The organism is Mycobacterium sp., assembly GCF_035506235.1.
In the GTDB taxonomy this organism is placed as follows: Bacteria; Actinomycetota; Actinomycetes; order Mycobacteriales; family Mycobacteriaceae; genus Mycobacterium.
In genome coordinates, this window is sequence record NZ_DATJPU010000001.1 from 1 (window position 1) to 55,192 (window position 55,192).

Below are 55,192 nucleotides of genomic sequence, written 5' to 3' on the forward strand. Positions count from 1 at the left end.
TCGGTCTCCTCGGCGTAAAGGTGCACGTGGGCCGGGCCGCATCGCCAGCTGCCCCGGCGCCGTGGTTCGGTTCGACCAGCGCATTTTGACCCGAGTCATATGTACCACTCGCCAGCGTCTCCGGCGGGCTATGAACCGCGACGTTTACATGTGATTTTCAATGCACGCGGGCCGTCTGGCACAATTGTTCAGTTGTCTCGAACCCGTCAGCGGGCCGGGCCGCTTACCGGCCGCTGCGAGATACGCACCAAAAGCACGAAACCCATCGGCTTGATGACCGCCCCACGCGCGCGCGTGGGCAGCCGTCGCAAGCCGCGACCGCAAGGAAGTGTCTTCGTACGATGAACAGGCTGGACTTCGTCGACCAAGCGTCGCTGCGCGACGACATCCCGGCCTTTAGCCCGGGCGACACCATCAACGTGCACGTCAAGGTCATCGAGGGCGCCAAGGAGCGTATCCAGGTGTTCAAGGGCGTGGTGATCCGCCGACAGGGTGGAGGCATCCGGGAGACGTTCACCGTGCGCAAGGAGAGCTACGGCGTCGGCGTCGAGCGGACCTTCCCGGTGCACTCGCCGAACATTGACCATATCGAGGTGGTGACCCGTGGCGACGTCCGCCGCGCGAAGCTGTACTACCTGCGTGAACTCCGCGGCAAGAAGGCCAAGATCAAGGAAAAGCGCTGATCGGACACGGTTCACCAGGCCACCAACCATGCTGGCTACGCTGATCCCGTGACCGACAAGCCGGACCCATCTGAGCCCTCGTCCGACGCCGGCCAGCCGGAGCCGAAGGTCTCCACCCGCGAGGCCGACGTTCGCGCCGAGGGGGGGCCCCTGCCCGACGCGGTCGAGCCGGAGCCCAAGAAGAAGTCCACGCTGCGCGAACTCGCGATCCTCGCGCTGATCGCCGTGGTGCTCTATTACGTCATGCTGACGTTCATCGCCCGCCCGTACCTGATTCCGTCGGAATCCATGGAGCCCACGCTGCACGGATGCACCGGGTGTGTCGGCGACCGGATCATGGTCGACAAGCTCACCTACCGGTTCGGTCAACCGCGGCCCGGCGATGTGATCGTCTTCAAGGGGCCGCCGCCGTGGAACGCCGGATACAAGTCGATCCGCTCGAACAACACCGCGCTGCGCTGGGTGCAGGACGCGCTGTCGTTCATCGGTTTCGTGCCTCCCGACGAAAACGACCTGGTCAAGCGCGTCATCGCGGTCGGGGGCCAGACCGTGCAGTGCCGGGCCGACACCGGGTTGGCGGTCGACGGCAAGCCGCTCAAGGAGCCGTACCTGGATCCGAACACCATGATGGCCGACCCGGCGAAGTACCCGTGCCTGGGCAGCGAGTTCGGGCCGGTCGCCGTCCCGGCGGGCCGGCTGTGGGTGATGGGCGACAACCGGACGCACTCGGCGGACTCGCGGGCCCACTGCACGAGCGTCCCGGCCGAGGCCCTCAAGGGCATCCTGTGCACCGGTGACCCCGATTCGGGAACCGTGCCGGTGTCCAACGTCATCGGCAAGGCCAGATTCATCGTGTGGCCGCCGTCGCGGTGGGGCGGAGTCGGATCGGTGAATCCCCAGCAGAGCCGGTAGCGATGGCCACCACTTGGCCGCCGCGGACGGTGATCCGCAAGTCCGGGGGTTTGCGCACCCTGGAGTCCGCGCTGTATCGCAGCGGCCTGGGGCCGGTGGCCGGGGTCGACGAGGTGGGCCGCGGCGCCTGCGCGGGCCCGCTGGTGGTGGCGGCCTGCGTGCTCGGGCCGGGGCGCTTGGAAAGCCTTGCCGCCCTTGACGATTCGAAGAAGCTCACCGAAAAGGTGCGGGAGAAGCTGTTCCCCCTGATCCGCCGCTACGCCTTGGCCTATCACGTGGTGTTCATCCCGTCGGAAGAGGTCGACCGGCGCGGCGTGCATGTGGCCAATATCGAGGGCATGCGGCGCGCGGTGGCCGGCCTGTCCGTTCGTCCGGGTTATGTGCTCAGCGACGGCTTCCGGGTGCCGGGCCTGCCGATGCCGTCGCTGCCGGTGATCGGCGGGGACGCCGCGGCCGCCTGCATCGCCGCGGCCAGCGTCTTGGCGAAGGTCAGCCGCGACCGGCTGATGGTCGCCATGGACGCCGACCACCCCGGCTACGGGTTCGCCGATCACAAGGGCTACAGCACGCCGGCGCACTCGACGGCGCTGACCGAGCTGGGGCCCTGCGTTGAGCACCGCTATTCGTTCATCAATGTCCGGCGCGTGGCAACCGGATCGGGGGCCCGGATAGTGGCCGAGTGCAAACCGGACCCTCCGGCCGAGCGTGACGGATACCGGTGAGGAAAGATGGGACCAGGTTCCCACGTGGCGACGGAGGCGTCTGAGCAGATGAGTGGCACATGAGTGCGGAAGATCTCGAAAAGTACGAAACCGAGATGGAGCTCTCGCTGTACCGCGAATACAAGGACATCGTCGGCCAGTTCAGCTACGTCGTGGAAACCGAGCGGCGCTTCTATCTGGCTAACAGCGTGGAGATGATGCCGCGGAACGCCGACGGCGAGGTGTACTTCGAGCTGCGATTGTCAGACGCCTGGGTGTGGGACATGTACCGGCCGGCCCGGTTCGTCAAGCAGGTGCGGGTGGTCACCTTCAAGGACGTCAACATCGAAGAGGTCGAAAAGCCCGAGTTGCGGCTGCCGGAGTAACGGGCGTCAGGTGGTCGGCGGGAGCTGCTTTTCGCCGTCGGCCGGCAGTTGGCCCCGATTGTCGATGACGGCCCGCGCCACGTCGGCCAGCTTGATGTTCAGCGCCTGGGAGTGACGCCGCAGCAGGTCGAACGCCTGGTCCTCGGCCATGTCGTGGAGCAGCATCAACATGCCGACCGCCTTGCCGATCTCGCGGTTGCTCAGCAGCCCGCGCCGCAGGCTCGAGGCGTCCTCGCCCTTGGCGACCGCGTTGATGGCCACGCTGGCGAACGCCGCCAGCACCGCCGCGCGGCCGGCGGACTCGGCGTCGAACATGTTGGGTGTGTCGCTGAACAGGTTCAGCGCGGCCCCCTTGCGCCTGTCGACCAAAAGCCGGAAGCCCATGGCCCCGCGCACCGGTGTCTCGCCCACCAGGACGGCGGCCAGCTTCGGCCACAGCGACGGCGTGGTCAGATCCGCGTCGATCTGCGGCGTCTCCTCCTCGATGGCGTCGATGCAGGGGCCGTCGCCGGCGCGCCGCTCCAGCTCGTCGATCTGGTGTGCGAGGCGGTCGCTCGCGCCGACCGTGACGTAGCGGTCGCCCTCGCGCACCATCAGGCTGGCGTGGTCACAGCCGCGGACGGTCAGGGTCGCGGCGATGCAGATCGCCGCGTACATCTGTTTGGCGTCCGAGCCCTGGTAGATGATCTCGGCGAGGGCGGCGAAGACGGTCGCCGGGTCGGCCTTCTCCCCGCCCGGTGTCGGACCGCCCGCGACGGCATTCGCGTCGTCTGCCACGTCGTGTCCTCATTCCTGCGGTGCCGGTGTTCGGCCTGCAATCGCCGTAGATTATCGGTCGCCAAAACCGGCCCCACACGCTGTATGGCCAGTTGCCAGGCAGTAGGTGGCGTAGCTGCTCACGCTCCCTTGTCGAGAGTATCGACTTTGCGAGTTTGGTCACTTGTGGTTTCGAAGCAGTGGGGGAGGGAAGCTCATCTCAAATGGGCCTGACCGTGGCGGTGACCGGGCCGACCGGAGAGGTCGGCATCTCCGCGGTGACGGCGCTCGAGCGCGAGCCCGCGGTGGACACCATCATCGGGATGGCGCGACGGCCGTTCGACCCGGTTTCGTGCGGGTGGGTGAAGACCGTCTACCAGCGGGGCGACATCCTTGATCGCGAGGCCGTCGACGCCCTGGTGGCGCAGGCCGACGTGGTGGTCCACCTGGCGTTCATCATCATGGGCTCGCGCGAGGAGAGCTCACGCATCAACCTGCAGGGCACCCGAAACGTGTTCGAGGCGGTGGCTGCAGGGGCCGCCGCCCAGCGCCCGCGGCGGCTGGTCTACACGTCGTCGGTGGCGGCGTACGGCTACCACTCCGACAACCCGGTTCCCCTCACCGAGGACCTCCCGACGCGGGGATCCGCCGAGCACTACTACTCGGCGCAGAAGGCGGCGTGCGAGGCACTACTGGCGGAAACCACCGAGGGTTCGTCGCTCGAGGTGTTCGTGCTGCGGCCGTGCATCGTCGCCGGGCCCAAGGCGACCGCGTTGGCCGACGCGATGCCGTGGAACCAGCTGCCTGGCCCGGTGCGCGCCATTTCCAAGGTGGCGCCGGTGCTGAAGCCGGTCGTGCCCGATCCCGGTTTTCCGCTGCAGCTGGTCCACCACGACGACGCCGCCGAGGCGATCGCGTTGGCGGCGACCGCCCCGGCCCCGCCGGGGGCCTACAACATCGCCGGTGACGGCGTGGTGACGGTTTCCGAGGTGGCCAGGGCGCTGGGCGGCCGGCCCGTACGGGTTCCGGCCGTCGCTGCCTCGGCGGCGTCGGCGGCGATTTCGCGGGTGCCGTTCGTCCCGTCGATGCTGGAATGGCTGCACGTCGCGCGGACGTCGGTGGTGATGGACACCACCAAGGCGAGGACCCAGCTCGGCTGGCGGCCGGTCCACTCGGCGCAGGAGACGCTCTCGGCGCTGGCCGGGGCGGTGTGACGCCGGCCAATGTAGTTTGACTGCATGAGGTTCGGGCGCCGGTGAGCCGCGTAACGGCGCGTCGACGCGCGCGTCATCTCACCGCGGACCGGGCGGTCACCCGGCCGGAAACCCTGGCCGTCGAGGAGCCGTTGGAGATCCGCGTCAACGGCGGGCCGGTCGCGGTGACCATGCGCACCCCCGGCTCGGATTTCGAACTGGCGCAAGGCTTCCTGCTCACCGAGGGGGTGATCGGTGGCCGCGACGACGTGCTCGCCATCCGCTACTGCGGCGGCCGCGGCGAGGACGGGGCCAACACCTACAACGTGGTGGACGTGACCCTGGCACCCGGGGTCCCGCCGCCCGGTCCGGGCGTGACCCGCAACTTCTTCACCACCTCGTCGTGCGGGGTGTGCGGCAAGGCGTCGCTGGAGGCGGTGCGGCTCACGGGCCGGTTCCCCCCCGGCGCGGACCCGGCGAGCGTCGCCGCGGCCACGCTCCAGGCGATGCCCGACCAACTCCGTTCCGCGCAAAAGGTTTTCGACAGCACCGGTGGGCTGCACGCCGCCGCCCTCTTCGGCGTCGACGGCACGATGCTGGTGGTGCGCGAGGACATCGGCAGGCACAACGCGGTCGACAAGGTCATCGGCTGGGCGGCCGAACACCGGCGGCTACCGCTGCGGGCCTCGGTGCTGTTGGTGAGCGGGCGGGCATCGTTCGAGCTGACGCAAAAGGCAGTGATGGCAGGCATTCCCGTGCTGGCCGCGGTGTCGGCGCCGTCGTCGCTGGCCGTCTCGCTGGCCGACGACTCCGGCCTGACGCTGGTGGCCTTCCTGAGGGAGGACTCGATGAACGTCTACACCAGACCCGACCGCATCACGTAACCGGCTGTGGATGGGGGCCCGACTGGGGATAACCGGGCCGGTACGGCGGCGGCGGAGGCTGCGGCGGCCCGCCCTGTCGGGGTCGCCGGGCACGGTGGCGCCCATGACGACCCACAACACGATGACCCGGGCCCAGCTGGGCGCGATGGGCGAGGCCCTCGCCGTCGATCACCTGACCCGGACGGGGTTGCGGATCCTGGGCCGCAACTGGCGTTGCCGCTACGGCGAGCTGGACGTGATCGCCGCCGACGAGGCCACCGGCACCGTCGTTTTCGTCGAGGTGAAGACCCGCACCGGGGACGGCTACGGGGGGCTGGCGCACGCGGTGACCCCGCGGAAGGTCTGGCGGTTGCGCCGGCTGGCCGGGCTCTGGCTGGCCGGCCAGGACGCGCGGTGGGCGGCGCTGCGCATCGACGTGATCGGTGTGCGGATCGGCCGCCGCCGCACCCCGGAACTCACCCACCTGCGCGGGGTCGGCTGATGGCGCTGGGGCGGGCGTTCTCGGTCGCGGTGCGCGGGCTCGACGGGGCGATCGTGGAGATCGAGGCCGACATCACCTCCGGGCTGCCCAGCGTGCACCTGGTCGGGCTGCCCGATGCCGCCCTGCAGGAGTCGCGGGACCGGGTTCGGGCGGCCGTGACCAACTGCGGCAACAGCTGGCCCCAGGCCCGGCTCACGCTCGCGCTGTCGCCCGCGACACTGCCGAAGATGGGATCGGTCTACGACATCGCGTTGGCCGCCGCCGTGCTTTCGGCGCAGCGCAAGCACCCGTGGGAGCGGCTGGAGAAGACGGTGCTGCTGGGCGAGCTGTCGCTGGACGGCCGGGTGCGGGCGGTGCGCGGGGTGCTGCCGGCCGTGCTGGCCGCCAAACGCGACGGCTGGCCGACCGTCGTGGTCCCGGTGGACAACCTGGCCGAGGCCTGCCTGGTCGACGGGATCGACGTCTGGGGCGTGCGCACCCTGCGGCAGCTGCGGGGCTGGCTCGCCGGCGGCGGCGGCCTCCACGACAGGATCGGCGCGGCGGCCACCGACCCCGAGCCGGCGGCGGATCTGGCCGACGTGGTCGGGCAGGCGCAGGCGCGGTTCGCGGTGGAGGTCGCCGCCGCCGGGGCCCATCACCTCATGCTGACCGGCCCGCCCGGGGTCGGCAAAACGATGCTGGCGCAACGGCTTCCGGGATTGCTGCCGCCGCTCTCCGAAAGCGAGTCCCTCGAGGTCACCGCGATCCACTCGGTGGCCGGGCTGCTCTCGGCGGACACGCCGCTGATCACCAGGGCGCCCTTCGTGGCACCGCACCACAGTTCCAGCGTCGCGGCGCTCGTCGGCGGGGGCTCGGGCATGGCGCGGCCGGGCGCGGTCAGCCGGGCGCACCGCGGAGTGCTGTTCCTCGACGAATGCGCCGAGATCAACGTCAGCGCGCTGGAAGCCCTGCGAACCCCGTTGGAGGACGGGGAAATTCGCCTCGCCCGCCGCGACGGGGTGGCCTGCTACCCGGCCCGCTTCCAGCTGGTGCTGGCCGCCAACCCCTGCCCGTGCGCGCCGGCCGATCCGCGGGACTGCCTCTGCGCGGCGGCGGCCAAGCGCCGCTACCTGGGCAAGTTGTCCGGGCCCCTGATGGACCGCGTCGACCTGCGGGTCGAGATGCATCCGGTGCGCGCCGGGGCCTTCGCGGTCACCGCCGGCGAATCGACGGCGGAGGTGCGCCGGCGGGTGGCGGCGGCGCGCGACGCCGCCGCCGAACGCTGGAAATCGCACGGGTACCGCACCAACGCCGAAGTCAGCGGGACGCTGCTGCGGCGGAAGTTTCGCCCGGGCAACGCGGCGATGGAGCCGCTGAAGAGGGCGCTGGACCGCGGGCTGCTCAGCATCCGCGGCCTGGACCGCACGTTGCGGGTCGCGTGGAGCCTGGCCGACCTGGCCGGCCGGGTCTCGCCCGGGCTCGATGAAGTCGCCGCCGCGCTCAGCTTTCGGCAGCCGGGAGCCCAGCGATGAGCGATCCGGTGTTGGCGGCGTGGGCTTACCTGTCGCGGGTGGCCGAACCGCCGTGCGCGGCGCTGGGCGCGCTGGTGCGGCGGGTGGGTCCGGTGGAGGCCGCCGACCGGGTTCGGCGCGGGGCGGTCGACCACGACGTGGCGCGACACACCGAGGCCAGGCGCGAGTTGGACCGCGCCGCGGCGGACCTGGAGTTTCTCGACCGCCGCGGCGGGCGGTTGATCACGCCCGACGCCGACGAGTGGCCGCTGCTCGCTTTCGCCGCGTTCGGCGGCGCCGGCGTCAAGGCCGGCGGCGGGCCGCCGATGGTGTTGTGGGCGGCGGGCCCCGAGCGCCTCGACGAGGTGGCCCACCGCGCGGCCGCGGTGGTCGGAACCCGTGCCGCGACCGCATACGGCGAGCAGGTGGCCGCCGACTTGGCCGCCGGGCTGGTCGAGCGCGACGTCGCGGTGGTCTCCGGCGGCGCCTACGGCATCGACGGCGCGGCGCACCGCGCGGCGCTGGATTGCGACGGAATCACCGTGGCCGCCCTGGCCGGCGGGCTCGACATCCCTTATCCGGCGGGACATTCCGGGCTGCTGCATCGCATCGGCCAGAGCGGGCTGGTGTTCACCGAGTACCCGCCCGGTGTCCGTCCGGCCCGGCACCGGTTTTTGACCCGCAACCGCCTGGTGGCCGCGGTCACGGGGGCGGTGGTGGTGGTGGAGGCGGGCCTGCGCAGCGGCGCGGCGAACACCGCCGCCTGGGCGCGGGCGCTGGGCCGGGCGGTGGCCGCGGTGCCCGGACCCGTGACCTCCTCGGCGTCGGCGGGCTGTCATGCGCTGCTGCGCAACGGAGCGCAGCTGGTCACCCGCGCCGACGACGTCGTCGAGCTTGTCGGGCGCATCGGTGAGCTGGCACCCGAAGAATCGCGGCCTACCACAGCGCTCGACGGGCTGGGCGACGCCGAGCGTCGCGTGTACGAGGCGTTGCCCGGCCGCGGCGCCGCCACGGTCGACGAGATCGCGATCGCGTCGGCGCTGGCGCCCGAGCAGGTGCTCGGACCGCTGGCCATCCTCGAGGTGACCGGGTTGGCGCAGCGCCAGGACGGGCGGTGGCGAATCGTCCGGGCCGCTGATCGCCACTCCGAGGCCCGGAGTTCAGCGGCGCGGCTCGTATAGTCGACGGGGGGTCGGGTCTGGACAGGAGGACAAGTGGCAGGTCGACCTCTGCAAGGCTTCGAAGTTGTTCGCACCGAACAACTCACCCGGCACATGGTTCGGGTGGCGCTCGGCAGCAACCACTTCGACACCTTCACGCCGAGCAAATTCACCGACTCCTACGTCAAGCTGGCATTCGTGGCCGAGGACGTCGACGTGGCCGGGCTGCCGCAGCCGTTGACCCTGGACAGCTTCAACGAGCTGCCCCCGGAGAAGAGGCCTTCGGTGCGGACCATGACGGTCCGCAGAGTGGACGTCGCGGCCGGTGAGCTCACGGTGGACATCGTGGTGCACGGCGAGCACGGGGTCGCGGGCGCGTGGGCGGCGGCGGCCCAACCCGGTCAGCCGATCTATCTGATGGGCCCCGGCGGCGCCTACACCCCCGACCCGACCGCCGATTGGCACCTGCTGGCCGGCGACGAGTCGGCGCTACCCGCCATCGCCGCGGCGCTGGAAGCGTTGCCCCCCAACGCCGTCGGTAAGGCGTTCATCGAAGTCGCCGGCCCCGAAGACGAGATCCGGCTGGCCGCGCCGGAGAACGTGGAGGTGAGCTGGGTCTACCGCGGTGGCCGCGCCGACCTCGTCCCCGAGGACCGCGCCGGGGATTTCGCGCCGCTGATCGAGGCGGTCACCACGGCCCCGTGGCTGCTCGGGCAGGTGCACGTGTTCATCCACGGCGAGGCGCAAACCGTCATGCACAACCTGCGGCCCTACATCCGCAAAGAGCGTGGCGTGGACGCGAAATGGGCGTCGTCGATCTCGGGTTACTGGCGGCGCGGCCGCACCGAGGAGACGTTCCGGGAGTGGAAGAAAGAATTGGCCGAGGCCGAGGCCGGGGCCTAAGCGAATGGCTCATTTCGGGGACTACCAGAACGAGATCTACCTGCGAGGCCTGGCCGGGGTGGTGCCGTCGTTCCCCATGGTCTTCGCGGAATTGGAGGCCAAGGCCGCCACGGCGCTGCCGCCCTCGGTCTGGTCGTACGTCGCGGGCGGAGCCGGCGACGAGCGCACGCAGCGGGCCAACTGCACGGCCTTCGAGGGATGGGGTCTGATCCCGCGCATGTTCGTCGGCGCCGCCCAACGCGACCTGTCCGTCGAGCTGTTCGGCATGAGCCTGCCGTCGCCGGTCTTCCTGGCGCCCATCGGGGTCATCGGGATCTGCGCCCAGGACGGCCACGGCGACCTGGCCACCGCGCGCGCGGCCGCCCGCACCGGCGTGCCGATGGTGGCGTCGACCCTGACGGCCGACCCGATGGAGGAGGTCGCCGCCGCCCTGGGCGACACCCCCGGCTTCTTCCAGCTGTACACACCCAACGACCGCGAACTGGCCGCCAGCCTGGTGCACCGAGCGGAGGCGGCCGGCTTCAGGGGCATCGTCGTCACCCTCGACACCTGGGTCACCGGCTGGCGCCCGCGCGACCTGAGCACGTCGAACTTCCCCCAACTGCGCGGGCACTGCCTGGCCAACTACACCAGCGACCCGGTCTTCCGCGCCGGCCTGCCACGCCCGCCGGAGGAGGATCCGCAGGGCGCCGTCCTGCGCTGGGTGCAGGTCTTCGGATCGGCCCTGACCTGGGACGACCTGCCGTGGCTGCGTTCGTTGACCGACCTGCCGCTGCTCGTGAAGGGGATCTGCCACCCGGACGACGCCCGGCGCGCCAAGGACGGCGGCGTCGACGGCATCTACTGCTCCAACCACGGCGGCCGGCAAGCCAACGGCGGCCTGCCGGCGATCGATTGCCTGCCGGGAGTGGTGGAGGCCGCCGGCGGGCTGCCCGTGCTCTTCGACTCGGGCGTCCGCAGCGGCGCCGACGTCATCAAGGCGCTCGCGCTGGGCGCGACCGCGGTGGGGATCGGCCGCCCGTACGCCTACGGCCTGGCCCTCGGCGGCATCGACGGCATCGTGCACGTGCTGCGCGCAATCCTCGCCGAGGCCGACCTCATCATGGCCGTCGACGGATATCCCACGCGCCAAGATCTCACCCCGGAAACGCTCCGGCGCGTCACCTGACCCGAGCCCCCGGCGCCTGCGAACGTGAGGGCGTGGAGGCGATCCTCGACGAGTTCGACGAGTACCTGGCGCTGCAATGCGGCCGTTCGCCGCACACCCGCCGGGCATACCTGGGCGACGTGCGCTCGCTGTTCGCGTTTCTCGACGGCCGGGGCCTGGACGCGTTGAGCCTGCCGGTGCTGCGGGCATGGCTGGCCGCGGCCGCCGGTGCCGGTACGGCCCGCACGACCCTGGCGCGCCGCACCTCGGCGATCAAGGCGTTCACCGCCTGGGCGGCGCGGCGCGGCCTGCTCGAGCAGGATCCGGCCGCCCGGCTGCAGGTGCCCAAGGCGCACCGCACCCTGCCGTCGGTGCTGCGCCAGGATCAGGCGCTGCGGGCGATGGCGGCCGCCAAATCCGGCGCCGAGCAAGGCGATCCGCTGGCCCTGCGTGACCGGCTGATCGTCGAGATGCTGTACGCCACCGGCATCCGGGTGAGCGAGTTGTGCGGCCTGGACATCGACGACGTGGACCCCCGGCATCGGCTGGTGCGCGTCCTGGGCAAGGGCAACAAGCAGCGCAGTGCGCCATTCGGGGCGCCGGCCGCCGACGCGCTGCACGCCTGGCTGACCGACGGGCGGCCCGCCCTGGTGACCGCGGAGTCCGGGCCGGCGCTGCTGCTGGGAGCGCGCGGCCGGCGGCTCGACGTGCGCCAGGCGCGCACCGTCGTGCACCAGACTGTCGCCGCGGTCGACGGCGCGCCCGACATGGGGCCGCACGGGCTGCGGCACAGCGCGGCCACCCACCTGCTCGAAGGCGGGGCAGACCTGCGGGTTGTCCAGGAGCTGCTGGGCCATTCCAGTTTGGCGACCACCCAGCTCTACACCCACGTCGCGGTGTCCCGGTTGCGCGCCGTGCACGACCAGGCCCACCCGAGGGCCTGAGGGCCGCCCGGCGCCACGCCCATCACCACGACCACATAGGCCACATAGGCCACATAGGTCACAGCGGTCGCCGGGCCGGGCGGCACTCGATGCGTCCATCTCATAGCGACGCGTCCGGTGTCGCTGATAGGCGGACTAATAGGGTGCCATCTCCCGACGGAGATTCCTGTGGCAGCTGAGGCGAGTGTGATTAGCGACGCCCGGGAGGCGGCAACGCTCACTCGTTGAGCGGCTTCAGCCGGATCGGCGTGGCCTTCAACAGGCCCAGGGGGTCGACGTAGTCGGCGCCCGACGCGGGGCCCCACATCGCCCCCCAGTGCAGGCACGCCGCGGCCCGGCAGCCGGCGTGCCCGGCCACCAGCGAACCGATCACGGTGTCCGACGACACGTCCTGGCCGGCCCGCACGAGCGCCCGGACCGGCTCATAGCTGGTGCGCAACCCGCCGGGATGGGCCAGCGACACCACCGGCCGCCCGGCCAACAGCCCGGCGAACACCACGGTCGCGGCGCCGGCGGCATACACCGGCTGACCGGGCGAGCCGGGCAGGTCCACGCCCCGGTGCCCGGGCTTCCAGTCGGGTGACGGGGCGTCGAACCCGCGGGTGACGGCCGGCGGCGGCCGCAGCGGCCAATCCAGCCGCGCGTCGTCGGCGCTGGCGGGCACCGCGCTGACCAGGGCCGCCGCGAGCATCAGCGCCATCCACCGCACTCGTTCAGTTCAGCGCGGCGCCGACGCCGGCGCCAACCAGGCGCACCGGTCCTGTGGAAAGACCACCTGCTGAGTCGGTGTAAACTGCTGGTCGCAGCTCGTTAGCGGGCTGACTTCGCGCGCTTGCAGCCAACCGATTGCCGTGCGGTCCCGTCCCGGGCGTACAAGACATCCAGGACGGGCGCGGCATTCCGCAGGCGCCAGGGCCCGGCCTCACCCGATGCCGGGCGACAACCGACAACAAAGGAATGGCGGCAATGGCTGTCGTAACCATGAAGCAGCTGCTTGACAGCGGCACCCACTTCGGGCATCAGACCCGTCGCTGGAATCCCAAAATGAAGCGGTTCATCTTCACCGACCGCAACGGCATCTACATCATCGACCTGCAGCAGACGCTGACCTTCATCGACAAGGCGTACGAGTTCGTCAAGGAAACCGTCGCCCACGGTGGCTCGGTGCTGTTCGTCGGGACCAAGAAGCAGGCGCAGGAGTCGGTCGCGGCCGAGGCGACCCGCGTCGGCATGCCGTACGTCAACCAGCGCTGGCTGGGCGGCATGCTCACCAACTTCTCCACGGTGCACAAGCGGCTGCAGCGCCTCAAGGAGCTCGAGGCGATGGAGCAGACCGGCGGCTTCGAAGGTCGCACCAAAAAGGAAATTCTGGGTCTGACCCGCGAGAAGAACAAGCTGGAGCGCAGCCTCGGCGGTATCCGCGACATGAACAAGGTGCCGTCGGCGATCTGGGTCGTCGACACCAACAAGGAGCACATCGCCGTAGGCGAGGCCCGCAAGCTCGGCATCCCGGTCATCGCGATCCTGGACACCAACTGCGACCCCGACGAGGTCGACTACCCGATCCCGGGCAACGACGACGCGATCCGCTCCGCCGCCCTGCTGACCAAGGTGATCGCCTCCGCGGTCGCCGAGGGCCTGCAGGCCCGCGCCGGCCTGGGCCGCGGCGACGGCAAGCCCGAGGCGGAGTCCGCCGAGCCGCTCGCCGAATGGGAGCAGGAGCTGCTGGCCTCGGCTACCGCGACGGCAGGCGGCACCGACGCCGCTGCGGGCGCCACCGAACCAACTACTGAACCCTCATAGGAAGGCTGAGCATTGGCGAATTTCACCGCTGCCGACGTCAAGCGGCTTCGGGAACTCACCGGCGCCGGCATGCTCGACTGCAAGAACGCGCTGGCCGAAACCGACGGCGACTTCGACAAGGCCGTTGAGGCGCTCCGGATCAAGGGCGCCAAGGACGTCGGCAAGCGCGCGGAGCGGGCCACCGCCGAAGGTCTGGTGGCGGCCAAGGGCGGCGCGCTCATCGAGCTCAACTCGGAGACCGACTTCGTCGCCAAGAACGCCGAGTTCCAGGCGCTGGCCGATCAGGTCGTCGACGCCGCGCTGGCGGCCAAGGCCACCGACGTCGACACCCTGAAGGCCGCCAAGATTGGCGACACGACCGTCGAGCAGGCCATCGCGGACCTGTCGGCCAAGATCGGCGAGAAGCTCGAGCTGCGCCGCGTGCAGTACTTCGACGGCAACGTCGAGACCTACCTGCACAAGCGTGCGGCCGACCTGCCGCCGGCCGTCGGTGTGCTGGTCGAGTTCGAGGGTGGCGACCAGGACGCGGCGCACGCGGCCGCGCTGCAGATCGCCGCGCTGAAGGCCAAGTACCTGTCCCGCGACGACGTGCCCGAGGACGTCGTGGCCAGCGAACGCCGCATCGCCGAGGAGACCGCCAAGGCCGAGGGCAAGCCCGAACAGGCGCTGCCCAAGATCGTCGAGGGCCGGCTGAACGGCTTCTTCAAGGACGCGGTGCTGCTCGAGCAGCCCGCGGTGTCCGACAACAAGAAGACCGTCAAGGCCCTGCTCGACGAGGCCGGCGTCACACTGACGCGGTTCGTTCGCTTCGAGGTGGGCCAGGCTTAACCGGCGGGCGCGAGCGGCTAGCGTCGTGTTCATGCGACGCGTGCACGCTTTCGGTGACGATGCCCTCGGTGATCTCGACGCGGTCGGCCTGGCCGACGCCATCCGGGCCGGGTCGGTCGGCAGAGCCGACCTGGTCGAGGCGGCCATAGCGCGCACCGAGGCCGTCAACCCTGCCCTCAACGGCTTGGCTCACGCCGCGTTCGGCCAGGCGCGCGCCGCCGCCGCGGCCCCCGCGGACGGCTTTTTCGGTGGCGTCCCGACCTTCGTCAAGGACAACGTCGACGTCGCCGGGCAGCCCAGCATGCACGGCGCCGACGCGTGGGCGCCGTTTGACGCCCCCACCGACAGCGTCGTCACCACGCTGTTTCTCGGCGCCGGGCTGACCTCGCTGGGGAAGACGCAGCTGTCGGAGTTCGGGTTCAGCGCGTCCGCCGAGCACCCGCGGCTGGGGCCGGTCCGCAACCCATGGGACACCGACCACACCGCGGGGGCCTCGTCGTCGGGATCCGGTGCGTTCGTCGCCGCCGGCGTGGTGCCCATCGCGCACGCCAACGACGGCGGCGGCTCGATCCGCATCCCGGCGTCCTGCAACGGGCTGGTCGGGCTCAAGCCGTCGCGCGGGCGATTGCCGCTGGACCCGGCGCACCGCCGGATGCCCGTGGGGATCGTGGCCAACGGCGTGCTGACACGTTCAGTGCGGGACACCGCGGCGTTCTATCGCGAGGCCGAGCGAAGTTGGCGCAACCCCAGGCTGGCCCCGATCGGGGACGTGACGGGGCCCGGCCGGCAACGGCTGCGCATCGCCGTCCTCACCCGCTCGGTGCAGCGCGAGTGCAGCCCCGCGGTGCGGGAGCTGGCTCTGAAATCGGCGGGGCTCCTCGAGGAACTGGGCCACCGCGTCGAACACCTCGACGAGCCCCCGGTGCCGGCCAGCTTCGTCGACGACTTCGTGCTGTATTGGGGCTTTTTGGCGTTCGCGCAGGTGCGGGGCGGCCGGCGCCTGTTCGGCCACACCTTCGACCGCACCCGGCTGGACAGCCTGACCCTGGGCCTGGAGCGGCACAGCGGCCGCAACATCCACCGCCTGCCGACGGCGATCATGCGGCTGCGCAGGCTGCGGCGGCGCACCGCCCAGTTCTTCCGTACCTATGACGCGGTGCTCACGCCGACGCTGGCGGACGAGACCCCGCGGATCGGATACCTGGCGCCCACGGACTACCGGCAGGTGATGGACCGGCTGATCGACTGGGTGGCGTTCACACCGCTGCAGAACGTCACCGGCGAGCCGGCGATCTCGCTGCCCATGGCGCAATCCGCCGGCGGCATGCCGGTCGGCATGATGCTCTCGGCCGACCTGGGGCAGGAATCGCTGCTGCTGGAGCTGGCCTACGAGATCGAAGAGGCTCGCCCGTGGGCCCGCATCCAGGCCGCGTGATCAGCAGTCGGATCCCAGCTTCTCCAGCATGCGTTTGAACTCGCGCTGCTGCGCGTCGGTCAGCTTGGCCAGGATCCGCGCATCGGCGACCCGCACCTCGGCCTCCGCGCGCTTCAGCAGGGCGCGACCCTGGCCGGTCAGCGTGGCCGGTAGCGCCCGGCCGGAGGAGACGGACGCCGGCCGTTCCACCGCCCCGACGTCTTCCAGTCCGCGCAGCACCGTGTTCATCGCCTGCGGTGTGACGTTGGTGTGCCGGGACAATTCGGCGCTGGACATGCCCGGGTTCATCGAAAGGATGCGCAGGCAGACGAACTCGGGCAGCGTCAGGCCCAGCGGCCCCAGCACCGCGGAAACCTCCGGACGCAGAACGGCTCCCACCCGGTACAGCAGGAAACCGAGCGGAGCGTCTTCGGCCTGACCCATGTCAGTGATCCTGACATATCCGGGCCGCAGGGAGGTGCACCCTCGCCGGTGCGGTTCGGCGGGATCGTGGTTCCCGGGCGCGCAACGGGGTAACCCACAGGGGATCCAAACGTGAAGGAGCGCCAATGGGCGATGCAACCGGAATTACCGAAGGGGTGGCCGAGCGCGCGCGGCGGGAAGCCGACGCGTACCGCGGCGACAGCCCCCAACCGCTGGAGGGCTACACGGTGGTCCTCGCGATCTACGGCGTCCTGGTCGCCCTGACCGGCGTCATCGCCGCGGCCACCGGACGAAAGTTGCCCGAGCGCTGGAGTGTCCAGGATCTGCTGACCGTCACCATCGGCAGCCACAAGTTGTCGCGCACGGTGTCCAAGGATGCCGTGACCAGCCCGCTGCGGGCGCCGTTCGCCCGCTATGTGGGTTCCGGCGGTCCGGCCGAGGTGATGGAGGAGACGCGGCACGGCAGCGCGCTGCGCCACAGCCTGGGGGAGCTGGTGACGTGCCCCTTCTGCCTCGACATGTGGGTGGCCACCGCCTTCGTCATCGGGTTGATCTTCGTGCCCAGGCCGACCCGTTTGGTAGCGGGCACCTTCACCGCCCTGGCCGGCGCCGACTTCTTGCAGCTGGCCTACGCGCGGGCGCAGCAGATCACCGAGGGCTGACAAGCGAGGAGGTTCGATGCCCAAGACGACGAAAGGCGGCGCGGCAAAGAAGAGCGAATTGCCGAGCACCCTGCGGCGGTCCAATGCCAAAGCGCAACGGACATTCGCGAAGACCCACGACTCGGCCGCCGAGGAGTACGGCAGCGAGGAGCGCGCCCACCGGGTGGCCTATTCGGCGCTCAAGCACAGTTACGAAAAGGTCGGCGACCATTGGGAGCCCAAGGAGCAGAAGGGCCCGTCGGACGAGCTGGCCGAGGGTGGTGGCCCGCGCAACAGCGGCCGCTCGGCCGAGGGCGTCGACGCCAACGCCAGCAAGAAGCATCTGCTCGACGTGGCGCGCCGGCTCGATGTGCGCGGCAGGTCGACGATGAACAAGTCCGAGCTGGTCGACGCGATCAAGAGGCAGAATCGACGGATGCGCGGCCGCTGACGGCAGCGAGTTTAGGCCGGCGTTCGCTGGGCATCCGGACAGCCATGGTCGCGTCTGCAACCCGTATCCAACCCCGAAAGTGCCTCAACGACGTGGACTTTCCGGCCAGCAAGCAGGACCTGATCGACGACGAGACCGTCCGCGCGTTGCGTGCGATTCCGCCGGAGACGTACACGAACGTCGGTCAGATCGCCGTGTCGGTGACCATCGCCGATGATCGGGGCAACGATGGCGCGCAGAAGGCGGCCACCCACAGCCCGATCGTCGAGGAGTTGGGCGACAACCGGGGCTCCTGAGCGTCGACACCGAATCCGTTTCGGGCGCTATAGGATTGGCCGGCCACCTGTCACGGCGACCCGCGCGCCGGAGATGTAGCTGGCGTCGTCGGAGGCCAGCAGCACGTAAACGGGGGCCAGTTCGGCCGCTGGCGGCGCGCCCCAGCGGGACGTTGTCGCCGAACGACTCGACGCTTTCCGGGGGCATGGTCGATGGGATGAGCGGTGTCCCTATCGGACCCGGGGCCACGCTGTTGACCCGAATTCCCTTGTCGCCCAGAAGCTGAGCGAGGCTGGCCGAGAAGTTGGCGATGGCCGCCTTCGTCGCCGCGTAGGGCGCCAGGGTGGGGTTGGGCGTATCGGAGTTGACCGAAGAGCTGCCGATGATCGACGAGCCGGGCTTCATGTGCCCCACGGGGCCTTGGCGAGGTGGAAAAATGCGCCGATGTTGAGCCGAAACGTGTAGTCCCATTCCTCGTCACTGATCTCATCGAGGCTCTCGTGCATCATCTGGAACGCCGCGTTGTTGACCAGGATGTCGACGCCGCCGAATTCCACGACCGCCCGCCGAACCACGGCGCGGCAGTGGGCCGCATCGGAGAGGTCGCCGCGGACCCGTACGCAGGTGCGGCCGGCGTCTTCGGACGTAGCGGGCGACATCGCGCGCGTCGTCGTCCTCGTTGAGGTAGGAGACGAGCACGTCGGCGCCTTCGCGGGCAAACGCGATGGCCACTGCGCGGCCTATGCCGCTGTCGCCGCCGGTGATGATCGCCTTTTTGCCGGTGAGCTTTCCCGAGCCCCGGTAGCTGTTTTCCCCGCAGTCGGGAACGGGGTCCATTTGCGCCTACACGCCGGGAACTTCTTGTTGCTGCGCCGCAAAACTCATTTGTGATTGGTCCTTTCGCGCTTTCGCATTACACGCCGGTTACGACCGGCGGTGGGAACATCGGATCGTCATTCAATTCATCGCCTTCAGCCCCTCGGGCGCGCTCTGAAGAGACTCTTCAGCGCCGTTCATCGTGCGGCTACCCCGCGGGCGGAGAACTAATCTCCGGTTCTGATCTGTGATGGCAATGATGCCAATGTTAATTCTGTGGCACGAAAGGCGCTGCGGGATAAAACAACACCGGCATCGTTAATGCAGGTAATGGCGCAGTTTTGGAAATTGGGCGTTTATCGGGGTTTAGCTCCGCGGCGTACCGGTTATGCCCACGAAGTGTGGTTATCGCCCTACATGGGAGCGATTGTTCGACACGAAAGGAATACCATGAAGGTCACCACAACCGCTGTAAAGAGTGCTATTGCTGCCGGCGGTATAGCGGCTGCAGGCGTTTTCGCAGCAGCAACCGCTTCCGCTGCGCCCAACATCCAGGGATTCGGCACCAGCGAACAGCTCGTCGACGGGCCCCTGATCACCAACTACACCGTGAGCAACCTGCAGCCGAGCAACGCCTCGATTCCCGGCTACACCCCCAAGGGAACGCTCTACCAGGCGGACGTCACCGCCAGGTCGGACGGTGGACTCGTCACGCCCATGGTCAAGGATTTCATCGCCCGCGGGCCCAACGGCCAGAACTACCGGGTGATCGACAAGGCCGGGGCACCGAACGGGCTTAACCCGGCGCCGATCCCGCAGGGCAGCGAATCGACCGGCACCCTGTACTTCGACGTGACCGGCGCACCGCCGAATGGCGTCGTCTACAACGACGGAATGCAGGACATTCTGATCTGGACGTCGAACGTGCCCGGCGGCTCGGCGCCCGCGCCCAGCGTGAGCCCGGCACCCGGCCAACCCCCGGCGCCGGCGCCCCACACCTGATCGGGTTGCAAACATCTCCCCGCGCCTCCCCATTGGCGCGGGGAGATTTGCGTCTGCGGGCATCCCGCGCGACCGAATCGGGTACCCGACAGCCATGAGTAACCCCGATCAGAGGCCAGCCGAAATACGAGCACAAGCGAAGCTCCACGCCAAGCGGGCGCGGGTGACGATGGACGAGCGGCGCAAGAAGCAGGACGGCGGTATCGCCGGCTGGCTCGCCGAGCGCGCGGGCAGGTGGGACCTCAGCGGCCAGGACGAGGCCACGCTGCAACGCCAGAAGTTCTTCTGGAATGTGCTGGTGGACTACTGGTTCCGCATGGAGCTCGACGGCTGGGAGAACATCCCCGCGCCGCCGGCGCTGCTGGTGGGCATCCACTCGGGCGCCCCGTTCGTCTGGGACGCCTGGACCGTCGGCCTGCAATGGTGGCGGCGCTTCGGCCAGGACCGCCCGCTGCACGGCACGGCGCACGACGCGTTGATGGCGATCCCGATCTTCGGGCGCTACTTCCGTTCGATGGGCGTGCTACCGGCCGCCCCGGACGCGATCGCCACCGCGTTGGCGGAGGGGCGCGACGTGGCGCTGTGGCCGGGCGGCGAAGTGGACTCGCTGCGGCCGTGGACCGAGCGTGACCGCGCCAACCTCGCGGGGCGAAAGGGGTTCGTGAAGATGGCGATCCGCGCCGGCGTGCCGATCGTGCCGATCGCGACCGTCGGTGGCGCCGACGCGATGCCGGTGCTGATCCGCGGCGAGCGCCTGTCGAAGGCGCTCAAGCTCGACCGGGTGCTGCGGCTCAAGGTCTTCCCGCTGGCTGTCTCCCTGCCCTGGGGGATCGCCCCGGCGGCGCTGCCGCAGCTGCCGCTGCCGGCCAAGATCAGGACCCGGTTCATGCCCGCCGTCGAGCTCGACCACGATCCGGCGCGCGCCGACGACGACGCCTACGTCGACCGCAAGTACCACGAAGTCGAAGTCTCGATTCAGGAAGGCATGGACGCGCTGGCGCGAAAGCGGGCGCTGCCGCTCTTCGCGTGAGCTTTCCGGGCGAAAAGGCCGGCGCGACAGGGTATTTCGAACCCGACGGACCCCGTTATTGCGCCACCGGGTCGGTGGCGGGCCGTGTCGTCGACGTCCAGAGCGGAGCCAGCGTCGATTCGCTGAGGATCCATTCGGGTTGCGGCGGCGTGGGCGCCATGTACCCCACACCCCGGACGGTGTCGATCATCGATTCGTGTTCGGCTCCCAGCTTGGCGCGCAGTCGCCGCACGTGAACATCGACCGTGCGGACCCGTCCGCTGCAGTCGTAGCCCCACACTTCGTGCATCAACCGGGTGCGGGTGAACGCCCGGCCGGCATGTTGCACAAGGAAATTCAATAACTTGAACTCGGTGAGGGTCAGGCCGAGGTCCGCACCCTTGAGCGAGCCCGTGAAGCTGGCCGGGTGCAGCAGGAGCTCACCGAATTTGAGCGTGCCGTCTATCGCGCTGCGGCGGCGCGAGATCGCCAGGCGCAGCCGTGCCTGCAGCTCGTCGGCCCCGGCGGCGGGCAGCAGCACGTCGTCGAAGTGCCAGTCGACGTCCACCGCGACGAAGTCGGCCGGCGCCACCACGGCCACCACCGCGATGGACGGTGCGTCGGACGTCAACCGGCGGCAGGCGCTGCGCGCGGCATCGAGGTTGGTACGCGCGTCGATGATCGCGACATCGGCACTCCCGCGATGCCCGTCGACACCCTCGGTGAGGGGAATACGCCGCACCCGATCCGTGAACGACTTCAGGGTGGGCAGCGCCGCTTCGAAGTCGTCGTCATCCGTAAGGAGCAAAACGTCCAAAGACATCTCCAAACTCGTGAGTTTGTCATCGCCCCCCCACCCGTAGGCACCTCACGGCGAGATGTCTGCAGCGCAGCGCTGATTACCCCATTCAGAGCGGAACTATGCAGAGTTTATGCCCGCGTTCGCGCGGTCAATGCTCCGACCCGGGTACGCCGATGGGCCCGGCCCGTTTACACGGACCGGACCCATCCTTGCGGCAAGCTGCTACTGGTTGGCCTTCTGGCGCTCCTCAGCTGCCTTGGCGCCGCCGCGCGCGGCATCGGCTTCGGCTTCCTTCTTTGCCGCGTCGCGCTGGGCCTCGGCCTTGTCCTGCTGGGCCTGGCCCTCGCGCGTGAGGTCGTCGCGCCCGGTCACCGCGCCGACGGCTTCCTTGGCCTTACCCTTGACGTCCTCGACGACGCCCTTGACTGCTTCGGCAGGTCCGGACTTGTTCTCGTTGTCCGCCATGGATGGCTCCTCCTCATTGGCGTACGTGCTTGAGCAACTGCTCGCCGCCGATCGCCGGAGCGATCGACCCGTCACACGGCGGGGCGTGGTCCTTATTCTCAAGACCCTGGGTTCGCCCCCCGCGATGGTGCCTATTCCCCATGGCGCCGCCCGCTCAAACATCTGGCGCCGGAAGGGAAGCCGCGGCGGCGTCGCGCCGGTTGACCTTGGTCGACGCGCCCGGGGTTCCGCTTAATTCGCCAACTGTGCAGATAATGCACCCCGCTTACGCCACATTGTGTTGCGATGGGGCAGGATGTGAAATGCCGTTCCGGACGAGTTCGCCCGGGATGGCACTCTCATGCGAGGAGTCTGATGACGGAGCCGACGAGAAGCGCCAACGGCGTACCGCCGTCGTCGCCCGGGAGCGCCCTTCCCGGGCAGCCGGAGAACCGAGCCAGGTATTCGAGGGTCCTGCTCAAGCTCGGTGGCGAAATGTTCGGCGGCGGCCAGGTCGGCCTGGATCCCGACGTCGTGGCGCAGGTGGCCCGTCAGATCGCCGAGGTCGTCCGCGGCGGGGTGCAGGTCGCGGTGGTGATCGGCGGCGGCAACTTCTTCCGGGGCGCGCAGCTTCAGCAGCGCGGCATGGAGCGCACGCGTTCGGACTACATGGGCATGCTGGGCACCGTCATGAACAGCCTGGCCCTGCAGGACTTCCTGGAAAAGGAAGGCATCGTCACCCGGGTCCAGACTGCGATCACGATGGGTCAGGTCGCCGAGCCCTACCTGCCGTTGCGGGCCGTCCGCCACTTGGAGAAGGGGCGGGTGGTGATTTTCGGGGCCGGCATGGGCCTGCCGTACTTCTCCACGGACACCACGGCCGCGCAGCGCGCGCTGGAGATCGGCGCCGAGGTGGTCCTGATGGCCAAGGCGGTCGACGGGGTGTTCTCCGCGGACCCGCGGCTCAACCCGGAGGCCGAGCTGATCACCGCGATCAGTCATCGCGAGGTCATCGACCGCGGGCTGCGCGTGGCCGATGCCACCGCGTTCAGCCTGTGCATGGACAATGGCATGCCGATCCTGGTGTTCAACCTGCTGACCAGTGGGAATATCGCTCGGGCGGTCGCTGGTGAGAAGATCGGAACGCTGGTCACCACCTGAGGGGAAGGAGCGGCGCACATGATTGATGAGGCTCTCTTCGATGCGGAAGAGAAAATGGAGAAGGCCGTATCCGTGGCCCGTGACGACCTGTCAACCATCCGAACCGGGCGCGCCAACCCGGGCATGTTCTCCCGGATCGTGATCGACTACTACGGCACCAACACCCCGATCACCCAGCTGGCCAGCATCAACGTCCCCGAGGCGCGGCTCGTCGTCATCAAGCCCTACGAGGCCAATCAGCTGCACGCCATCGAGACGGCTATCCGCAACTCCGACCTCGGCGTGAATCCCACCAACGACGGCACACTGATCCGGGTGGCGGTACCGCAGCTCACCGAGGAGCGTCGCCGTGAGCTGGTCAAACAGGCCAAGCACAAGGGGGAAGAGGCCCGGGTGTCGGTGCGCAACATTCGCCGCAGGGCAATGGAGGAGCTGCACCGCATCCGCAAGGATGGGGAAGCCGGGGAGGACGAGGTCGGCCGGGCCGAAAAGGACCTCGACAAGACCACGCATCAGTACGTCGCGCAGATCGACGAGCTGGTCAAGCACAAAGAAGGCGAGCTGCTGGAGGTCTGACGACCGCTCAGCAACCTAACCGTGGTGACTACCGGCGCAGGCGCCCAGCCCGACGAACCGCGGCGTGGGCGCAGGGAGACGACGCAGCAGCCGGCGAAGAAGACGTCGCGGGCCGGGCGCGACCTGCGCGCCGCAATCGCGGTGGGAGTCAGCATCGGCAGCGTCCTCATCGTGACGCTGGTGTTCGCCCCGCGCTGCTGGGTGGTCCTGTGCTCGGGGGCCGTCCTGGTCGCCAGCTACGAGGTGGTGCGCCGGCTGCGTGAAGCCGGATACGTCATTCCGCTCATCCCGTTGCTGATCGGTGGGCAGCTCACCATCTGGCTGACCTGGCCGTATCGCACCGCCGGGGCGCTGGCCGGCTTCGGGGCCACCGTCGTGGCCTGCATGGTGTGGCGGCTCTTCATGCAGGACAACAGCAAGCGGCCGGAGCCGTTCGCCGGTTCGCCCTCGGCGAACTACCTGCGCGATGCGTCAGCCACCGTCTTCCTGGCCGCCTGGGTCCCGCTGTTCGCCTCCTTCGCCGCGCTGCTGGTCTACCCCAAGGACGGCGCCGGACGGGTGTTCTGCCTGATGATCACCGTCGTCGCCTCCGACGTGGGTGGCTACGTCGTGGGGGTGCTGCTGGGCAAGCATCCGATGGTCCCTGCGATCAGCCCGAAGAAGTCGTGGGAGGGGTTCGCCGGCTCGCTGGTCTTCGGGATCCCGGCCGCGATGCTCACCGCGACCTTGCTGGCCCACAAACCACTGTGGGTCGGCGCGTTGCTGGGGGTGGTGCTGGTCATCACCTGCACGCTGGGTGATCTGGTGGAATCCCAGATCAAGCGCGACCTCGGCATCAAGGACATGGGCCGGCTGCTGCCCGGGCACGGCGGCCTGATGGACCGGCTCGATGGCGTGCTCCCGTCGGCGGTCGCCGCGTGGACGATCCTGACGCTCGTGCGCTGAGGTGGCCGATACTGGACAGGTCATGGTCGAACGATTGGTTTTCTCCGAACCGCGCCCGGGCAGGCCGCCGCGCCACCTGGCGGACCTCGACGCGGCGGGCCGCGCGTCGGCCGTCGCGGAGCTGGGCCTGCCGGCGTTTCGCGGCAAGCAGCTCGCGCACCAGTACTACGGCCGGCTGATCGCCGATCCGCAACAGATGACGGACCTTCCCGCGTCCGTACGCGACGTGATCGCGGAGGCGATGTTCCCCACGCTGCTCACCGCGGCCGCCGAAGTCACCTGTGACGAGGGGCAGACGCGAAAGACGTTGTGGCGGGCCGTTAACGACCCTGCTGGCGCCACAGTCGAATCGGTGCTGATGCGCTACCCGGACCGCAACACGGTGTGCATCTCGTCGCAGGCCGGGTGTGGCATGGCCTGCCCGTTCTGCGCCACCGGCCAGGGCGGGCTGACCCGCAACCTGTCCACCGCCGAGATCGTCGAACAGGTGCGGGCGACCGCGGCGGCGCTGCGCGACGACTTCGGCCCGGTTCCCCAGCGGCTGTCGAACGTGGTCTTCATGGGTATGGGGGAGCCGCTGGCCAACTACGCCAGGGTGCTGGCCGCGGTGCGGCGCATCACCGAGCCGCCGCCGCACGGCTTCGGCATGTCGGCCCGCTCGGTGACGGTGTCCACGGTGGGCCTGGCTCCGGCGATCCGCAAACTCGCCGACGAACGCCTCGCGGTGACGCTGGCGCTGTCGTTGCACGCGCCCGACGACGAACTGCGCGACACGCTGGTCCCCGTCAACAACCGGTGGAAGATCGCCGAGGCGCTCGACGCGGCCCGATATTACGCCGACGTGACCGGTCGGCGGGTGTCGGTCGAGTACGCCCTGATCCGCGACGTCAACGACCAGCCGTGGCGGGCAGACATGCTGGGCAAGCGGCTGCATCGCGCCCTCGGCCCGCTGGTGCATGTGAACCTCATCCCGCTCAACCCGACCCCGGGCAGTGACTGGGACGCCAGCCCCAAGCCGGTGGAGCGGGAATTCGTGCGGCGGGTCCGGGCGGCCGGGGTTTCGTGCACGGTGCGGGATACCCGCGGCCGTGAGATCAGCGCCGCCTGCGGACAGCTGGCCGCCGAAGGCGGGTAGCTGCGCCGAGCGTGAAGCTGTTGTGAGTCTTTCGCCAATTTTTCGCGCTGGTTTCACGCTCGACAGGCGATGGGCGGATGAGCCGAAGGCTGAACCTCAGCGGCGCCGAACACGTCTTTAAGGCATAACACCAGCGAACGAGGGGGTGGGTGATGGTCCGCTTGTTGTCTCCGCTCAGGTTATTTGCCGCGGCCGTTTTGGCCGTTGCCCTGATCTTCGGGCTGGCCGAGGCCCCGCGCTCGGCGGCCGCCGACGAGCGCCTGCAATTCACCGCAACCACGATCGGCGGCGCGGCGTTCAACGGCGCCGGCCTGGAGGGCAAGCCGGCGGTGCTGTGGTTCTGGACGCCCTGGTGCCCGTTCTGCAACGCCGAGGCTCCCGGGGTCAGCCAGGTGGCCGCCGCCAATCCGGGCGTGACGTTCGTCGGCGTCGCGGCGCACTCCGACGTCGGGGCCATGCAGAACTTCGTCTCCAAGTACCACCTGAACTTCACCAACCTCAACGACACCGACGGCTCGATCTGGGCCCGCTACAACGTCCCCTGGCAGCCGGCCTACGTGTTCTACCGGGCGGACGGCAGCTCGACGTTCGTCAACAACCCCACCGCGGCCATGCCCCAGAACGAGCTGGCCGGCCGGGTGGCCGCGCTGCGCTGAGCCCGTGGATCGAGGTCTGGTCGGCCTGGCCTTCGCCGCGGGACTGGTCGCGGCGCTGAACCCCTGCGGGTTTGCCATGCTGCCCGCCTACCTGCTTCTCGTGGTGCGCGGGCAGCGGCCCACCGAACGTGCACCCACTGCGAAAAAAGCGCCAAAATCTCGCAGCCAGTGCACGTTCGGCGCAGGGTCCGCGACGAGCCCCATTGGCGCGGTGGGCCGGGCGCTGGGAGCCACCGTCGGGATGGCGCTCGGATTTTTGACGGTGTTCGGATTCTTCGGCGCGCTGACCATATCGGCGGCCAGTACCGTGCAGCGCTACCTGCCGTACGGCACCGTGGTGATCGGCGTCGTGCTTGTCGCGCTTGGGGTTTGGCTGCTGGCGGGTCGGGAATTGACGGCTTTGACGCCCCGGCCGCCCCGCCCGCGGTGGGCTCCGACGGCGCGGCTGGGGTCCATGTATTCGTATGGAGTCAGCTACGCCGTCGCGTCGCTGTCGTGCACCATCGCGCCGTTTCTGGCGGTCACCGCGGGGGGCTTGCGGAGCGGATCGGTGATCACGGGCGTCTCGATCTACCTCGCCTATGTCGCGGGGCTGAGCTTGATCGTGGGGGTCCTGGCCGTCGCCGCGGCCTCGGCCAGCTCGGCCCTGGCCGACCGGCTCAGGCGCACCCTGCCGTTCGTCAACCGGATCAGCGGCGCGCTGCTGGCGCTGGTCGGGCTCTACGTGGGCTACTACGGCGTCTACGAGTTGCGCCTGTTTCACGCCGACGCGAGTCCCCAGGACGCGGTGATCACGTCGGCCGGACACCTGCAGGGCGCGCTGGCCGGCTGGGTGCACCAACACGGCGTCGTGCCCTGGGTGGTGGCCCTGTTCGTGCTGGTGGCCGGTGCGCTCGCCGCCGCCGGATACCGCCGGGTGCGGCGGCTACCTGAGCCAGCCGCGGCGGCGGCCCCACAGGTCGCGCACCAGAACGACGAGCGTGAGGACGGCAAACGCGATCAGGAACCAGTTCTCGATGTGGCCGACGTGGTTTCCGCGCAGCATCGCCAGCAGGAAGATCACGATCAACAGCCCGGTGGCGTGCCAGGTGCGGTGATTGATCCTGCTCCACCCCCAGGCTGCGGACGGCACCTCGGCGACGTCGACGCCGTTGTAGTGCTCCACCTCGGTACTGGCCACGGCGAATCCCTTTCGTGATCGGCTGGTACGGAGATTCTGACACACCCCATGCGACACGGAGCGGGCACAATGAGTGAGTGACGAACCCGACGACCGAGGGCCGCCTGCGCGTGCTGGTGCTGGGCAGCACTGGCTCGATCGGTACCCAGGCGCTCGAGGTGATCGCGGCCAACCCGGACCGTTTCGAGGTGGTCGGGCTGGCCGCCGGGGGCGCCAACCCGGAGACCGTGGCGCGGCAGCGCGCCGAGACCGGGGTGACCAACATCGCGATTGCCGACGAGCGCGCGGCCGCGAAGCTCGGGGACGTCCCCTTCCGGGGCCCCGAGGCGGTCACCCGCCTGGTCGAGGAGACCGCCGCCGACGTCGTGCTCAATGCCCTGGTCGGGGCCCTGGGCCTGCGGCCGACGCTGGCCGCGCTGGATTCGGGGGCCCGGCTGGCGCTGGCCAACAAGGAATCGCTGATCGCCGGCGGCCCGCTGGTGCTGCAGGCGGCGCGGCCGGGCCAGATCGTGCCCGTCGACTCCGAACACTCCGCGCTGGCCCAGTGCCTGCGCTGTGGGAGCTCCGACCCCGAAACAAACGAGGTCGCCAAGCTGGTGCTGACCGCCTCGGGCGGCCCGTTCCGCGGCTGGGCCGCCGCCGACCTCGAGGCCGTGACCCCCGAGCAGGCGGGCGCGCACCCCACCTGGTCGATGGGCCCGATGAACACGCTGAACTCGGCATCGCTGGTCAACAAGGGGCTCGAGCTCATCGAAACCCACCTGCTGTTCGGCATTCCGTACGACCGGATCGACGTCGTCGTGCACCCCCAGTCGATTGTTCACTCGATGGTCACCTTCATCGACGGCTCGACCATCGCCCAGGCCAGCCCGCCGGACATGAAGCTGCCCATCTCGCTGGCCCTGGGCTGGCCCCACCGGGTGCCCGGGGCGGCGTCCGCCTGTGACTTCACGACCGCCTCTAGCTGGGAATTCGAGCCGCTGGACAGCGGGGTTTTTCCCGCCGTCGAGCTGGCCCGCCATGCCGGCCAGACCGGCGGCTGCATGACCGCCGTGTACAACGCGGCCAACGAAGAGGCGGCCGGGGCGTTCCTGCGGGGCCGCATCGGGTTCCCCGCCATCGTCAAAACCATCGCCGACGTGCTGGACGCCGCCGACCAATGGGCGCCCCGGTTGGGCAAAGTACCCGCTAACGTGGATGAGGTACTCGACGCGCAGCGCTGGGCGAGGGAGCGGGCGCAGCGCGCGGTTGCGCACGCGAGTGCCCACAAAGTCTCGGGAATGGTTTGAGAAAGGTCCTGGCAGCCTGATGATGTTCGTAATCGGCATTGTGCTGTTCGCGCTCGCCATCCTGATCTCGGTGGCTCTGCACGAGTGCGGCCACATGTGGGTCGCCCGCGGCACCGGCATGAAGGTGCGCCGCTATTTCGTCGGCTTCGGACCCACGCTGTGGTCGACCCGGCGCGGCGAGATCGAGTACGGCGTCAAGGCGATCCCGCTGGGCGGCTTCTGCGACATCGCCGGCATGACCCCGGTCGAGGACCTCGCGCCCGACGAGGCCGACCGCGCGATGTACAAGCAGGCGACCTGGAAGCGGGTCGCGACGCTGTTCGCCGGCCCGGGCATGAACTTCGTCATCTGCCTGGTGCTGATCTACGGCATCGCGCTCGTCTGGGGGCTGCCCAACCTGCACCCGCCCACCCGGGCCGTGGTGGGCGAAACCGCTTGCGTGGCACCGGAAGTGGCCCCGGGGAAGGTCGGCAACTGCACGGGGCCCGGTCCGGCTGCGCTCGCCGGAATCCGCACCGGCGACGTCGTCGTCAAGGTCGGCGACACGCCGGTGTCCACGTTCGAGGACATGGCCGCCGCCGTGCGCAAGTCGCACGGCACGGTTCCCGTCGTCGTCGAGCGCGACGGCGCCACCATCACCACCTACGTCGACGTCACGCCCACGCAGCGCTACCTGAGCAACGGGGCCAAGGGGCAGAGCAAGCCCGAGGCCGCCACGGTCGGTGCCATCGGCGTCGGCGCCGTCAGGACCCCGCCGACGCACTACAACGTCGTGTCGGCGATACCGGCCACCTTCGCCTTCGCCGGCAACCTGACCGTCGAGGTGGGCAAGGCGCTGGTGACGATCCCGACGAAGGTGGGGGCGCTGGTGCACGCCATCGGCGGCGGGCAGCGCGACCCGCAGACGCCGATGAGCGTGGTCGGGGCCAGCATCATCGGCGGCGACACCGTCGACCACGGGCTGTGGGTTGCGTTCTGGTTCTTCCTGGCCCAGCTGAACCTCATCCTGGGCGCGATCAACCTGGTGCCGCTGCTGCCCTTCGACGGCGGCCACATCGCGATCGCGGTGTTCGAGAAGATCCGCAATCTGATCCGGTCGGCCCGCGGCATGGTCGCGGCGGCGCCGGTGAATTACCTGAAGCTGATGCCCGCCACCTACGTGGTGCTGGTATTCGTGGTCGGCTACATGCTGCTGACCGTGACCGCCGACCTGGTCAACCCGATCAGGCTTTTCCAATAGTTTCCGATAGGAAGAAGGCGAACAGTGACCGTTGGGCTGGGCATGCCGGACGCCCCGGCGCCCACGCTTGCGCCCCGGCGCACCACGCGGCAACTGATGGTGCGCGACGTCGGGGTCGGCAGCGACCATCCGATCTCGGTGCAGTCGATGTGCACCACCAAAACGCATGACGTCAACACGACGCTGCAACAGATCGCCGAACTGACCGCCGCCGGCTGCGACATCGTGCGGGTGGCCTGCCCGCGCCAGGAGGACGCCGACGCGCTGGCCGAGATCGCCCGGCACAGCCAGATCCCGGTGATCGCCGACATCCACTTCCAGCCGAAGTACATCTTCGCCGCCATCGACGCCGGGTGCGCCGCGGTGCGGGTGAACCCCGGCAACATCAAGGAATTCGACGGCCGGGTCGGCGAGGTCGCCAAGGCCGCGGCCGCGGCCGGGATCCCGATCCGCATCGGCGTCAACGCCGGCTCGCTGGACAAGCGGTTCATGGAGAAGTATGGCAAGGCCACCCCGGAGGCGCTGGTCGAGTCGGCGCTGTGGGAGGCCTCGCTGTTCGAGGAGCACGGCTTCGGCGACATCAAGATCAGCGTCAAGCACAACGATCCCGTCGTGATGGTCGCCGCCTACGAGCAGCTGGCCGCCCGGTGCGACTACCCGCTGCACCTCGGCGTCACCGAGGCCGGTCCCGCGTTCCAGGGCACCATCAAGTCCGCGGTCGCCTTCGGCGCCTTGCTGTCGCATGGCATCGGCGACACCATCCGGGTGTCGCTGTCGGCGCCGCCGGTCGAGGAGGTCAAGGTCGGGATCCAGATCCTCGAGTCGCTCAACCTGCGGCCGCGCGGGCTGGAGATCGTGTCCTGCCCGTCGTGCGGTCGCGCACAGGTCGACGTCTACACCCTGGCCAACGAGGTCACCGCCGGGCTGGACGGGCTGGACGTGCCGCTGCGGGTCGCCGTGATGGGCTGCGTCGTCAACGGCCCGGGCGAGGCCCGCGAGGCCGACCTGGGGGTCGCGTCGGGAAATGGCAAGGGGCAGATCTTCGTTCGCGGCGAGGTGATCAAGACCGTGCCGGAAGCCCAGATCGTCGAGACGCTCATCGAGGAGGCCATGCGGCTGGCCGCCGAGATGGGGGACGATCACGATCCTCAAACAGAAGCGAGCGGTTCGCCGATTGTGACCGTAAGCTGATGGGGGCTTGTGCCCTTGCACTGATCGTCTTTTCGCACCACAGAGAGTTCCGTAGATGTCGGCTCCGCCCATCTTGCGCCTTGTCGGCGAGCGACGGGTGTCCGTGGTGCGTGACGCCGCCGCCGTCTGGCGCGTGCTCGACGACGATCCGGTCGGGTCGTGCATGGTCGCGGCCCGCGTGGCGGACCACGGCATCGACCCCAACTCGATCGGCGGGGAACTGTGGACCCGTCGTGGCCCGGACGAGTCGCTGTGCTTTGCCGGCGCCAACCTCATCCCGCTGCGCGGGGCACCGGCCGACCTGAACGCCTTCGCCGACGAGGCGATGAGCGGGACCCGGCGCTGTTCCTCGCTGGTCGGCAGGGCGCATCTGGTAATGCCGATGTGGGAGCGGCTCGAGCCGGTGTGGGGCCCGGCGCGTGACGTCCGCGACGACCAGCCGCTGATGGCCCTGACCCGCCACCCGAACTGCGACATAGACGTCGGCGTGCGCCAGGTCCGGCCGGACGAGCTGGACGCCTACCTGGTGGCCGCCGTCGACATGTTCATCGGCGAAGTGGGGGTCGACCCGCGGCTCGGCGACGGCGGCCGCGGCTACCGCCGGCGGGTGGCCAGCCTCATCGCGGCGGGGCGGGCGTGGGCGCGCTTCGAGCACGGTCAGGTGGTCTTCAAGGCCGAGGTCGGGTCGCAGTCGCCCGGGGTCGGCCAGATCCAGGGGGTCTGGGTGCACCCGGAGTGGCGCGGCCAGGGCCTGGGCACCGCGGGCACCGCGACGGTGGCCGCCGTGATCGTCGGTAGCGGCCGGGTCGCCAGCCTGTACGTGAACAACTTCAACACGGTCGCCCGCGCCGCGTACGCCCGCGTGGGCTTCACCGAAGTCGGCACCTTCGCGACGGTCCTGCTGGACTAGGTTTCTCCCCACCCGAGCGTCACCCTGGCGTGACGCTCGACGCCGAACCTCACTCTGGTTTGACGCTCGGCAGCCCAAATCCGCGCATAACGGTTGTGTCTCGGTGTGTCGACGCCTGTCGGCGGCCCAGCGTTCATAACATCTGTACCGATGGCCACAAAAACCCCACTGGTATCAGCAACGGTCAGCCTGCTGCTCGTGGGCGTCATCGCCCTGTCCGGGTGCACCCCGCGGCCCGACGGCCCGGGCCCGGCCGCCGAGAGGTTCTTCCGCGCCTTGGGGATCGGGGACACCGCGACGGCCGCCCAGCTCAGCGACAACCCGAACGAGGCCCGCGAGGCGCTCAACGCCGCCTGGGCCGGACTGCAGGCCACCCACCTGGACGCGCAGGTCCTCAGCGCCAAGTACGCCGAGGACACCGGCACGGTCGACTACCGCTTCACCTGGCACCTGCCCAAGAACCGGAGCTGGAGCTATGACGGCCAGCTGCGGATGGCCCGCGACGAGGGGCGCTGGGAGGTCCGGTGGGCCACCACCGACGTGCACCCCAAGCTGGGCGAGCATCAGACGTTCGCGCTGCGGGCCGATCGGCCGCGGCGCGCGTCGGTGAACGAACTGGGCGGCAGCGACGTGCTCGCGCCGGGCTACCTGTACCACTACACGCTGGACGCCGCGCAGGCCGGGCCCGCCCTGATCGGGACCACCCACGCGGTGGTCGACGTGCTGCGGCCGTTCAACAACACGCTCGCCGATCCGCAGCTGCTCGCCGAGCAAGCGAGCTCGGCGACGCAGCCGCTGGACTTGGGGGTCACGCTGCACCCGGACGACAACGACAAGGTTTTCCCCGCGATCGGCAGGCTGCCCGGCATCGTGGTCACACCGCAGGCCGAGATGTTGCCGACCGACCCGCATTTCGCGCCGGCCGTCATCGCCGAGGTGAAAAAGGCCGTGATGGACCAGCTCGACGGCCAGGCCGGCTGGCGGGTGGTCAGCGTCAACCAGAACGGCGTCGACGTGGCCGTGCTGCACGAGGTCGAGGGGTCGCCGGCGCCATCGGTGTCGATCACCCTGGACCGCGCGGTGCAGAACGCCGCGCAGCACGCGGTCGACACCCGGGGCGGCAAGGCGATGATCGTCGTGATCAAGCCGTCGACCGGGGAGATCCTCGCGATCGCGCAGAACAAGGGCGCCGACGCGGACGGCCTGCCGGCCACCAACGGCCTGTTCCCGCCCGGGTCGACCTTCAAGATGGTCACCGCCGGCGCCGCCGTCGACCGCGACATGGCCACGCCCAACACGATGCTGGGCTGCCCGGGCCACATCGACATCGGGCACCGCACCATCCCCAACTACGGCGGCTTCGACCTGGGCGTGGTGTCGATGTCGCGGGCGTTCGCCAGTTCGTGCAACACCACGTTCGCCGAGCTGAGCAGCAGGATGCCGCCCCGCGGCCTCACCCAGGCGGCCAACCGCTACGGCATCGGGCTGGACTACACGGTGGACGGCATCACCACGGTGACGGGGTCGGTGCCCCCCACGGTCGACCTGGCCGAGCGCACCGAGGACGGCTTCGGCCAGGGCAAGGTGCTGGCGAGCCCCTTCGGCATGGCCCTGGTCGCGGCCACCGTCGACGCCGGCAAGACCCCGGTGCCGCAGCTGATCGCCGGGCGGCCGACGACGGTCGAGGGCTCGGACGTCCCGGTCACGCCGATCTCGCCGAAGATGGTCGATGCGCTGCGGCCGATGATGCGGCTCGTGGTGACCAACGGGACCGCCAAGGAGATCGCCGGCTGCTGCGGCGAGGTCTACGGGAAGACCGGCGAGGCCGAGTTTCCGGGCGGATCGCACTCGTGGTTCGCCGGGTACCGCGGCGACCTGGCCTTCGCGGCGCTGATCGTCGGGGGCGGCAGCTCGGAATACGCGGTCCGGATGACCAAGGTGATGTTCGAGTCGCTGCCGCGGGATTACCTGGCCTAGAGCCCCCGCGCCCGCGCGGCGGTAAATTGCCAGCATGGGCGAAATATCCGGGGGAGACATGGTGGCTCCGATGTCACTGCGGGTCTCCGACGCCGACCGGAACGGCACCATGCGGCGGCTGCACAACGCCGTCGCGCTCGGGCTGATCGACATCGACGAGTTCGAGCAGCGCTCGTCGCAGGTGTCGTACGCGCGCACCCGGAGCGAGCTGGACAGTCTGGTCGGTGACCTGCCCGGGCCGGGCGCGATCGTCACGTCCGCGGCCGACCGGGTCGAACTGCGCGGCTGGGCCGGTTCGCTGAAGCGGCACGGCGAATGGACCGTGCCCACCAGGCTGGCGCTGGTGCGCCGGCTGGGCTCGGTCGAACTGGACCTGACCCGGGCCCGGTTCGCGGGGCCGGTGGTGGTCATCGAGCTCGACATGAGGTTCGGCTCGGTGGAGGTCCGGTTGCCCGACCGCGCCAGCGCCTCGATCGACGACGTCGAGGTCTACGTCGGCAGCGCCAGCGACCGCCGCAAGGACGCGCCGGGCGAGGGGACGCCGCACGTCGTGCTGACGGGCCGGGTGGTGTGCGGGTCGGTGACCGTCCGGGGGCCGCGGCGGTCGTTGCTGCGCCGCGGCAAGGCGTGATGTCGCGCTCGACGCCGCGCCCTCCCGGCCGACGCGATTAAGCTGGCCCCATGCCTGCTCGGACCGCGCTTTCCCCCGGAGTGATATCGCCGACTCTGCCGGTGCCCGGCCGCATCCCGCGCCCGGAATACGTCGGCAAGCCCACCGCGCAAGAGGGCAGCGAGCCGTGGGTGCAGACGCCGGAGGTCATCGAGAAGATGCGCGTCGCGGGCCGGATCGCGGCCGGCGCGCTGGCCGAGGCGGGCAAGGCGGTCGCGCCCGGTGTGACGACCGACGAACTGGACCGGATCGCCCACGAGTACATGATCGACAACGGGGCCTACCCGTCGACGCTGGGCTACAAGGGATTCCCGAAGTCGTGCTGCACCTCGCTGAACGAGGTGATCTGCCACGGCATCCCCGACTCGACGGTGATCGAAGACGGTGACATCGTCAACATCGATGTCACCGCCTACATCGACGGGGTGCACGGCGACACCAACGCCACCTTTCTGGCCGGCGATGTCTCCGAGGAGCACCGGCTGCTGGTGGAGCGCACCCGCGAGGCCACGATGCGTGCGATCAACGCCGTCAAACCGGGCCGCGCGCTGTCGGTCGTCGGCCGCGTCATCGAGTCTTACGCAAATCGGTTCGGGTACAACGTGGTTCGTGACTTCACCGGCCACGGCATCGGCACCACGTTTCACAACGGCCTGGTCGTGCTGCACTACGAGCAGCCCTCCGTGGCGACGATCATGCAGCCCGGCATGACGTTCACCATCGAGCCGATGATCAACCTCGGCGCACTGGAATACGAGATCTGGGACGACGGCTGGACGGTGGTCACCAGGGACCGCAGGTGGACCGCCCAGTTCGAGCACACCCTGCTGGTCACCGACACCGGCGTCGAGATCCTCACCTTGCCGTGACGCGCCGAGAAAGGTGAGCGGGGCCCTGCTGGTCGCCGGCACCAGTTCCGACGCCGGGAAATCGGTGGTGGTGGCGGGGCTGTGCCGGTTGCTGGCCCGCGGCGGGGTCCGGGTGGCGCCGTTCAAGGCGCAGAACATGTCCAACAACTCCGTGGTCACCGTCGAGGGCGGCGAAATCGGCTGCGCCCAGGCGCTCCAGGCGCGGGCGGCGGGGCTCGCGCCCAGCGTGCGATTCAACCCGATCCTGCTCAAACCGGGCAGTGACCGGACATCGCAGCTGGTGATCCGGGGTCAGGTCGCCGAGTCGGTCACCGCGGCCGGCTATGTGCACCATCGCGACCGGCTCGCAGGCATCGCCTTCGATGAATTGTCCTGCCTGCGCCGCGAATTCGATGCGGTGATCTGCGAGGGAGCCGGGTCGCCCGCCGAGATCAACCTGCGGGCCACGGATTTGGCGAACATGGGGCTGGCCCGGGCCGCGAACCTGCCGGTGCTCCTGGTCGGGGACATCGACCGTGGCGGCCTGCTCGCGCACCTGTTCGGGACGGTCGCGGTGCTCGAGCCCGACGACCAGGCGTTGATCGCCGGCTTTGTCGTCAACAAATTCCGCGGGGACCCCGCGCTGCTGGACCCCGGGCTGCAGCAGTTGCGCGCCCTGACCGGGCGCCCGACGTACGGCGTGTTGCCCTACGCCGACGAGCTCTGGCTGGACGCCGAGGACTCGCTGTCGGTGGTCGCGCAGCGCATCGTGGGCAGGCCGGCGCCGCCGCGCGGCGACCAGTGGCTGCGGGTGGCCGCGGTGCGGCTGCCCCGGATCTCCAACTCCACCGATGTCGAGGCGCTGGCGTGCGAGCCCGGCGTGTTGGTGCGCTGGGTCGCCGACCCGGTCGACCTGGCCGACGCCGACCTGATCGTGCTGCCGGGCAGCAAGGCCACCGTCGCCGACCTGTCCTGGCTGCGCGATCGCGGCCTGGCCGGCGCGATCGTCGACCACGCCCGGGCCGGCGGGCCGGTGCTGGGCATCTGCGGCGGGTTCCAGATGCTGTGCAAGCGCATCGAGGACACGGTGGAATCCGCGGCGGGGGAGGTCACCGGGCTGGGGTTGCTGGACGCCGACATCGCCTTCGCGACGGCCAAGGTCTTGCGCCGCTGGCAGCGGCCCCTGACCGGTTACGAAATCCATCACGGGCGCCTCGTCCGGTGCGCCGAGGACGCGTGGTTCTCCGTCGACTCGCAACTCCACGGCATCGCGCGCGGGGCGGTCTACGGAACCCACTGGCACGGGCTGCTCGACAACGACGACTTCCGTCGCGCGTGGCTCACCCGGGTCGCCGATGCGGCCGGGCGGAGCGGGTTCGTCCTCGCCGACACCAACGTCGCCGCGCGGCGCGATGCCCAGCTGGACGCGATCGCCGAGCTGCTGGCCGCCCATCTCGACGTCGACGCCGTCCTGGGCCTGCTGGACGGCCCGCCGCCGCGACGGCCGCAGCTCGCGACCCGGCTGCAGCCGTGAAACCTCGCGCGAGCTGGCCCATTGGCTGTAGCGTGCGTGGGTGCACTCGATGATGAACACGCTGGACGGATTTCCGGTCCCGGTGTCCGTCGCCGGCCCGGAAAAGGGCGTCGTCGTCGTCATCCTCGGCGACCAGGAGCGTGCGCCCGTCGCTTATGAGGCGGTATGCGAGCGCCTGCACACCGCTTCGCTGCGGACCGTCGTCATCGGCCTGGATCAACGGCTTACCGCCAAATCGGTGGTGGGCATACTCGACGCGCTGGGGATCCGCTGGGCCGTGGTCTTCGGCGACCGCGCCGGCGGTGAGCTGGCCTGGGAACTGGCGGCGACCCGGCTGGGCCGGTTCGTGGGTCTGATCGTCATCGACCGCGGGCATCCGCGGGTGCCCGACTCCACCGGGGTGGTCCTCGACGAGCACTGCCCGCCGGTCGAAATCGGCACCACGGTGCTGGTCAGCTCCGCGGCCGCCCGGGCGGCCGCCGCCGCGAGCCAGAGGTACGTCTACGCCGAATACCGCGTGGTGGACCTGGGCCGGCGCACCGTGCAGGAGTCGACGGCGCAGGTGGCCGCCGAGATCGTCTTGCGCACCAGCACCTGGTAGCCGCGGTGAGTGCCGCGAGCGGTCCGGGTTCCGCGATGTTGTCGCTTGCCGCGCTGGAACAGCTGGTGCAACGCGGCGTCGTGGACACCGTCATCGTGGCGTTCGCCGACATGCAGGGCAGGCTGGTCGGCAAGCGCGTGGCGGCCGGGCTCTTCGTCGACGAGGTGGCGGCGCACGGCGCCGAGTGCTGCAGCTACCTGCTCGCCGTCGACGTCGACATGAACACCGTGGCCGGGTATGCGATGTCGAGCTGGGAGACCGGCTACGGCGACATGGTGATGGCGCCGGACCTGTCCACCCTGCGGCTCATCCCGTGGCTCCACGGCACCGCGCTGGCGATCGCCGACCTCTGCTGGGCCGACGGCGCCGAGGTCGCCGTCGCGCCGCGGGCGATCCTGCGCCGCCAGCTCGACCGGCTGGGCGCCCGCGGGCTGATCGCCGACGTCGCCACCGAGCTGGAGTTCATCGTGTTCGACGAGTCGTACCGTCAGGCCTGGGCCGGCGGCTACCGCGCGCTGACCCCGGCCAGCGATTACAACATCGACTACGCGATGCTGGCGTCGTCGCGGATGGAGCCGCTGCTGCGCGACATCCGGCAGGGGATGCAGGGGGCGGGCCTGCGGTTCGAGGCGGTCAAGGGCGAATGCAACAGGGGCCAGCAGGAGATCGGCTTCCGCTACGACGAGGCGCTGGTCACCTGCGACAACCACGCCATCTACAAGAACGGCGCCAAGGAGATCGCCGACCAGCACGGCAAGAGCCTGACGTTCATGGCGAAATACGATGAGCGGGAAGGCAACAGCTGCCACATCCACCTGTCGCTGCGCGACCGGGACGGCGCTGCGGTGTTCGACGACGGCGGCCGCCCGCACGGCATGTCGGCCACGTTCGGCGGTTTCCTCGCCGGCCTGCTGGCCACCGTGCGCGAACTGACGCTGTTCTACGCGCCGAACATCAACTCCTACAAGCGGTTTGCCGAAGGCAGCTTTGCGCCCACGGCGGTGGCCTGGGGACTGGACAACCGCACCTGTGCCCTTCGGGTGGTGGGGCACGGGCGCAACATCCGCGTCGAATGCCGGGTTCCCGGCGCCGACGTCAACCCCTACCTCGCGGTGGCCGCGCTGATCGCCGGGGGGCTGTACGGTGTCGAACAAGGCCTCGAACCGCCCGCGCCTTACGCCGGGAACGCCTACGAGGCGACCGGACTCGAGCGGCTGCCCGCCACGCTGGCCGATGCGGCCGCGGCGTTGAAGGCGTCGGCGCTCGCGGGGGAGGCGTTCGGCGACGACGTCGTCGCGCATTACCTGAACAACGCTCGGGTGGAGCTGGCGGCCTTCAACGCGGCGGTCACCGACTGGGAGAGGATGCGTGGGTTTGAACGGCTGTAGGCGACCGGTAGTAGGCCTGACGGCATACCTCGAGCAGGTGCAGACCGGGATCTGGAATGTCGCCGCGGGGTATCTTCCGGCCGATTACTTCGAGGGCGTCGTCATGGCCGGCGGTATCGCGGTGCTGCTGCCGCCGCAACCGCTGGACGCCGACATCGCCGGCGCCCTGCTCGGCCGGCTGGACGCCCTGGTGATCACCGGGGGCTACGACCTCGATCCCGCCAGCTATGGCCAGCACCCGCACCCGGCCACCGACATGCCCCGCACCGAGCGCGACGACCTGGAATTCGCGCTGTTGCGCGGCGCGCTGGACCGAGGGCTTCCGGTGCTGGGCATCTGCCGCGGCGCCCAGGTGCTCAACGTCGCGTTCGGTGGCACGCTGCACCAGCACCTGCCCGACGTGCTCGGTCACGGCGGGCATCGGGCGGGCGACGGGGTTTTCACCAGGTTGCCGGTCCGCACCATGGCGGGCACCCGGCTCGCCGCGCTGCTCGGGGAATCCATCGACGCGCCCTGCTATCACCATCAGGCCATCGACACGGTCGGTGACGGCCTGGTGGTCAGCGCGACGGACGCCGACGGCGTCGTCGAGGCGGTGGAACTGCCCGGCGAGCCTTTCGTGCTTGCGGTGCAGTGGCATCCGGAGAAGTCGCTCGACGACCCGCGACTGTTCAAGGCGGTGGTGCAAGCCGCGCAATCGTATGCGGAAAGCCGATGAGCGTCACCCAACTGGTCAACCCGGCGACCGAGGAGGTGCTGACGTCGGTCGACCTCTGCGACGGCGCCGCGGTCGACGATGCCGTGGCGCGCGCCGCGGCGGCCCAGCGGCGCTGGGCGTGGTTGTCCCCGGCGCAACGCGCGGAAGGCCTGCGCGCCTTCGCCGCCGCCGTCGACGCCCACGCCGGCGAGCTGGCCGCGCTGGAGGTGGCCAACTCCGGGCATCCGATCGCGTCGGCCGAATGGGAGGCCGGCCACGTCCGCGACGTGCTGACGTTCTACGCTGGTAGCCCGGAACGCTTGTGCGGCAGGCAGATTCCGGTCGCCGGCGGGCTCGACGTGACCTTCAACGAACCGCTTGGCGTGGTCGGCGTGATCACGCCGTGGAACTTCCCGATGATGATCGCGTCCTGGGGCATCGCGCCCGCCCTTGCCGCGGGCAACGCCGTGTTGGTCAAGCCCGCCGAATGGACGCCGCTGACCACGATCCGGCTCGGAGAGCTGGCGGTGCAGGCCGGGCTGGACGCGGACCTGCTGCAGGTGCTGCCCGGCAGGGGCGCGGTGGTGGGGGAGCGGTTCGTCACTCATCCGGGAGTGCGCAAGATCGTGTTCACCGGCTCCACCGAGGTGGGCAAGCGCGTCATGGCCGGCGCGGCGTTGCACGTCAAGCGGGTGACGCTGGAACTGGGCGGCAAGAGCGCCAACATCGTCTTCGCCGACTGCGACCTGCAACGCGCGGCGGCGACGGCCCCCGCCGGGGTTTTCGACAACGCCGGGCAGGACTGCTGCGCCCGCAGCCGGATCCTGGTGCAGCGCAGCGTTTATGACCGATTCATGGAACTGCTCGAGCCCGCGGTGAAGGGTATCGGCGTCGGGGACCCCGCCCACCGCGACACCGAGATGGGCCCGTTGGTGTCCGGCGCGCACCGCGACAGGGTGGCCTCCTACGTGCCCGACGACGCCCCCGTCGCCTTTCGGGGCACCGCGCCGTCGGGACCCGGATTCTGGTTCCCGCCAACGGTTCTCACGCCGCAGCGCACCGACCGCAGCGTCACCGACGAGATCTTCGGCCCGGTCGTCACCGTGTTGCCGTTCGACGACGAGCACGACGCCGTCGCGCTGGCCAACGACACCGCCTACGGCCTGTCGGGATCGATCTGGACCGACGACCTGTCCCGCGCGCTGCGGGTGTCGCGGGCGATCGAGTCCGGAAACCTGTCGGTGAACTCGCACTCGTCGGTCCGGTATAACACGCCCTTCGGCGGTTTCAAGCAGTCCGGGCTGGGCCGCGAGCTCGGCCCGGACGCACCACTGCAATTCACCGAGACCAAGAACGTTTTCATCGCGATCAGAGAGGAGGGCCGGCGATGACGGTCGACCTCTCCCGGCGGCTGGCGGGCAGGGTGGCGGTGATCACCGGCGGTGGCGGCGGCATCGGCCTGGCCGCCGGGCGACGGATGCGCGCCGAAGGCGCGACCATCGTCGTCGGGGACGTCGACCGCGACGCCGGCGCCGCGGCCGCCGAGGAGCTGTCGGGTTTGTTCGTGCCGACCGACGTTTCGGACGAAGGCGCGGTCAACGCGCTGTTCGATGCGGCGGCCGAGGCCTACGGCTGGGTCGACGTCGCGTTCAACAACGCCGGCATCTCACCCCCCGAGGACGACCTGATCGAGAACACCGAACTTGCCGCTTGGCAACGGGTCCAGGACGTCAACCTCACATCGGTGTACCTGTGCTGCCGGGCCGCGCTGCGGCACATGGTGCCCGCCGGCAAGGGCTCGATCATCAACACGGCGTCGTTCGTCGCCGTGCTGGGATCGGCGACGTCGCAGATCTCCTATACCGCCTCCAAGGGCGGGGTGCTGGCGATGTCGCGGGAACTGGGCGTGCAGTTCGCCCGGCAGGGCATCCGCGTCAACGCCCTGTGCCCGGGGCCGGTCAACACGCCGTTGCTGCAAGAGCTTTTCGCCAAAGACCCCGAGCGGGCCGCGCGCCGACTGGTGCACGTGCCGGTGGGCCGCTTCGCCGAACCCGACGAAATCGCCGCCGCGGTGGCCTTTTTGGCCAGTGACGACGCGTCGTTCATCACCGCGTCGACGTTCCTGGTCGACGGCGGCATCAGCTCGGCCTACGTCACCCCGCTCTGACTATGCGACGGTGCCGCGGTAGACGGCAGCGGGTGCCGTGGCCGTCGCCCAGGCCTCCGGCGCCGACAGCGTCCCGATCGACGTGCCGCGACCGAGCCGGGCTGTGGACGCCGGGCGGCCCGGCTTTCTGAGCAGCGCGCACAGGGCCGCCTGCTTGTTGAGGGCATTCAGGTGCTTGATCGCGGAGTCCGACGGCGCCGACAGCGAACTAAGCCTCGACAGCGACGACGTCGCCGGCGCGAGCGACGCATCGAAGGACATCAGCGGTGACACCGAAAGCGCCTGCAGCGCTTCGGGAATCGCCGACATCACCCGAGCGCCGGCCGCTACGACGTCCGGCGCCGACTTCAGCGCCCAGGTGCCCGCGCCGTGGTTGCCCGGCGGCGAGGCGAACGGCGTCACCGCCGCCGCCTCGGCCGAGGCGCCGGCGTAGGCATACATGGCGGCGGCGTCGCGGGCCCACATCCGCTCGTACGCCGCGTCGGTGTCCGCGATCGCCGGGCTCGTCTGCCCCAGGCAGTTCTCGTCGGCCAGCGACCGCCGCCGCGCGCGGTTGGCGGTGATCGCCGGTGGGGGCACCATCGCCTCGCGCGCCGACTGATGGGCGCCGGCGGCCGCCGCGAGCCCGGTCGCCGCTTGGTGAGCCTGCGCGGCGACGGCGTCCAGCCAGTCGGTGTAGGGTGCCGTGTGGCATCCCGCCGCCGGCTTTGCGGTGACGGCGCGGTAGTCGGCCGCCGCCGTGCTCAGCCGGACGGCCAGCCGCTCCCAGGCCGTGGCGGCCCGGATCATCGGGTCCGCGCCGGGACCCGAATAGATCAGCCCGGAGTTGATTTCCGGTGCCAGCGTCGCGAAATCCATTACAACCTCTGCTTTGACATGGACTCTCCCCTGGAATAGACGCAGGGGTTACACGGCCGGTTCGCTGAGTGATCAGCGACGGGCGACGCAGAACCGGGTCAAGATATCGCGGTCGGGCCGGACGGCCGCGGGTGCGCGGGGAGAGGCGCCGCTGGGCTGAAACCCCAACCCGGAGAACGAGACCGGCAGCGGCGAACCGACCGATTGCGGTGACAAGCGGCTCCACGCCGGTGGCCGGTCCTTCGTCATCCAGATGCTGTGGAACGGCTTCCCGTTGGTCGGCGCGGAGTGCCGCGATGCGCGCAGCTGCAGCTGGCCGGCGGGCGCGCCGACGTCCGGGGATCCCTGAGACCAGGCCGCCGGCTCCGGCGGTGCCGCCGCGGCGAATGGGGGGCGCAACGCCGAACCCGCGACGAGGGCAACGAATGCCCCGAACGCGGCGACGATCGCGATGGCGGACTGCCATCGCCGAGTTCCACCGGCGCCTCGGACTGTCACAGTGGCCCGAATCTACAACGCGGAGCCGGATGAACGATCGGAGCGAGCTGTGAAAACGCTGCGGGGATCGATGAGCTCGTTGAAGTCGGCCACGCTGTAAACGCCCTCGACGTAGTCGAACGACCCCCGTTCGAGCACTTCCCGTGCGGCGCGAACCACGGCGGTCAGGGCGGCGCGGCAAAACGACGTGCCGATCGTCACCCTGCGCACGCCGAACTCCTCGAGTTCGGCGAGGGTGAAGCGGGCGGCCCCGATGCCGGCCACGTAGTTGACCGGTTTGGTGACGCTGCGGCAAACCAGACGGAGCGCCGGCTCATCGGGAAGACCGGGCGCGTACAGCACGTCGGCGCCGGCGGCTTCGTATGCCCGCAGCCTCGACAGCGTGTCATCGAGGTCGGGACGGCCGCGGATGAAGTTCTCCGCGCGGGCGGTCAGGGTGAAGGGATAGGGCAGCGCCCGCGCGGCTTCGACGGCCGCCCGCACTCGTTCGACCGCGAGCGCCGCGGGAAAGATCGGCTGGTCGGGCCGGTACGTCGCGTCCTCGATGGATGCTCCCGCCAGGCCGGCCTCGCCCGCGAGCCGCACGGTTTCCGCCACCGCGTCGGGCGAGTCGCCAAAGCCGTTCTCCAGGTCCGCGGTCACCGGCAGCGGTGTCGCGTCGACGATGGTGCGCACGTGTGCGAGCGTTTCGTCCCTGCTGACCGCGCCGTCGCCGTCGCGCCGGCCCAGCGAGAACGCCAGGCCGGCGCTCGTCGTCGCCAGTCCCTCGAATCCCAGGTTGGCGAACAGTCGCGCGGTCCCGATATCCCAGGGATTCGGCAGCACGAGCACCTCGTCGCCGGTGTGCAGACGCCGGAATTGTTCGCCGCAGCGGGCTCGATCTGCGTCGTCCATGGACTCAGGTCTAGCGCGGGCCACCGACAACTCAGGCACCGCTGACGCGGTGGAAAACGATGAAGGGGATGGCCATCTCGGCCGGGGTGGCCGCGCCGTGAAAGCCTATGAGGCGAGCCGTTTCCGGGGGCTCGTGGCCGGTCGCCAGCACGGCGGCGTCGCCGGTGCAGACGACGACGACGTCGCCGATCCGCGGCAGGTGCGCCGGGTTGACCGGCCCGAACATGCCGGTGGCCACCGCCTGCTCGCGGGTGTAGACCGCCGCCCGCCCGCCGAGCGCCTCGCTCCACGCGGACCGCACGTCCGCGGCGGCCCCCGGCTCGGTGTGCAGGTAGCGCACCCGGGCCTCGCCGGCGACCACCCGCACCCCCTCGCCCAGGCGGGGATCGGCGTCGAGGTCGACGCGGGCGTCCGGCGGGACGTTCAGCCCGCCGTGGTCGGCGGTCACCAGCAACGCCGCGTCGGGCGGCAGCGCCTCGACCAGCCTGGTGAGTAGGGCGTCCACGCGGGCCGCCGCCTCGCGCCACTGGTCGGAACCGATGCCGAACAGGTGGGCCGCGGTGTCCAGGTCGGCGGTGTACCCGTAGACCAGCCCCGGCGCCGCCTTCAGTTCCCCGGCCAGCGCCGCGGCGTAGTCGTCCGTCGGCCGTGTCGGGCGGAATTCGGCGCCGCCGTACGCGGCGTCGGTCAGGCCGCTGCCGATGAACGCCGCGGGCAGCACGGCGCGCGCGCCGATGCCGGCCTGCTCCAGCCGTTGGAACCAGGTGGGCAGCGGCTGCCATTGGGCGTGCGGCGGGTCGTCGCGCCACAGGATGTGGTTGAGCACCCGATCGGTGCCCGGCACGTTGAGCGTGAAACCCAGGATGCCGTGCTCGCCGGGCCGGGCGCCGGTGCCCAGGGACACCAGGCTGCTCGGCGTGGTCGACGGGAAGGTACAGCTGAGTTCGGTGAGCCGCCCGGTCTCGCCGGCGAGCACCGAGGCGAGCAACGGCGCCCTGAAAGTCAATGAGCCGGCCAACTGCGGCAGCAGGTGCCAGCCCAGCCCGTCCACCAGCACGACCGCGACGCGATCTTTCGCGCCGACCGACTCCGCCAGACCGAGGCGGTCGACCGCGCCGGGGGCACCGAGCAGCGCGGCCGCGGCGGGCAGCACGTCGCAGATCGAATCGGGCACGGGGGCAAGACTAGGCAAGACTAGACGTGCGCCAGCCGTTGGCTGGTCACCCGCAGCTGACGTTGGGTGCTGTCGGCGAGCGCGCGAACCTGCTGCGGCGACAGCCGGCCGCACAGCCGGCCCCAGTGCACCGCGACCCGGTCGCCGACGGCGACGTCGGGCACCGCGCTGTAGCCGTCGGCCCATACCTCGAGCGGGCGCGCGCAGGGTTCGGACAGCGTTAGCGCCCGGCCGTCCCACAGCAGGTTCCGGCATGACACCTCGACGTCGTCGCCGTCACGGGAAACCACTGTGCCCCAGGTGATTCGGCAGTTGTCGAGCACGCTGAGCGGACGCTCGTCCATGCTTCCGTTTTTAAGCCCCAGAAACCTCGTCCAGGGATACACGCCGAACACGTGGAAGCAGTGATTGCCGGCGGCCTCGTGCGCCAGGTCCGCCGACAGGTGTGACCAGTAGCGGCCGGCTTGTGGGCCGATGATCGCCAGCAAGGCGTCGAAGAAGTCTCGCGGGTCCAGGTCGGCGCCAACGCCGCCGCCGAGCCAATAGGATTCGACGAGCCGGAAATCCAGCGGGTCGGCGATGCCGGTCAGCCGGGACAGGACTTGCAGGTAGGGCCAGGCCCCGGAGAACGTGGTCGCCGCGCGGCGCATCTCGTCGACGGAACCGTCCCGCAGGGTGGCCCCGAGTGGGGGCCCGCAGTAGCCCAGGGCGTTCGGGGCGTACGCGTAGCGGGCGAACATCTCGGCACCCCGGGTATCGGTCAAGTGCGCCCCACGAGCTTCACCGCATCACGGTGCATGCGGCCGAAGTTGTAGTACGCCGCGCACGCCCCCTCGGGGGAGACCATGCACGTCCCGATCGGGGTCTCGGGCGTGCACGCGGTGCCGAAAACCTTGCACTCCCAGGGCTTGAGCACGCCCTTGAGCACCTCGCCGCACTGGCAGGCTTTGGGGTCGGCGACCCGCACGCCGGGCATCGCGAACCGCAGCTCGGCGTCGAACTCCGCGAAATCGTCGTGCAGGCGCAGCGCGCTCTGCGAGATGAATCCCAGCCCGCGCCATTCGAAGTGCGGGCGCAGCGCGAACACCTTGCCCATCAGCGCCAGGGCGGCCGGGTTGCCGTGCTCGGGCACCACCCGCTTGTACTGGTTCTCCACCTCGCAGCGGCCCTCGCGGATCTGGGTCAGCAGCATCGCGACCGCCGCCAGAATGTCCAGCGGCTCAAACCCCGCCACCACCAACGGCTTTCGGTACACCTCCGGCACGAACCGGTAGGGCCGATTGCCCACCACCGTCGACACGTGCCCGGGACCGATGAAACCCGACAGCCGCAGGTCCGGTGACTCCAGGATGGCCTTGATCGGCGGCACGATCGTGACGTGGTTGCAGAAGACGCTGAAATTGGGCATTCCCAGGTCGCGGGCCCGCACCAGCGTCACCGCGGTCGAGGGCGCGGTGGTCTCGAAACCGATGGCGAAGAACACCACCTGCTTGTCGGGGTTGTCGACCGCGATCTTCAGCGCGTCCAGCGGGGAGTAGACGAACCGCACGTCGGCGCCCCGCGCCTTGGCGTCCAGCAGGCTGCCGTGCGAGCCGGGCACCCGCATCATGTCGCCGAAACAGGTGAAGATCACGTCGGGTTGGCCGGCCAGCCACATCGCGTCGTCGATGCGGCCCATCGGGATCACGCAGACCGGGCAGCCCGGGCCGTGCACCAGCTCGACGTTGTCGGGCAGCAGGTGTTCGATGCCGTGCCGGTAGATGGTGTGGGTGTGGCCGCCGCACACCTCCATGAACTTGAACTGGTCCTGCCCGCTGCCGGCCAGATGCCCGATGGCGCCCAGCAGCTTGCGCGCGGCGGCCGGATCACGGAACTCGTCAACGAATTTCATTGTGCGCCTTCCTTAGACGATGGCCGATGAGTCGAAGGCTTCCATCTCGGTGGTATACGCCTCGCCGAGTTTCTTGATGGCGGCCAGGGTGAGCAACGCCTCCGTCTCGTCGATCTTGGCCATGGCGAACCCGACGTGCACCAGCACCCACTCGCCGGGCTCGGGCATGTCGTCTTCGAGCAGCCGCACGCTGATCGTGCGCTGGACGCCGCTGACGTCGATCTTCGCCAGATAGTTGGCGGGGTCGGTGATTTCGACGATCCGGCCCGGAATCCCAAGACACATCTCTCGCTACTCCTATACTCAGCAGATCCGTGGCAGCGGGTCGCCGACGAGCATGTCGACCATCCGGGTGCCGCCGAAGCCGGTGCGCAGCACCACGCTTTCGGCCGGTTCGGTGACGATTTCCCCCACCTCGGCCGCGTCGGCCCCCAGTGGGTGCGACCGCAACGCGGCCAGCCCGGCCTCGGCCTCCTCCGGCGCGACGACGGCGACGAACTTGCCCTCGTTGGCGACGTACAGGGGATCGATGCCGAGCAGCTCGCAGGCGCCATTCACCATGGGCCGCACGGGTAGCCGCTCCTCTTCCAGCAGCACCCCCAGGCCGCAGGCCTGGGCGAGTTCGTTGCACACCGTGCCGACCCCGCCGCGGGTCGCGTCGCGCATCCACCGGGTGGACGGGGCGGCCGCCAGCAGCAGTTCCACCAGCGGGCTGACCGACGCGGTGTCGGAGACGATGTCGGCCTCGATCGCCAGGTCGCCGCGGGCGAGCATGACGGCCATGCCGTGGTCGCCCATCGACCCCGACAACAGCACCTTGTCGCCGGTGCGCACCGACGAGGGCGCGAGCGTGCGGCCCACCGGGATGACACCGGCCCCGGTGGTGGTGACGAACAGCCCGTCGGCCGCGCCCTTGGGCACCACCTTGGTGTCACCGGTGACGATCTGCACACCCGCGGCCGCGGCCGCGGCGGCCATGTCGGCGACGATCTCCTTCAACTCGGCGATCGGCAAGCCCTCTTCGATCACGAACGCCGCCGAGATCCACGACGGCACGGCCCCGGCCATCGCGAGGTCGTTGCAGGTGCCGTGGACGGCCAGCTCACCGACCGACCCACCGGGAAAACGCCTGGGCTGCACCACAAACGAGTCCGTCGACATCGCCAGGCGCTCGCCACCGGGCAACGTCAACACCGCGCCGTCACCCAACGACTCCAACAACGGGTTGCGGAAGGCCTCCAGGAACACCGCGTCCACCAGCGCCGCCGAGGCCTTGCCGCCCGCGCCGTGGGCCAGGGTCACGTGGTCGTCGAGCAACCGGGGGCGGCGCCTGCGGAACGACTCGATCCGCTCGATCACCTCGCCCTCGGCGAACCGCGGCCCCGAGGAAAGATATTCGCCCGCTGACTTATTCATGCCGCCCCCAATCCTCGATCGCCGCCGAGATGTTGGTGCAGGCTCAACCACAGCTGGTAGCCCAGCAGCGCCTGCGATTCCTGAATGCGGTGCACGCTCTGCGAGCGAACGACGAAGCAGGCGTCCACGTCGGGGTTGTTGGCGAACGCGCCGCCGTCGTAGCCGGCGAAACCGACGGTGTACAGCCCGCGCCGGCGCGCCTCGGCGAGCGCCGCGAGCAGGTTGGGCGACCCGCCGCTCGTCGACATGGCGATGGCGATGTCACCGGCCTTCGCCCGGGCGATCAGCTGACGGGCGAACACCAGCTCGAACCCGACGTCGTTGCCCAGCGCGGTCATGACCGCCTGGTCGGCGGTCAACGGCCACGCGGGCAGCGGCTGCCCGAGCGGCGGCCGGGCGAACAGCCGCGCCAACGTGGTGGAATCGGTGCAGCTGCCGCCGTTTCCGAAGGTGAACAACCGCCCGCCCGCCGCGAAGCGGCGCGCCATCTCGGTGGCGGCCGCCTCCAGCAGGTCGGCGTTGGCCTCGAGGGTGGAGCGGCGCAACGCCAGGCTCTCGGCGGCTTTCGCCTGCGCGGAGGCCGCCAGGTCGGCCAGCAGCGACTCGGGGTCGTCCTCCTGCGCGTCGATGAACGGATACAGGAAGTTGGTGGGCTCGTCGGTCATCGGACGTCCTCCTCGTCGCCGACGCGGCTGATCGCCGTGCCCGCGTGCACCAGGACCAGGTCGCCGGCGGCGACCGGGTCGACGAGGGTGGTGATCACGTTCTCCATGCCCCGCGACGTGCGCACCGCCGCCTGCCCGTCGGCCGACGCCGTCACCACCTCGCCCAGGCGACCCTCGTCGCTGCACGTGACGCAAACCGATTCGGTGCACTCGTCTTTGAGCAACCCCGAGTGTTCGAAGCACACGTGGGTCAGCTCCCACAGCAGGTGATAGAACAGCACGAAGCCGCCCGTCGCGGGCACCCGCGGGTCGGGGTCGTCGAGCCACAGCACGTGGTCCGCCATCCCTGCTGCCGGCCGCTCGCCGCTGCCGATCCAGATCGTGGTGGCGCCCCAGGCCGGGCTGCGCCGCATCACGGAGCGGACCTGTGCGTCGTCGGCGCCGGAGACCGCGACCACGATGTCGCCGGGCCGCACCGACACCCGCGCCAGGTCCACCAGGTCGGGTCCGGTCAGCGCCACCGCGGGCAGGGCCCGCTTGCCCATGATCACCGGATGCACGAATTCGACCGCGATGTGCAGCGCATGCGGCTCCCACGACGGCGCGATCGACCACATCGTCGCGCCCGCGGCGAAGCGCTTCGCCAGCGTGAACGCGGTGGCGGCCAAATCCTCGGCCAATCCGGCGCCCAGCCCGCGGTCGATGGCGGTGGTTGTCATCGGTCCCCCTCTGCCCATCCCTCTTCAGTTCCCCTCAGCATCGAGATCGCGGCCTGGCCCAGCGCCAGCCCGCCGTCGTTCGGCGGAACAATGCGGTGGGTCAGCACCTCGAACCCGTTGCGCCGCAGCCGCTTCCGGCATGCGCGCAGCAACAGCACATTCTGGAAAACCCCGCCGGTCAGGCCGACGAGCCGGGTCTCGCCGGCCACCTGGGCGACCACCTTGGCGACGGCGTCCGCAACCGCCTCGTGGAACGAGGCGGCCAGCGGCGCGGGTGGGGTACCGGCGTACAGCGCGGCCACCATCGTCTGCACCATCGTGGTGGGATCGATCACCCCGTCGGTCCGCACCGTCAGCGGCAGCGACGGGCCTGTCCCCGGATCGTCGGGCACCGACTCGGCGAGCGCCTCGAGCTCGATGGCGGCCTGGCCCTCGTAGTCGATCCGGTGGCGCACTCCGAGCAGCGACGCGACCGCGTCGAACAGCCGGCCCATGCTCGAACACGGCACACACCCGGTGCCGCTCTCCAATTGCGAACGGGTGAGGCGCAATTCGTCCGGGGTCGCGGCGGCGACGGGTGCGAGGTCGGGGGTCCAGTCGATGTCGGCCGTCCACAATTGCGACAGCGCCATCCGCCACGGGTTGCGCACCGCGGCGTCACCGCCGGGCAGCGGGACCGGCAGCAGGTGGCCGACGCGAACGAATCGGTGGCTCTCGGTCCCGAGGGCGAGAATCTCGCCGCCCCAGATGGTTTGGTCGCAGCCGTAGCCGGTTCCGTCGAACGAGACCCCGATGACGGGCTCTCCGATGCGCCCGTGCTCGGCCAGCAGCGAGACCACGTGCGCGTGGTGGTGCTGGGCGAGGTCCAGCGGCCGGTCGCCCGCGTGGCGCTCGGCCCAGTTGCGGGTGTGGTAGCCGGGGTGCAGGTCGGCGGCCAGGCGCGCCGGCGTGCCGCGTATCCCGGTGAGCTGACCCACCGCGCGCTCGAACGCCCGCAGCGTCTCCCAGGTGGCCATGTCGCCGATGTGGCCGGACAGGTACGCGCGGGAGCCGTCGGTGAGGCAGAAGGTGTTCTTCAGTTCCCCGCCCACGGCGAGCACGGCCGGGCCCGCCTGCCCGAGATCGACCGGCAACGGCGCGAAGCCGCGGGACCGGCGGATCGGCAGCTCCCGGGCCCCTTTCTCGTCTCTGACGACGCGCACCACCGAGTCGTCGCACGGGACGTGGATCGGCCGGTCGTGGTCGAGTACCGCGTCGCACAGCGCCGGAAGCCGTTGGGCGGCATCGTCATCGGTGAAGCAGATGGGCTCGTCGGAACGGTTCGCGCTGGTGAGCACCAGGGCGTCGGGCACCGGCCCGGCGGCGCCGGGCACGGGCGCCAGCAGCAGGTGATGGACGGGGGAGTACGGCAGCATCAGGCCGAGCCGCGGGCTGCCGGGCGCGACGGCGTCGGCGACGGGCGCGCCCCGGCGCCGCCTCAGCAGCACGATCGGGCGGGCTGGGCCGGTCAGCACCGCGGCCTCGTCGGCGTCGAGGTGCGCGTAGCGGCGCGCGACGTCGAGGTCGCGGACCAGCATGGCGAAAGGCTTGGCGCCCCGCGACTTTCGCGCCCGCAGCACCGCGACCGCCGCCTCGTCGTCGACCGCGCAGGCCAGGTGGTAGCCGCCGATGCCCTTGACAGCGACCACCGCACCCACCGCCAGCGCGCGTTGGGTGGCCGCCAGCGCGGCGTCCGACCCGGCGACGGATCCGGCCGATGACGAAAACCGCAGCGACGGACCGCAATCGGGGCAGGCGATCGGCTGCGCGTGGAACCGGCGATCGGCCGGATCGTGGTATTCGGCGGCGCAGCGCTCGCACATGGCGAATGCCGACATCGTGGTGGCCGGCCGGTCGTACGGCAACTCGCGGATGATGGTGAACCGCGGCCCGCAGTTGGTGCACGTCACGAACGGGTGCCGGTAGCGCCGGTCGCGCGGGTCGAACAGCTCGCCGACGCAGTCGTGGCACACCGCGATGTCGGGCGGGATCGGGGTCTTGAAGGTGTGAGCGCCCGTGATCGTCCGGCTCTCCACGATCCGGAACCCCCGGTCCGTCGCGCCGGTCGCGACGTCGGTGACGCTGACGGTGCTGATCCGGGCCAGCGGCGGGGCCTCGGCGCGCAGCCGGCGGGCGAATTCGTCGACGCGGGCGCGCTCGCCCTGCACCTCGAGGAAGACGGCGCCGGAATCGTTGCCGACGAAGCCGGCCAGGCCCAGCTCGCTGGCGATGCGGTGCACGAAAGGACGGAAGCCGACCCCCTGGACAACACCGGTCACGGTGAAGCGCTGCCGGACGTCGTCCGATCGCAGCAGCAGGGGGGATTCGGTCATCTCAACCGCCCTCCGGGCTGACTGTCGGGTCGGCGCGGCCCCTGCCCATCAGCTCGAGGCCGGCCATCGCCTGCTCGGCGCCGGCGCGGTCTGTCTTTTCGACGGCGAAGCCCATGTGGATGATTATCCAGTCGCCGGGCGCGAACGTCTCCTCCGGCAACATGCCGACGTTGACCCTGCGCTGCTCGCCGGTGACATCGACCAGCGCGAGCTGGCCCTCGTAACCGTCCAGCATCCGGATCACCTGACCCGGTATCCCCAGGCACATCAGCGGTCCTCCCGCGCGGCCGTTTGCAGCGCCGCGACTATTTCCTCGACGGCCCGCGCGGCCCGCGGGACGGCCCTGGCCACGGGCTCGGTCAGGCCGATGCCCTCCTCGACACTGCCCGCCTCGCACCCGACGACGACCGTGTAGGGCGGACTGCCGCCCAGGGCCCGCAGGCTGGCGAACACCGCGGCGGGATCCATGCTGTGACCGTCGACACCGGCCGTGCCGGAGCCCGATTCATGGTCGGCCTGGAACACGTGCAACGTGCCGGGGTTGCCTCGGCTGGGTACGGCGTCGACGAGGACCAGGGTGTCCCAGTCCTCGAGCAGGTCGTAGGCCAGGTGCATGCCCCTGATGCCGTAGTCGGTGACGCGGACGCCCGAATCGCCCTGCGGGATCTCGGCGTTGCGAACCACTTCCGAGCCGAACCCGTCGTCCCCCAGGAAGATGTTGCCGATCCCGGCCACCAGGATGCGCGCTGTCATCGGGTCGCCCAGGCGGCTACATCCGCCTCAGTTTCAGGTAGCGGCGGGCGTCGGGAATCGACGCCAGCCCCAACACCAGTCCGATCCCGACCACCAACGCGATGATGGCGAGGAATATCCAACCCAAGACTTCCATTTCGAACTCCTTTCACGTCGCGGGTTGCGAGGCTTCGAGCGGCTCCACTTCGTCGGGGGAGAAGTAGAGATAGCGGCCGTACCAGTCGTGCAGCTCGGCGGCGGGGTCGTCGTCGACGACGACCGCGACGTGTTTGTTGCCCTCGACGTCCTCATGCACCGACGTGACGCGGGCGGTCTTGCCGGCGACGAAGAGGTCCTGGGCGTCGGCGTTGCGCCGCGGCCGCAACCGGACCCGGCTGCCGCGCGCGACCCGGACCCCGTTCACCAGCACCGCGTCGACCTCGGGACGAACCGCGTTGTCGGCCAGCGGATCCCACCAGTCGACCCCCTCGGGGATCTCGGGCACCAGACCCGGGATCGCGTGGGGGTCGCGCAACACACCGTGCAGGCGCGCCATCGACTCGGGCGACATCGCGTCGCACTGGTCGATGATGTGCGCGGCCCGCGGATCGGTGGCCCGCGCCTGCGCCTTCTCCTCCTCCGTCATCGTCATCACGCGCAGCGTGAGAATCTCGTCGATCTCCGTGCAGTCGTACAGGGCCGTGCCGCTCTGTTCGGCGACCTCCGGGTGGTCGTAGAGGATGATCGGCGAGATCAGCAGGATGTCCCGGGTGCCCTCGGGGCCCGCCAGCACGGGGAAGCAGCGGTGCCGGCCACACCGCGACACCGCGTCGGCGGCGCCCGGCGGCGGTTCGAGCAGCGAAACGAACTCGCCGCCAACGACTTCGGCGATGATGTGGGTGCCGATCATCGAGCGGGCAATCACGGAGTCTTTTCCGTCGGCTTTGTCGCCGACGGCCTCCCCGACGTTGCCGACCCGCACCGACACCCGGCGCAGGCCGCCGTCCGGCTCGCCGGAGACGGTCAGCAGTCCGAGCACCTCCTGGCGCCGGCGCACCAGGCGGCCGCCGTCGAGGTATTCGACCTCGGTTGCCGCGTCGGCCACGAACGGCAACGCGCACGGCAGGTCCTCGAATGCGAGCGGGCCGAACGACCGCTCGCATTCCACCGCCTCGTCCCAGGTCAGCCACGACCCGGCCGGGGTGGTCAGCTCGCCGACCGGCTCGAACTCGCCGTGGGCGAATTCCCGCTCGGCCCGGCGGTGCTGCAACTGCAGGAACCGCACCACCACGGTCAGCGCCCGGCCCCCGTCTACCAGGAACTCCGCCGCGAGGCTGTCGTCCTCGCCCAGGCCCGCGTCCGCGGCGCCGGGCGGGCCCAGAACGCCGAACTGCCAACGCGACTGATTCTTGCTCGACGTCCCCCGGTACGGGTAGAGCAGATAGCCCTCGTACAGCACCGCGTCGGCGACGGCGCGGGCCCGGTCCCAATTCGAGGTCACCGCGTCGTCTCCCGGTCGGTGTCCAACAGCGAGGTGACCGCGTGGTCGAGGTCGAGCAGCCCCTGCGCCGACTTGTAGGCGGCCAGGGCCACTACGGTTTCGTGGCTCAGCCGCACCCAGCCGGTGTTCGGGTAGTGCTGCGCGATCAGCTCCCGCCACACCGTGATCGGCATGTCGTAGCGATACTCGCAGTCCCACGGCACCTGCTGGACCGAGAACCCGCGTTCGGATTTGACGAAAATGGTTCCGCTGAAGAGGAATTGCAGGGGCAGCGCGCCATCGCGCAGCGCGTGCAGGTACTTGGCGGCGGCGACCTCGAAGTCGTAGGTGCAGTCCAGGGGCAGGGCGACCGTCGTGTTGCCGGCGAAGCCGGGCACCATCGCGGTGGCGTGCTGCCAGAGGAAGGTGCGCTGGGTGGTGGCCCAGCGTTCGCGCGGCCCGAACAAGTCGAGCAGGCCGGCCTCCTCCTCCTTTGAGTAGGAACGCCGCAGCGGTTCGATCCTGACCTGGCAGCGCAGCGAGATCGCGTGCACGGGGTCGTCCCCGCCGGCCGCGACGCTGACGCGCGCGGTCAGCACCGGGCTGACGGAAAACGGCTCGGGCGCCACGTCGAGCACCGCGAAGTTCACGTCCACGTGCTCCCCGGTCATGGCGGTGTCCCCGGCGTCCCCGGCGTCCCCGGTGTCTCGATGGCGCGGGCCTTGATGTCGGCAAAGAAGCGGTCGATGAAGGCCCGG

58 protein-coding genes and 5 pseudogenes (1 of these 63 cut by a window edge) are annotated in these 55,192 nt (G+C 70.2%); 39 read left to right on the plus strand and 24 right to left on the minus strand.

Annotated features, from left to right (window positions below; genetic code table 11):
* The first annotated feature begins 341 nt into the window (after positions 1–341).
* The 4 genes and pseudogenes from rplS (at position 342) to VMD50_RS00020 (ending at position 2,682) form a co-directional block, all read left to right on the plus strand.
* Positions 342–683, plus strand: coding sequence for a 50S ribosomal protein L19 (gene rplS / locus VMD50_RS00005; RefSeq protein ID WP_012393605.1), 342 nt, complete (start codon positions 342–344; stop codon positions 681–683).
* 48 nt (positions 684–731) lie between these two features.
* Entirely contained in the window at positions 732–1,595 is an 864-nt protein-coding gene (gene lepB / locus VMD50_RS00010) for a signal peptidase I (protein WP_325423593.1), read from the plus strand.
* 2 nt (positions 1,596–1,597) lie between these two features.
* Positions 1,598–2,380: pseudogene (locus VMD50_RS00015) on the plus strand (ribonuclease HII).
* Positions 2,377–2,682: a DUF2469 domain-containing protein gene (locus tag VMD50_RS00020; RefSeq protein ID WP_076122808.1), complete on the plus strand. Its 306-nt coding sequence runs from the start codon at positions 2,377–2,379 to the stop codon at positions 2,680–2,682. The pseudogene VMD50_RS00015 and the gene VMD50_RS00020 overlap by 4 nt, the downstream one beginning before the upstream one ends.
* A gap of 6 nt (positions 2,683–2,688) precedes the next feature.
* Here the strand turns inward: VMD50_RS00020 and VMD50_RS00025 are convergent, their stop codons facing one another.
* Positions 2,689–3,459 carry a GAF and ANTAR domain-containing protein gene (locus tag VMD50_RS00025; RefSeq protein ID WP_325423598.1) on the minus strand — a complete coding sequence of 257 codons (771 nt, stop codon included), beginning with the start codon at positions 3,457–3,459 and terminating at the stop codon, positions 2,689–2,691.
* A gap of 203 nt (positions 3,460–3,662) precedes the next feature.
* On the opposite strand from VMD50_RS00025, the gene VMD50_RS00030 reads away from it, so the two are divergent.
* The 8 genes from VMD50_RS00030 (at position 3,663) to VMD50_RS00065 (ending at position 11,640) form a co-directional block, all read left to right on the plus strand.
* A complete protein-coding gene (locus VMD50_RS00030) occupies positions 3,663–4,652 on the plus strand; it encodes an NAD-dependent epimerase/dehydratase family protein (RefSeq protein ID WP_325423600.1) in 990 nt (329 codons plus the stop codon).
* A gap of 41 nt (positions 4,653–4,693) precedes the next feature.
* Entirely contained in the window at positions 4,694–5,515 is an 822-nt protein-coding gene (fdhD, locus tag VMD50_RS00035) for a formate dehydrogenase accessory sulfurtransferase FdhD (protein WP_325423602.1), read from the plus strand.
* 103 nt (positions 5,516–5,618) lie between these two features.
* A complete protein-coding gene (locus tag VMD50_RS00040) occupies positions 5,619–5,996 on the plus strand; it encodes a YraN family protein (protein WP_325423604.1) in 378 nt (125 codons plus the stop codon).
* Positions 5,996–7,507, plus strand: coding sequence for a YifB family Mg chelatase-like AAA ATPase (locus VMD50_RS00045; RefSeq protein WP_325423606.1), 1,512 nt, complete (start codon positions 5,996–5,998; stop codon positions 7,505–7,507). The genes VMD50_RS00040 and VMD50_RS00045 overlap by 1 nt, the downstream gene beginning before the upstream one ends.
* Positions 7,504–8,667, plus strand: coding sequence for a DNA-processing protein DprA (dprA, locus tag VMD50_RS00050; protein ID WP_325423608.1), 1,164 nt, complete (start codon positions 7,504–7,506; stop codon positions 8,665–8,667). The genes VMD50_RS00045 and dprA overlap by 4 nt, the downstream gene beginning before the upstream one ends.
* A gap of 33 nt (positions 8,668–8,700) precedes the next feature.
* Positions 8,701–9,549, plus strand: a complete 849-nt coding sequence (locus tag VMD50_RS00055) for a siderophore-interacting protein (protein WP_325423610.1) — start codon at positions 8,701–8,703, stop codon at positions 9,547–9,549.
* A 4-nt stretch (positions 9,550–9,553) separates the two neighbouring features.
* The gene (locus tag VMD50_RS00060; RefSeq protein WP_325423612.1) at positions 9,554–10,717 is read left to right on the plus strand and encodes an alpha-hydroxy-acid oxidizing protein; all 1,164 of its coding nucleotides are present in this window, start codon (positions 9,554–9,556) and stop codon (positions 10,715–10,717) included.
* Between the two features lie 32 nt (positions 10,718–10,749).
* Complete coding sequence (locus VMD50_RS00065) at positions 10,750–11,640, plus strand: tyrosine recombinase XerC (RefSeq protein WP_325423614.1); 891 nt, start codon at positions 10,750–10,752, stop codon at positions 11,638–11,640.
* 223 nt (positions 11,641–11,863) lie between these two features.
* Here the strand turns inward: VMD50_RS00065 and VMD50_RS00070 are convergent.
* Positions 11,864–12,310: pseudogene (locus VMD50_RS00070) on the minus strand (M23 family metallopeptidase); the annotation flags it as partial.
* 296 nt (positions 12,311–12,606) lie between these two features.
* Here VMD50_RS00070 and rpsB point away from each other — a divergent pair.
* The 3 genes from rpsB to VMD50_RS00085 are packed head-to-tail and all read left to right on the plus strand — an operon-like array spanning position 12,607 to position 15,706.
* The gene (gene rpsB, locus VMD50_RS00075) at positions 12,607–13,443 is read left to right on the plus strand and encodes a 30S ribosomal protein S2 (protein WP_325423616.1); all 837 of its coding nucleotides are present in this window, start codon (positions 12,607–12,609) and stop codon (positions 13,441–13,443) included.
* Positions 13,444–13,455: 12 nt separating this feature from the next.
* Entirely contained in the window at positions 13,456–14,271 is an 816-nt protein-coding gene (gene tsf, locus VMD50_RS00080; protein WP_325423618.1) for a translation elongation factor Ts, read from the plus strand.
* Positions 14,272–14,302: 31 nt separating this feature from the next.
* A complete protein-coding gene (locus VMD50_RS00085) occupies positions 14,303–15,706 on the plus strand; it encodes an amidase (RefSeq protein WP_325423620.1) in 1,404 nt (467 codons plus the stop codon).
* Here the strand turns inward: VMD50_RS00085 and VMD50_RS00090 are convergent, their stop codons facing one another.
* Positions 15,707–16,129, minus strand: coding sequence for a MarR family winged helix-turn-helix transcriptional regulator (locus tag VMD50_RS00090; protein WP_325423622.1), 423 nt, complete (start codon positions 16,127–16,129; stop codon positions 15,707–15,709).
* A gap of 125 nt (positions 16,130–16,254) precedes the next feature.
* On the opposite strand from VMD50_RS00090, the gene VMD50_RS00095 reads away from it, so the two are divergent.
* The 3 genes from VMD50_RS00095 to VMD50_RS00105 are packed head-to-tail and all read left to right on the plus strand — an operon-like array spanning position 16,255 to position 17,517.
* Entirely contained in the window at positions 16,255–16,791 is a 537-nt protein-coding gene (locus VMD50_RS00095; protein ID WP_325423623.1) for a DUF1360 domain-containing protein, read from the plus strand.
* A 16-nt stretch (positions 16,792–16,807) separates the two neighbouring features.
* Positions 16,808–17,221: a ChaB family protein gene (locus VMD50_RS00100; protein ID WP_325423625.1), complete on the plus strand. Its 414-nt coding sequence runs from the start codon at positions 16,808–16,810 to the stop codon at positions 17,219–17,221.
* Between the two features lie 44 nt (positions 17,222–17,265).
* A complete protein-coding gene (locus tag VMD50_RS00105) occupies positions 17,266–17,517 on the plus strand; it encodes a DUF2795 domain-containing protein (RefSeq protein ID WP_325423627.1) in 252 nt (83 codons plus the stop codon).
* A gap of 27 nt (positions 17,518–17,544) precedes the next feature.
* Here VMD50_RS00105 and VMD50_RS00110 read toward each other — a convergent pair.
* Positions 17,545–18,334 (minus strand): annotated as a pseudogene (locus VMD50_RS00110) (SDR family oxidoreductase).
* Positions 18,335–18,763: 429 nt separating this feature from the next.
* Here VMD50_RS00110 and VMD50_RS00115 point away from each other — a divergent pair.
* Together VMD50_RS00115 and VMD50_RS00120 are read left to right on the plus strand one after the other, a co-directional pair.
* Positions 18,764–19,315, plus strand: coding sequence for an MPT63 family protein (locus VMD50_RS00115; protein WP_325423629.1), 552 nt, complete (start codon positions 18,764–18,766; stop codon positions 19,313–19,315).
* Between the two features lie 94 nt (positions 19,316–19,409).
* A complete protein-coding gene (locus VMD50_RS00120; protein WP_325423631.1) occupies positions 19,410–20,345 on the plus strand; it encodes a lysophospholipid acyltransferase family protein in 936 nt (311 codons plus the stop codon).
* Between the two features lie 55 nt (positions 20,346–20,400).
* On the opposite strand, the gene VMD50_RS00125 is transcribed toward VMD50_RS00120, so the two are convergent.
* On the minus strand, positions 20,401–21,147 hold the full coding sequence (locus VMD50_RS00125) for a winged helix-turn-helix domain-containing protein (RefSeq protein WP_325423633.1): 747 nt from the start codon (positions 21,145–21,147) through the stop codon (positions 20,401–20,403).
* A 201-nt stretch (positions 21,148–21,348) separates the two neighbouring features.
* Positions 21,349–21,591 (minus strand): microaggregate-binding protein 1, encoded by a 243-nt coding sequence (gene mbp1, locus VMD50_RS00130; protein ID WP_325423635.1) that lies wholly within the window; start codon positions 21,589–21,591, stop codon positions 21,349–21,351.
* A gap of 354 nt (positions 21,592–21,945) precedes the next feature.
* On the opposite strand from mbp1, the gene pyrH reads away from it, so the two are divergent.
* The 6 genes and pseudogenes from pyrH to VMD50_RS00160 all read left to right on the plus strand — a co-directional run.
* The gene (pyrH, locus tag VMD50_RS00135) at positions 21,946–22,731 is read left to right on the plus strand and encodes a UMP kinase (protein ID WP_325423637.1); all 786 of its coding nucleotides are present in this window, start codon (positions 21,946–21,948) and stop codon (positions 22,729–22,731) included.
* Positions 22,732–22,749: 18 nt separating this feature from the next.
* A complete protein-coding gene (gene frr, locus VMD50_RS00140) occupies positions 22,750–23,307 on the plus strand; it encodes a ribosome recycling factor (RefSeq protein WP_325423639.1) in 558 nt (185 codons plus the stop codon).
* 123 nt (positions 23,308–23,430) lie between these two features.
* A complete protein-coding gene (locus tag VMD50_RS00145) occupies positions 23,431–24,252 on the plus strand; it encodes a phosphatidate cytidylyltransferase (protein ID WP_325423700.1) in 822 nt (273 codons plus the stop codon).
* 22 nt (positions 24,253–24,274) lie between these two features.
* A complete protein-coding gene (rlmN, locus tag VMD50_RS00150) occupies positions 24,275–25,387 on the plus strand; it encodes a dual-specificity RNA methyltransferase RlmN (protein WP_325423641.1) in 1,113 nt (370 codons plus the stop codon).
* A 149-nt stretch (positions 25,388–25,536) separates the two neighbouring features.
* A complete protein-coding gene (dsbE, locus tag VMD50_RS00155) occupies positions 25,537–26,043 on the plus strand; it encodes a disulfide bond-forming protein DsbE (protein ID WP_325423643.1) in 507 nt (168 codons plus the stop codon).
* Positions 26,044–26,047: 4 nt separating this feature from the next.
* Positions 26,048–26,968 (plus strand): annotated as a pseudogene (locus VMD50_RS00160) (cytochrome c biogenesis CcdA family protein); the annotation flags it as partial.
* Here the strand turns inward: VMD50_RS00160 and VMD50_RS00165 are convergent.
* Positions 26,969–27,223, minus strand: a complete 255-nt coding sequence (locus VMD50_RS00165; protein ID WP_325423702.1) for a DUF2631 domain-containing protein — start codon at positions 27,221–27,223, stop codon at positions 26,969–26,971.
* A 77-nt stretch (positions 27,224–27,300) separates the two neighbouring features.
* On the opposite strand from VMD50_RS00165, the gene dxr reads away from it, so the two are divergent.
* The 13 genes from dxr (at position 27,301) to VMD50_RS00230 (ending at position 41,735) form a co-directional block, all read left to right on the plus strand.
* Positions 27,301–28,512 (plus strand): 1-deoxy-D-xylulose-5-phosphate reductoisomerase, encoded by a 1,212-nt coding sequence (dxr, locus tag VMD50_RS00170; protein ID WP_325423645.1) that lies wholly within the window; start codon positions 27,301–27,303, stop codon positions 28,510–28,512.
* 19 nt (positions 28,513–28,531) lie between these two features.
* Positions 28,532–29,752 carry a M50 family metallopeptidase gene (locus VMD50_RS00175; protein ID WP_325423647.1) on the plus strand — a complete coding sequence of 407 codons (1,221 nt, stop codon included), beginning with the start codon at positions 28,532–28,534 and terminating at the stop codon, positions 29,750–29,752.
* Positions 29,753–29,776: 24 nt separating this feature from the next.
* Positions 29,777–30,943 carry a flavodoxin-dependent (E)-4-hydroxy-3-methylbut-2-enyl-diphosphate synthase gene (gene ispG / locus VMD50_RS00180; RefSeq protein ID WP_325423648.1) on the plus strand — a complete coding sequence of 389 codons (1,167 nt, stop codon included), beginning with the start codon at positions 29,777–29,779 and terminating at the stop codon, positions 30,941–30,943.
* 55 nt (positions 30,944–30,998) lie between these two features.
* Positions 30,999–31,853 (plus strand): GNAT family N-acetyltransferase, encoded by an 855-nt coding sequence (locus VMD50_RS00185; protein ID WP_325423650.1) that lies wholly within the window; start codon positions 30,999–31,001, stop codon positions 31,851–31,853.
* Positions 31,854–32,003: 150 nt separating this feature from the next.
* Positions 32,004–33,830 (plus strand): penicillin-binding transpeptidase domain-containing protein, encoded by a 1,827-nt coding sequence (locus VMD50_RS00190; RefSeq protein ID WP_325423652.1) that lies wholly within the window; start codon positions 32,004–32,006, stop codon positions 33,828–33,830.
* 34 nt (positions 33,831–33,864) lie between these two features.
* The gene (locus VMD50_RS00195; protein WP_325423654.1) at positions 33,865–34,461 is read left to right on the plus strand and encodes a DUF1707 SHOCT-like domain-containing protein; all 597 of its coding nucleotides are present in this window, start codon (positions 33,865–33,867) and stop codon (positions 34,459–34,461) included.
* 50 nt (positions 34,462–34,511) lie between these two features.
* Positions 34,512–35,369, plus strand: a complete 858-nt coding sequence (gene map, locus VMD50_RS00200; RefSeq protein WP_325423656.1) for a type I methionyl aminopeptidase — start codon at positions 34,512–34,514, stop codon at positions 35,367–35,369.
* A gap of 13 nt (positions 35,370–35,382) precedes the next feature.
* The gene (locus tag VMD50_RS00205; protein WP_325423657.1) at positions 35,383–36,882 is read left to right on the plus strand and encodes a cobyric acid synthase; all 1,500 of its coding nucleotides are present in this window, start codon (positions 35,383–35,385) and stop codon (positions 36,880–36,882) included.
* A 49-nt stretch (positions 36,883–36,931) separates the two neighbouring features.
* A complete protein-coding gene (locus VMD50_RS00210; protein ID WP_325423704.1) occupies positions 36,932–37,483 on the plus strand; it encodes an alpha/beta hydrolase in 552 nt (183 codons plus the stop codon).
* Between the two features lie 35 nt (positions 37,484–37,518).
* Positions 37,519–38,871 carry a glutamine synthetase family protein gene (locus VMD50_RS00215; RefSeq protein ID WP_325423706.1) on the plus strand — a complete coding sequence of 451 codons (1,353 nt, stop codon included), beginning with the start codon at positions 37,519–37,521 and terminating at the stop codon, positions 38,869–38,871.
* Positions 38,852–39,589 carry a gamma-glutamyl-gamma-aminobutyrate hydrolase family protein gene (locus VMD50_RS00220; RefSeq protein ID WP_325423659.1) on the plus strand — a complete coding sequence of 246 codons (738 nt, stop codon included), beginning with the start codon at positions 38,852–38,854 and terminating at the stop codon, positions 39,587–39,589. Before VMD50_RS00215 ends, VMD50_RS00220 begins: the two co-directional genes overlap by 20 nt.
* Positions 39,586–40,959, plus strand: a complete 1,374-nt coding sequence (locus VMD50_RS00225) for an aldehyde dehydrogenase family protein (protein WP_325423661.1) — start codon at positions 39,586–39,588, stop codon at positions 40,957–40,959. The genes VMD50_RS00220 and VMD50_RS00225 overlap by 4 nt, the downstream gene beginning before the upstream one ends.
* Complete coding sequence (locus VMD50_RS00230) at positions 40,956–41,735, plus strand: 3-oxoacyl-ACP reductase (protein WP_325423663.1); 780 nt, start codon at positions 40,956–40,958, stop codon at positions 41,733–41,735. Before VMD50_RS00225 ends, VMD50_RS00230 begins: the two co-directional genes overlap by 4 nt.
* Here the strand turns inward: VMD50_RS00230 and VMD50_RS00235 are convergent, their stop codons facing one another.
* The 17 genes and pseudogenes from VMD50_RS00235 to VMD50_RS00310 form a co-directional block, all read right to left on the minus strand.
* Positions 41,736–42,593, minus strand: a complete 858-nt coding sequence (locus VMD50_RS00235; RefSeq protein WP_325423665.1) for a PPE family protein — start codon at positions 42,591–42,593, stop codon at positions 41,736–41,738. It abuts the gene before it with no gap.
* A gap of 72 nt (positions 42,594–42,665) precedes the next feature.
* Positions 42,666–43,091, minus strand: coding sequence for a hypothetical protein (locus VMD50_RS00240; RefSeq protein ID WP_325423667.1), 426 nt, complete (start codon positions 43,089–43,091; stop codon positions 42,666–42,668).
* 12 nt (positions 43,092–43,103) lie between these two features.
* Complete coding sequence (locus tag VMD50_RS00245) at positions 43,104–43,985, minus strand: isocitrate lyase/PEP mutase family protein (protein ID WP_325423669.1); 882 nt, start codon at positions 43,983–43,985, stop codon at positions 43,104–43,106.
* Positions 43,986–44,016: 31 nt separating this feature from the next.
* Entirely contained in the window at positions 44,017–45,159 is a 1,143-nt protein-coding gene (locus VMD50_RS00250) for an alkaline phosphatase family protein (protein WP_325423671.1), read from the minus strand.
* Positions 45,160–45,179: 20 nt separating this feature from the next.
* Positions 45,180–45,923 (minus strand): DUF6390 family protein, encoded by a 744-nt coding sequence (locus VMD50_RS00255; protein ID WP_325423672.1) that lies wholly within the window; start codon positions 45,921–45,923, stop codon positions 45,180–45,182.
* Complete coding sequence (gene hypD / locus VMD50_RS00260; RefSeq protein WP_325423674.1) at positions 45,920–47,050, minus strand: hydrogenase formation protein HypD; 1,131 nt, start codon at positions 47,048–47,050, stop codon at positions 45,920–45,922. Before hypD ends, VMD50_RS00255 begins: the two co-directional genes overlap by 4 nt.
* A 12-nt stretch (positions 47,051–47,062) precedes the next feature.
* Entirely contained in the window at positions 47,063–47,335 is a 273-nt protein-coding gene (locus VMD50_RS00265; protein WP_325423676.1) for a HypC/HybG/HupF family hydrogenase formation chaperone, read from the minus strand.
* A gap of 18 nt (positions 47,336–47,353) precedes the next feature.
* Complete coding sequence (gene hypE / locus VMD50_RS00270) at positions 47,354–48,466, minus strand: hydrogenase expression/formation protein HypE (RefSeq protein WP_325423678.1); 1,113 nt, start codon at positions 48,464–48,466, stop codon at positions 47,354–47,356.
* On the minus strand, positions 48,463–49,131 hold the full coding sequence (locus VMD50_RS00275) for a D-sedoheptulose-7-phosphate isomerase (protein WP_325423680.1): 669 nt from the start codon (positions 49,129–49,131) through the stop codon (positions 48,463–48,465). The genes hypE and VMD50_RS00275 overlap by 4 nt, the downstream gene beginning before the upstream one ends.
* Positions 49,128–49,850, minus strand: a complete 723-nt coding sequence (locus tag VMD50_RS00280; protein WP_325423682.1) for a HypC/HybG/HupF family hydrogenase formation chaperone — start codon at positions 49,848–49,850, stop codon at positions 49,128–49,130. Before VMD50_RS00280 ends, VMD50_RS00275 begins: the two co-directional genes overlap by 4 nt.
* Positions 49,847–52,222 (minus strand): carbamoyltransferase HypF, encoded by a 2,376-nt coding sequence (gene hypF, locus VMD50_RS00285; protein WP_325423684.1) that lies wholly within the window; start codon positions 52,220–52,222, stop codon positions 49,847–49,849. Before hypF ends, VMD50_RS00280 begins: the two co-directional genes overlap by 4 nt.
* 1 nt (position 52,223) lies before the next feature.
* Positions 52,224–52,490 carry a HypC/HybG/HupF family hydrogenase formation chaperone gene (locus VMD50_RS00290; protein WP_325423686.1) on the minus strand — a complete coding sequence of 89 codons (267 nt, stop codon included), beginning with the start codon at positions 52,488–52,490 and terminating at the stop codon, positions 52,224–52,226.
* Positions 52,490–52,975, minus strand: a complete 486-nt coding sequence (locus tag VMD50_RS00295) for a hydrogenase maturation protease (RefSeq protein ID WP_325423688.1) — start codon at positions 52,973–52,975, stop codon at positions 52,490–52,492. Before VMD50_RS00295 ends, VMD50_RS00290 begins: the two co-directional genes overlap by 1 nt.
* 16 nt (positions 52,976–52,991) lie before the next feature.
* On the minus strand, positions 52,992–53,111 hold the full coding sequence (locus VMD50_RS29760) for a DUF6893 family small protein (protein WP_414685958.1): 120 nt from the start codon (positions 53,109–53,111) through the stop codon (positions 52,992–52,994).
* Positions 53,102–54,455: pseudogene (locus tag VMD50_RS00300) on the minus strand (hypothetical protein); the annotation flags it as partial. The gene VMD50_RS29760 and the pseudogene VMD50_RS00300, both read right to left, overlap by 10 nt.
* The gene (locus VMD50_RS00305; RefSeq protein ID WP_325423692.1) at positions 54,452–55,105 is read right to left on the minus strand and encodes a DUF6084 family protein; all 654 of its coding nucleotides are present in this window, start codon (positions 55,103–55,105) and stop codon (positions 54,452–54,454) included. The gene VMD50_RS00305 and the pseudogene VMD50_RS00300, both read right to left, overlap by 4 nt.
* Positions 55,102–55,192 carry the end of a DUF5947 family protein gene (locus tag VMD50_RS00310; protein ID WP_325423694.1) on the minus strand. Its footprint extends 569 nt past the window's final position, so only the last 91 of its 660 coding nucleotides appear in the window; its start codon lies beyond the right edge, outside the window; its stop codon occupies positions 55,102–55,104. Before VMD50_RS00310 ends, VMD50_RS00305 begins: the two co-directional genes overlap by 4 nt.

Excerpts from the sequence above, each read along its gene's own strand:
- VMD50_RS00290 (WP_325423686.1), bottom strand. The coding sequence starts at position 52,490 with ATGTGCCTGGGGATACCGGGTCAGGTGATCCGGATGCTGGACGGTTAC.
- VMD50_RS00175 (WP_325423647.1), top strand. The coding sequence starts at position 28,532 with ATGATGTTCGTAATCGGCATTGTGCTGTTCGCGCTCGCCATCCTGATC.
- VMD50_RS00190 (WP_325423652.1), top strand. The coding sequence starts at position 32,004 with ATGGCCACAAAAACCCCACTGGTATCAGCAACGGTCAGCCTGCTGCTC.
- VMD50_RS00095 (WP_325423623.1), top strand. The coding sequence starts at position 16,255 with ATGGGCGATGCAACCGGAATTACCGAAGGGGTGGCCGAGCGCGCGCGG.
- rplS (WP_012393605.1), top strand. The coding sequence starts at position 342 with ATGAACAGGCTGGACTTCGTCGACCAAGCGTCGCTGCGCGACGACATC.
- VMD50_RS00040 (WP_325423604.1), top strand. The coding sequence starts at position 5,619 with ATGACGACCCACAACACGATGACCCGGGCCCAGCTGGGCGCGATGGGC.
- VMD50_RS00195 (WP_325423654.1), top strand. The coding sequence starts at position 33,865 with ATGGGCGAAATATCCGGGGGAGACATGGTGGCTCCGATGTCACTGCGG.
- VMD50_RS00090 (WP_325423622.1), bottom strand. The coding sequence starts at position 16,129 with ATGGGTCAGGCCGAAGACGCTCCGCTCGGTTTCCTGCTGTACCGGGTG.
- VMD50_RS00120 (WP_325423631.1), top strand. The coding sequence starts at position 19,410 with ATGAGTAACCCCGATCAGAGGCCAGCCGAAATACGAGCACAAGCGAAG.
- map (WP_325423656.1), top strand. The coding sequence starts at position 34,512 with ATGCCTGCTCGGACCGCGCTTTCCCCCGGAGTGATATCGCCGACTCTG.
- VMD50_RS00275 (WP_325423680.1), bottom strand. The coding sequence starts at position 49,131 with ATGACCGACGAGCCCACCAACTTCCTGTATCCGTTCATCGACGCGCAG.
- VMD50_RS00125 (WP_325423633.1), bottom strand. The coding sequence starts at position 21,147 with ATGTCTTTGGACGTTTTGCTCCTTACGGATGACGACGACTTCGAAGCG.
- hypF (WP_325423684.1), bottom strand. The coding sequence starts at position 52,222 with ATGACCGAATCCCCCCTGCTGCTGCGATCGGACGACGTCCGGCAGCGC.
- VMD50_RS00225 (WP_325423661.1), top strand. The coding sequence starts at position 39,586 with ATGAGCGTCACCCAACTGGTCAACCCGGCGACCGAGGAGGTGCTGACG.
- VMD50_RS00105 (WP_325423627.1), top strand. The coding sequence starts at position 17,266 with ATGGTCGCGTCTGCAACCCGTATCCAACCCCGAAAGTGCCTCAACGAC.
- VMD50_RS00295 (WP_325423688.1), bottom strand. The coding sequence starts at position 52,975 with ATGACAGCGCGCATCCTGGTGGCCGGGATCGGCAACATCTTCCTGGGG.
- VMD50_RS00265 (WP_325423676.1), bottom strand. The coding sequence starts at position 47,335 with ATGTGTCTTGGGATTCCGGGCCGGATCGTCGAAATCACCGACCCCGCC.
- VMD50_RS00305 (WP_325423692.1), bottom strand. The coding sequence starts at position 55,105 with ATGACCGGGGAGCACGTGGACGTGAACTTCGCGGTGCTCGACGTGGCG.
- frr (WP_325423639.1), top strand. The coding sequence starts at position 22,750 with ATGATTGATGAGGCTCTCTTCGATGCGGAAGAGAAAATGGAGAAGGCC.
- VMD50_RS00230 (WP_325423663.1), top strand. The coding sequence starts at position 40,956 with ATGACGGTCGACCTCTCCCGGCGGCTGGCGGGCAGGGTGGCGGTGATC.
- VMD50_RS00185 (WP_325423650.1), top strand. The coding sequence starts at position 30,999 with ATGTCGGCTCCGCCCATCTTGCGCCTTGTCGGCGAGCGACGGGTGTCC.
- hypD (WP_325423674.1), bottom strand. The coding sequence starts at position 47,050 with ATGAAATTCGTTGACGAGTTCCGTGATCCGGCCGCCGCGCGCAAGCTG.
- rpsB (WP_325423616.1), top strand. The coding sequence starts at position 12,607 with ATGGCTGTCGTAACCATGAAGCAGCTGCTTGACAGCGGCACCCACTTC.
- VMD50_RS00030 (WP_325423600.1), top strand. The coding sequence starts at position 3,663 with ATGGGCCTGACCGTGGCGGTGACCGGGCCGACCGGAGAGGTCGGCATC.
- VMD50_RS00115 (WP_325423629.1), top strand. The coding sequence starts at position 18,764 with ATGAAGGTCACCACAACCGCTGTAAAGAGTGCTATTGCTGCCGGCGGT.
- VMD50_RS29760 (WP_414685958.1), bottom strand. The coding sequence starts at position 53,111 with ATGGAAGTCTTGGGTTGGATATTCCTCGCCATCATCGCGTTGGTGGTC.
- VMD50_RS00020 (WP_076122808.1), top strand. The coding sequence starts at position 2,377 with ATGAGTGCGGAAGATCTCGAAAAGTACGAAACCGAGATGGAGCTCTCG.
- VMD50_RS00100 (WP_325423625.1), top strand. The coding sequence starts at position 16,808 with ATGCCCAAGACGACGAAAGGCGGCGCGGCAAAGAAGAGCGAATTGCCG.
- VMD50_RS00245 (WP_325423669.1), bottom strand. The coding sequence starts at position 43,985 with ATGGACGACGCAGATCGAGCCCGCTGCGGCGAACAATTCCGGCGTCTG.
- pyrH (WP_325423637.1), top strand. The coding sequence starts at position 21,946 with ATGACGGAGCCGACGAGAAGCGCCAACGGCGTACCGCCGTCGTCGCCC.
- VMD50_RS00045 (WP_325423606.1), top strand. The coding sequence starts at position 5,996 with ATGGCGCTGGGGCGGGCGTTCTCGGTCGCGGTGCGCGGGCTCGACGGG.
- mbp1 (WP_325423635.1), bottom strand. The coding sequence starts at position 21,591 with ATGGCGGACAACGAGAACAAGTCCGGACCTGCCGAAGCAGTCAAGGGC.
- VMD50_RS00215 (WP_325423706.1), top strand. The coding sequence starts at position 37,519 with ATGTTGTCGCTTGCCGCGCTGGAACAGCTGGTGCAACGCGGCGTCGTG.
- hypE (WP_325423678.1), bottom strand. The coding sequence starts at position 48,466 with ATGAATAAGTCAGCGGGCGAATATCTTTCCTCGGGGCCGCGGTTCGCC.
- VMD50_RS00235 (WP_325423665.1), bottom strand. The coding sequence starts at position 42,593 with ATGGATTTCGCGACGCTGGCACCGGAAATCAACTCCGGGCTGATCTAT.
- VMD50_RS00085 (WP_325423620.1), top strand. The coding sequence starts at position 14,303 with ATGCGACGCGTGCACGCTTTCGGTGACGATGCCCTCGGTGATCTCGAC.
- dprA (WP_325423608.1), top strand. The coding sequence starts at position 7,504 with ATGAGCGATCCGGTGTTGGCGGCGTGGGCTTACCTGTCGCGGGTGGCC.
- VMD50_RS00280 (WP_325423682.1), bottom strand. The coding sequence starts at position 49,850 with ATGACAACCACCGCCATCGACCGCGGGCTGGGCGCCGGATTGGCCGAG.
- VMD50_RS00210 (WP_325423704.1), top strand. The coding sequence starts at position 36,932 with ATGATGAACACGCTGGACGGATTTCCGGTCCCGGTGTCCGTCGCCGGC.
- rlmN (WP_325423641.1), top strand. The coding sequence starts at position 24,275 with ATGGTCGAACGATTGGTTTTCTCCGAACCGCGCCCGGGCAGGCCGCCG.
- VMD50_RS00060 (WP_325423612.1), top strand. The coding sequence starts at position 9,554 with ATGGCTCATTTCGGGGACTACCAGAACGAGATCTACCTGCGAGGCCTG.